The organism is Aneurinibacillus aneurinilyticus ATCC 12856 (assembly GCF_000466385.1).
Taxonomy (GTDB): Bacteria; Bacillota; Bacilli; order Aneurinibacillales; family Aneurinibacillaceae; genus Aneurinibacillus; species Aneurinibacillus aneurinilyticus.
Genome location: NZ_KE952775.1, coordinates 1 through 56,000 on the forward strand (window position 1 = coordinate 1; position 56,000 = coordinate 56,000).

A 56,000-nucleotide genomic window follows, 5' to 3' on the forward strand; every position below is an offset into this window, starting at 1 on the left:
CGGTTCTGCGTGTCCAGAATTCAGTCTACCAACACAATACGGAGGAAATGAGTAATGACGTTACTAAATTTCGACTATAATTTGTTTCAATTCATTAATCATCTTGCTGCGGTTTATCCTTCCTTGAATGCTGTCATGCGCTTCTTTGCCCAGCAAGGCGAATACGTATTTTATGCAGGGATTATTTTTTATTGGTTTACTCGAAAAGAACAAAATCGTTGGATGGTGATTCAATCTTTAACGGCTGCTTGCGTCGCGCTTGGTATTAGTGGATTGCTCGGAGACTTTTTATACCGGGATCGCCCTTTTGTTGCGCACCATGTGATTCAATTAATTCCACATGCTACAAACGCTTCTTTTCCAAGTGATCATGCTACAGGTGCTTTCGTTATTGCTGCCTCGATTTGGTTTTGCCGTAAAAGAGAGGGATGGGCATGGCTGGCGCTAGCGCTTGGCGTCGCTTTTTCACGTGTCTGGGTAGGCGTACATTACCCTGGTGATGTATTGGCAGGTATATTGCTTGGTGTGTTTACAGCAAAGGCTATTCATATATGGCTTCCAAAATGGAGAATGGGCACTCGTTTTTTGCATCAAGGAATGATTTTATACGAAAGACTTGAACAGCGCATTCTTCCTCTACATCGTACCCGGAGCAATCAACAAGCAAGTGTTGCTACGAGGGAAAAACAATGAAGGAATTTGCTGCTGCCTTTTTGCTATCACTCGCAAATCTGGGATATGTAGGTATTATGTTAGGATTAATGGTAGAAGTTATCCCCAGCGAGATTGTACTGGCATATGGGGGATATCTTGTATCACAGGAGAAAATCAGCTTTATGGGAGCCGTTATGGCAGGCATGATTGGCGGTACGCTTGCTCAATGTTTTCTTTACTGGATAGGATGCTATGGAGGGAGGCCATTTCTTAAGACATACGGAAAATACTTATTGATTAGCAAGAGGCATATTGATGTAGCTGAGTCATGGTTTGCAAAATATGGAGCTGGCGTTATTTTTACAGCCCGTTTTATTCCAATTGTGAGGCATGCTATATCCATACCAGCTGGAATTTCAAAAATGGGCTTTAAAAAGTTCATTGTATATACCATGCTGGCTATCCTTCCGTGGTCGATATTTTTCATTTATTTAGGAGATAAATTTGGGGATAATTGGAGAAATATAAGTGAAGCAGCCAGTCCATACGTACAAGCTGTGATTGTTATAGCTGGCATAAGCGCTGCTTTATATTTCTTGGTTATTATGTTCACAAAAGGGAGAAAGCGTGGAAAAATCCAGGAATGAAAAAGAAACGGATGAATCAACCGTGAATGTTAAAGGAATTCAAGAAGCCGCCAATGGGCGGTTTTTTTATAAGATAAGAAAGGGTATTAGCTGCCTTGACAAAAAGATAGATAAAATGTTAAATTGTCTTTAAAAAAACAAACGGATTTTTGATTTGTTTGATATTTAATTTCAGGGATTTAATTTGTGAGAAAAGAGGAAAAAAAGATGGACCGAAAAAAAGAATTAAAGCAGCTATATAAAGAAACAAAAACGCAGGCAGGGGTTTATCAAATTAAAAATAACAAAAACCAGAAGATTTATATAGAAAGCAGCATGAATCTGAAGACAATAAACGGAAAACAGTTCCAATTGAAAATGGGTTCTCATACAAACAAATTGCTGCAAAAGGAATGGAATGAATTTGGAGAAGAAGCTTTTACTTTTGAAGTGTTGGAAACGTTAAAAGTGAAAGAAGACGGATACTTCGATGCAAAATACGAATTGGAAAAGCTTGAAGAAAAATGGCTAAATAAGCTTCAGCCGTTTGGAGAGCATGGATATAATCGAGAAAAATCACGCTAATTCCCATGGACAGTGAAAAGAAAACCCCTTAAAACCAGCGTAAAGTATAGCTGATTTTAAGGGGTTTTTATTGTGATTGCCTTATTGAACTGTATATCCTCCGTTAATGAGAAGGAGTGTGCCAGCACTGAAGGATGCATCCTTGTTTTTTTAACTTCTTTTAGTATACTATCATAGTAGTAACCTTTTGTAAAGGCTGGAAAGGAAGAATTCATATGGATTTTAGAGTATACATCTTGGCGATTACATCTTTTGTTGTTGGTATGGTGGAATTGATTGTTGGAGGAATAATGGATGTTATTTCAAAAGACTTGCAGGTTCCAATAAGCATGACGGGACAGCTGATTACAGTATTTTCAGTTGTTTTTGCCCTGTCTGCACCAATATTATTAGCGGTAACTTCCAAAGTGGAACGGAAAAAGCTATATATACTTACCTTATTTGTTTTCTTTATTGGAAATGTTATCTCATCGGTTAGCCCAAACTATTCAACCCTACTGTTTGCAAGAATTTTATCTGCTGCAAGTTGCTCATTAATAGTAGTGTTGTCTCTAACTATTGCCACAGGCATTGTCAAGGACAATTATAAGGCGCGGGCAATAGGCATGATTTATATGGGAATTAGCGGCTCCTTAGTATTTGGGGTACCGCTCGGAACTATGCTGGGAAATATGTACGGGTGGCGCTCACCATTCATTCTTATCTCAATTCTTACTCTTATTGCGATGCTTATTGCGTACTTTTTTCTGTCTGAAATTCCGCCGAAGCGTACCGTACCTCTACGTCAACAGTTGCTTTCGCTAAAAGGGTCAAAACTTATTAGCGCACAGTTAATCAGCGTCCTCATGTTAACGGGTCATGTTACTTTTTACGCTTATCTAACCCCGTTTTTAAAAACGCAATTAGGTTTAGGGCCTACATGGATTAGCATGGTTTACTTTATTTTCGGTGTTGCTGCCGTTATGGGAGGTGGCCTTGGCGGGTTCGTTTCGGATAAATGGGGGTCCACAAGAAGCATCCTTATTATTACCGCAACATTTTCTGTAGTGATGTTTCTTTTGCCTGTAGTAGCCTTTTCGTTTTATATGTTCCTTGTTGTACTATTTTTTTGGAGTATGCTAAGCTGGACGATAACACCGGCCCAGCAAAATTATCTTATCCAAATCGCTCCTGAATCCGCCGACATACAGCAAAGCTTTAATAACTCCGCCTTGCATTTCGGTATCGCCTTGGGTTCGGCTATCGGGGGAGCTGTGGTCGAAAATTATTCTATCCTGTATAATGCTTGGGTAGGAAGCTTATGCGTACTTTTTGCTTTTTTATGTGCGGTTTTTTCTCTTACAAGACCGATAAAGGCTGGTGCAAAAGGTTCATAAGCCTGATTATTTTGAATGAGGGAAAATAAGCTGCGTGGAGGAGCCATGTTACAAAAATTTGGTTTTTCACAATATGAGAGTAAAGTATATGAAACCCTGCTATCCAGTGACGAGCCGTTAGATGCAACTAGAATTGTAAAGTATTCTGGTGTACCAAAAGCTAAGATATATGAAGTGTTATCAAAATTGATCGATAAAGGCATGCTTTTGAACTCGGTATCAGGGAAGCAAAAAATGTACACTGCATTGCCGTTGTCTCTTGCCATTGAAAAATTGAGCGCAGAATTTCAGGCTGATATTGAGCAGCTAAAAATAAATACAAAGAAGAAAACTTTTACTGATGATCGTGTGTGGAGTGTAAAAGTCGATACGACGATTAAAGCACAGATTAAACAATTGATTCGGGAAGCTGAACAATCTATACGTATTTCTGCATGGAATGACGACTTTATGGAATATGCACCTTTACTAGAAGAGAAAGAAAAGCAAGGAGTCGTTGTAGAAGCGCACGTCGTAGGAGAAATACAGGCAAATATATCAAGCCTGGATTTTTTTATTCCTGCATTGGAGCATAGCGTACTGGAAAGATTCCAGCTACTTGTAGTCGACGAACGGGAAATCGTATTTGTCGGTACAGAAAATGGCTCGTGGCAGGCAATAAAAACGATGTCCAAGCCTTTTATCAAAGTTTTCACCGAATTTTTCTATCACGATATCGCATTAACCAAAATTACAGGGAAGTACCATGATTTATTGATGAAGGATCAGGAAATAAAAGATATTCTTATGCGACTGCGCTATTAATAAAATAAAGGAGATTGTAAAAAATGGATTCTATTCTAGATACAGATATGTCCAGTGTTTCGGACTTCAGGCAGCAGGAACCGGGAAGGCGCGTGCTGGTGATAACTGCAGTCTCGGCTGAGAGAGACGCGGTATTGCGTGGGCTTCGTGGTGCCGAAAATTTTGACGTTGTGGTCGCAGGGGTTGGTCCAATAGCAACTGCAGCCAGTACGGCGAAGGTACTGGCAACCGCCGAGTATAGCCTGGTTGTGAGCGCCGGTATTGGTGGAGGTTTTATTGGACGAGCTGATCTGGGTTCTTTAGTAGTGGCGGATGAAATCGTCGCTGCTGATCTGGGAGCGGAGACTCCAGAAGGGTTCCGTAGCCTGGATGCCCTGGGCTTTGGCTACACGCGTATTCCGGTAGATGCTGGTTTGGTGAGTCAGGTGGCTGAAGCACTGCGTGCTACTGGACTTGTGGTTACTACAGGTCCTGTGCTTACTGTATCGACAGTGACAGGTACATCTGATACCGCTTTGGAATTGGCTGCACGGGTACCAGGGGCGGCCGCCGAAGCAATGGAGGGCTTTGGCGTCGCCACCGCAGCGCATGAGCATGGTGTGCCAATCATGGAAATTCGCTCCATATCGAATCCGGTTGGTCCGCGTGACCGGGCCGCGTGGCGTATCGAAGAGGCGCTAGAGGCACTAGAGGCAGCTAGTTCAGTATTACGGGAGGTATTATGATGAAAATTGCGTTTTCCCCTTGTCCGAATGACACTTTTGTTTTTCATGCCTGGGTACACGGACTGGTACCCGGTGCACCAAAGCTTGATGTTACATATGCAGACATCGATATTACAAATAGTCTGGCGGCTCGTGCAGGCGGACCGGAAGTGCTTAAGATTTCTTATGCTGCACTCCCCTGGGTATTGTCCGAATACGCGCTATTGCCATGCGGAGGAGCACTAGGCAGGGGCTGCGGGCCATTGGTGTTAACGAAAAGTGGTACGATCAATACGAGTGATCCGGCCGCGCTTTCCGGCAAACGGGTAGCGGTGCCTAGTGAACGTTCAACCGCCTACCTGTTATTCCGACTGTGGGCCGCCCAACAAGTTCCGGGCGGTGTAGGTGAGATTATAGTTATGCCGTTCCATGAAATTATGCCAGCAGTACGCGATGGTAAAATCGATGCTGGCTTGGTCATCCACGAAGCGCGCTTTACGTACCCATCATATGGACTAAACCTTTTGACTGACTTAGGCAGCTGGTGGGAGGCGGATACTGGTCTACCGATTCCATTAGGGGCGATCATCGCTCATCGCTCACTCGATTTGGCCGCGATTACAGGCTGGACACGCGCATCCGTCGAATATGCATGGGCACATCCGGAAGCATCGCGGGAGTACGTGCTGTGCCATGCTCAAGAGCTGGCTCCTGAAGTAGCACAGGCACACATCGATCTGTATGTGAACAAGTTCACTGCGAATTTGGGCGACGACGGGTATGCAGCGGTAATAGCCTTGCTTAGCCGGGCTGCAGAAGAAGGGTTAGTGCCGGAGGTAGATCTGGCGGCGTTGCGGTAATACAATTAATGCAGAAGTAATCTGCACTTTAGATGTTTAAAAACCTGCCAAGCTTTTGGCAGGTTTTTCTGTCATGTAGTGAATGTGGACAAGGCTCTTTATTTTTGGACATATAAGACCCGGGAATAAAACCGGATACAATCTCTTTTTTCCGGTTGTTTGCATTTGAGGGACTTGAGCATTCTGTTAACGAGAAAACTTGAATTCGATAGCCGCTCTGCCATAGACAATCCATTCCGTAGCGTACAATTTTGGTACGGGAACCAGCAGTGGGCTACAAGTAACCGTTAAAAGGAATATCATCCAGTATTTCAGCCTTTCCATAAACAATAATTCTCCTTATCATAATGAATGTCTTTATTTTATTTGGAGAGGAGGGTATGCATGATTATTCTTGGTCTTGTTTTATTGCTGGCTTTATTCTTAGCCTTGCGGACCGCGTATCGTAATACATTCGATGTTGCTATACAGAAAGTAGAAGTGGACGTTGACTTTCCTCGTGGTAAAGAGCTAAATATCCTGCATCTTTCCGATATGCACATCGAGAATCTGTCGATTACTCCAGAAAATCTTTATGACAAAATAAAGCATTTGAAAATCGACTTGATTGCTTTAACTGGGGATCAACTGGAGCGTGAAAAAAACATTCAACCGTTTATGAAATATATCGAGGTATTGAAGAAAGTACAGGCTCCTTATGGTATATATGTTGTTTTTGGCAATCATGATTATTTTCTTCGCCAGAGCAGTGTGGAATCTTTTCGTGAAATATTGGAAAGCTATGGCTGTATCGTAATGCAAAATGAGAATAAGACGTTGCATCTTGGTAATGCAGTGCTAAATATTATCGGTATTGACGATTTTAGTACCCGACGTAGTAATCTTGTTCAATCGTACAAAGGAGTAGGCCAGGGGGTTAATCTGGTGCTGACCCATGATCCGAATATAGTGCTTCACATGAAGGGTGCTTCGTTCGATTATTTGCTCTCCGGTCATTTTCACGGTGGACAAATCCATTGGCCAAAGCCGTATCATCTAATGAAAATGGGCAAATTGGCGCGCATGAACATTATTAAGGGGCTTCATTATTATAATGAAAAGCCATTTTATATTAGTGAAGGATTAGGTCAAACCGGAATTAATATGCGTGCTGGATGCCGACCCGAAATTACACTTCATACGTTAAAAGGAAAAGAAAATAAAAGTGTGACATGTGTCAGCTAGAAGCTTCTGAACGATGTAGTCGTTTAGAAGCTTTTTTTTCGATAGTGAGCAATGCTCTTTTCCTGTTCTGTAGGGAAGGTGAATAAAGATGGATAGTACAGAACAACATAACGGAAATCAAAGCTGTCTACAGGAGTGGTAAGAAAACAACTTTCCGCATACTTAATGGGAGTACATAGCTATGTTCTACCATGTACAAGACTAAGGGTGTAGAGAAAGGAGATAGATCGATTGAGCATCGTAATAAGAGCGTGGTCGCTGTTAGATAAGTTTTATTTTTACTGTTCCAGACTGGAATATGTAAATCAGGAAGCGAAAAATATTTTTCGAGTAAAGCTTCTCAAATATCGCGGACAAGAGCTGTTTCTTGCGAACGGTACCTCTATCCGTAAGAATGATACACTGCTCAAAATCCATCTGCATAATTGTATGCTGATTGGAGAAACACTGAATATGAGAAATGATACGAAACGAGCCTTGTATGTGTATAAACGGGTTGAGGAATCAATGCCAGGTCTTGTTAACTTCATCCGTAATCATCCGCGCAAAGATGATATTAAAGGCGTTATCGGAATTACCTTGTTGCATCGGGGTGTCAGCAGGCTTGGATTTGAAGTAAAGGATATAGAGAATTCTTATTATAGACGGGCGAAGCAGTTTTACATGAAGCCTTTATTTCTCCTGTACCATTTAAACAAGCAGCAGCGGAGGAAAAAAGAGCACATGGTACCAAAGTTTCTTGTGATATCGAAAGAACGGTTGTTAGGAAAATATTTGCAGGATGCATAGTTTTTAAGGGATTTTAGGCGGGAAACTTACCCGCTTTTTCTTTTGTTCATTTTCTTTTGTATTTTGTTACATTTTTGCTAAAAAAATTTATTTATAATAAGAATATCTTATATATCAGGGGTAAAAGAGATGAGAGAATACAGTCGTTTTATTTGCACTTTTTGTATTATTATGCTGCTTTCAGGCTGTTCGATTTTCCATGAGGAGCATACAGCGGTACATATTGGTATATTAGCAGCCGGGGATGCACGCCTGGAAAAGGTAGCAGGGATGAAAAAAGGATTGAATGATTTAGGGTTAGACACGCCAAACGTTGTGTTTAGCATATACAATGCGAAAAACGATATAGCCGAGCTGAAGAAGCAGGCGAAATACTTAATCGGGCAAGGGCCTACTATCGTGGTCGGTACAGGAGTAGCCGAAGGGCTTGCCATCGCGGAGGCAATGGGGCCGGAAACCAGACGCCCCGTCGTATTGATTGGCGTCACTTCACCCGGCGTTTCTGACATTCAGTCCGTTTATCAGGCAAAAGATATACCGGTTACCGGAGTAGAGAATGGCTATATTGAATTGACCGCAAAGCGAATGGAGCTCCTTCATTTATTGTTTCCGGATCGAAAACGGTTTGTTGTATTGTATGATCCCGATGTAAAAGCAAGCAAATTAGCACTGGAATGCGTAGAAGCAGCGGCAGCAAAATATAGCTATTCCTTCGAAGCTGTATCCATTGGAAGGGATGCAGATATAAAGCAGTTCTCCCTAAGACATTTTACAGAACAAGAGGCTATTCTTACGCTGCCAAGCCACTATATTGAATCTAAAAATCAGGTAATTCAGCAGATATGTCTTCAAAAACGGGTTCCAATAATGGGCTTGAATGAAACAGAAGTAAAAAAAGGATACACAGCTTCCTACGGTCTTTCATATGAAAGCCAAGGGTATCAAGCATCACGCTTGGTATTGCGAATGTTGCATGAAAAGTCTGGTAAATCTGTTCCGTTTGAGTTACCGGATACAGTAAGTTTAAAAATTAATGTGGCTGCGGCAGAAAAGGCGGGTCTCTCCTTTTCAAAAATCGGACTAAGTTATGGTGAAGATGTTTTTGCCGGGGGTGAGTAAAAATGGAACAGTCACGAATTCCCTGGTTTTACCGTATTAAGGTTCGCGTATTACTCATTAGTATTCTTATATCGGTCGTTCCAGCCCTTATAATCGGCATGTACTTTTTATATTTTGCAAAGCAGGATTTAGAAAAAAGTGTTCAAGCACAAAATGAATCGACAGCTGAACGCTTTGCACAAAAAATGGAATTCTTTCTTTTCCGTACAGAAGAAAGGCTGAAAACGACTCGTTTTTCGCTTTTGTCTGCTCCTGCCTCTGAAGATAAACAGGCTATCCTGTATCGTATGCTCAAAAAAGTTCCGCTTGCTGAGGAAGCGGTCATATTCAATCATGAAGGCAAGGTAGCGTATGGAGCGCACCGCTTTCAAATTATGCAAGAAGATGGGGGAGAAAGCTGGCAGGCAGAAGCGCTACTGCGTGAGCTAAAGCAAAAAAAAGAATATTACGGACCCGTACAATTTCAGCAAAACAATATTCCGTATATGCAAATAGCGGTTCCGGTATTTTCGGAAGATGGCAAAATATTTCGTGGCGGTGTAGGTGTAAAAGTTCGTTTGCAAAGTGTACTGACCTTACTGGAGGAAATGAGCGACAAGAGGGAACAGGCGGTATTTATTTTCGACCCAGAAGGAAATCTTATTGGGCACAGTGACTTTACTGAAGTATTGCAGAGAAAGAAAGTAAATGAAAGCTTTGTTGTCCGTCACTTTATGCAGGTATCCAATCCGAAACTCCTCCCGATCCCCAGTCGATATGTTAGCTATAGTGGTAGGGAGGTTCTCGGAGTATATGCGACCGTTCCCCGAACAGGATGGGGGATCGCTGTAGAGGAACCGGTTGAGAGTGCTTTCGCTCCCGTTCGTACCTTATTTTTTAGGTTGTTAGCATTTTTACTTCTTATTGTACTGGGAGCTTCTATCATAAGTATTTTTCTTGGACTTTCTTTTACCGGCCCGATTGAGTATTTAGAGAAGGTAGCCCGTAGTGTAGGGCGTGGTCGGACCAAAGAACCTATTTTTACAAGAAGAAAGGATGAAATCGGGCATTTAATTACTGTTTTTGGAGAAATGGCAGAACGTTTGGAAAGTCAGGGAAAGAAGCTTCTTCAGGAAAAAGAGAGGCTGGATGCGATTGTGAACAGTATGGGTATCGGACTTGCGCTGATTACCCGCGATTGCCGGATTGCTTGGACGAATCATATCGTAAAAGAGTGGCTTGGAGAGGGGATAACCGACAAAAAAATACTTTGTTATCAAGCGCTAAAAGGGACGCCTGCTATATGCGGACAATGTCCGCTGCAAGGCTCTGAGAACGAAACGCTGTCTGCTGACAGGGTTACCCGCCTTATGTTAACAAACAAAGAACGAATTTTTCGGCATAATGTGTACCAATTAAGGTATGCTGCGGAAGGCGAGCCAGATTACCTGCTTGTCATCGAAGATATTACAGAACAAAGGCGGATGGAAGATATTGCGATGCAAGCGGATAAATTGTCTGCACTTGGCTTAATGGCTTCTGGATTTGCTCATGAAATTAATAATCCGCTGGCCACTATTCAAGTGTACGCAGAGGAATTGGTGGATCAAGTACAGATGAAGCAAGGGAATTGGTTGGGCGCTCAAGAAACAGAACGATATTTGAATATAATTTGCAAACATGTCGGCAGGGCAAAAGAAATTACACAAAAACTGCTGAATTTCTCGCGAAAATCGGAATGGCGGGAAGAGTATATTTATCTTCCGAACATTTGTAAGGAAAGTGTTGCCTTACTGTCCCATGCATTCACTAAAAAACAAGCTGTAGTATCGCTGTCCATAGAACAAGATGTGCCATACATAAAAGGAGATGCCTTGCAGATAACACAAGTATTTGTGAATCTGCTGCAAAACGCGCTTGATGCAATAGATGAACAAGGGACGATCACAGTAAAGATACAGGCAAAGGATGGGTATGTTCAAGTGCATGTTATAGATGACGGAAGCGGAATTTCTCCTGCAAATGCGGGGAAAATATACGATCCCTTTTTCACGACAAAACCAGTTGGCCAGGGAACCGGTCTTGGACTTTCGATTTGCTATGGCATTATTACGAGAATGCGAGGAACCATCACGGTGAAAGGCACAGAGGTTCAAGGAACTACCGCAACGATAGAATTGCCGGCGATTAGGAAGGAGATTCAAGATGAACAAGAAGAACATCAAAGTACTTATCGTGGATGATGAGGAAGACTTATTAGATTTGATGGCGCAGCGTATACGCAGAAAAGGAAATATTGTAGAAGTAGCGACTTCAGCAGAAGAAGCGCTGGCGCTTTTGCATGCTTTTTCTTTTGATGTAGGTATATATGATATAAGATTGCCTGGTATGGACGGGATTGAATTGCTCAGGAAATCCAAAGAAAAACATCCCGGTATGGAAGTAATTATGTTGACCGGACACGGTACGATAGAAACGGCTATCGAATCGATGAAGATAGGAGCGTATGACTATGTAAGTAAACCGTGTGCGTTATCTGAACTGGAAGCAGTGCTGGATAAGGCGTTTGAGAAAAAGCAGTTGAATGAAACGAATCATGGATTAAAGCGTGTGCTGCTTTCCAAAGAGAAGGACTTCTCTATTATTGGCGATAGTCCATGTATGCAACAGCTAAAGGGATTAATTCAAAAGCTGGCAAGCAGTGAAATACCGATTCTAATTGAGGGGGAAAGCGGTACAGGAAAAGAACTGGTTGCACGTGCGCTTCACTTTTGGGGAGACCGAGCGGAACAGCCTTTTATTACAGTAAATTCCGGGGCATTGCCGGAAAGCCTGCTAGAATCGGAGTTATTTGGCCATATTAAAGGAGCATTTACAGGAGCTGTATCCGATAAAAAAGGAATTGTGGAGCTGGCTGATCGAGGAACATTATTTCTCGATGAAATTGGTGAAATGCCGCAGAGCCTACAGGTTAAATTGCTGCGCTTTCTGGAGAGCGAAGAATTTCGCAGAGTAGGTGATTCATCGCTGCGATGGGTAGACGTACGAATTGTTGCAGCGACCAATCGTACGCTAGAAGATGAGGTAGCCTGTGGACGTTTCCGCGAGGATTTATTCTATCGGTTGAATGCCATGCGTATATCCGTCCCCCCCTTAAGGGAGCGGAAGGAAGACATTCCTTTATTGGTACAGCATTTTCTTACACAGGACAGAGGGCATAAGCAGGTAAGTGTAGATGAAAAGGCGTTGCATGCACTTATGCGCTATACATTTCCCGGAAATATAAGAGAGCTTGCCTATATGATAGAAAGGGGAGCAATTTTGGCGAAGGGAGATGTTATCAAGACAGAGGACTTGTTAATTCCTGACATAGATAACGGTAAAGAGAAAGAACATATAGAAGAATGGCTTTCCTTGTCTCAGGTGGAAAGACAGCATATAGGACGGGTAATGGAATTTTGTCATGGCAATAAAACACATGCAGCACGTATTCTTGGTATTAGCGTCCGTAATCTGTATCGAAAATTGGAAGAGTATCACATATAAGCTACGCATTAATATATATGACATCACACCCTTGATATGACATTTTGTCTTGCTACTGTGACAAAATGTCATAGTTATATTGAGCAGAAGGCCTGTTATCTCCCGTGCTTTCTGCTTTTTTCTTTTTGGCATGCATTTTGCTGATTTAAAGAAGTGTGAAGGAAAGAAACTACCGAAATAAGGAGAGTGGAAGCAATGAACAGAGAGAAAAAGAAAAGAAAATATGGAGTATTTCCTATACTGGTAGCCGCTTCTTTAGTATTTGCCGGTTGCAGTACAGCCACAACCAGTCAGAATGAACCAGTCAAAAATGCTCCGGAGCCGGCAGCCCAAAAAGAGATTGCATTCAATCCACCGAAGCTTGAAGATGCACCAAAAGGAGAATTGGGAGAGGCTATCCAGCTTGGATATAAAATGGTAACGGATACGAAGGCAACTGTACCGCAAAATGTAGGTAATAATTTATCTTGTGTTAGCTGTCATGCAGATGGAGGAATGAGCAAAATAGCTTCTCCGTTGGTCGGAGTAACTGCAGTGCATCCACAATACCGTGATCGTGAAGGTAAGGTTATTACAATGGAGGATCGGATCAACGAATGTTTCAAACGAAGCATGAATGGAAAGCCGTTGGAAGCAGGCAGTAAAGAAATGACCGCCATGATTGCATATCTTACGTATATTTCAGAAGGAATTCCAACCGGTGCGGATATACCGTGGCGTGGCAAGAGTAAAATCTCACTTGAAGGCATTACGCCTGATAAAACGAACGGCGAGAAACTTTATAAGCAGTCTTGCCTGGCCTGCCACGGAGCGGATGGTTCCGGAACAGGTCCTACATCAGGTCCAGCTGTCTGGGGTAAGAATTCATTTAATGACGGCGCAGGATTGGCAAGAATTTCACAAATGACAGGGTATATTCAAAGAAATATGCCTAAAGCGGAAATGGGGGGGATAAAGCCTGGAGAATTAAGTAAGCAGCAGGCTGCTGATTTAGCTGCCTACTTGTTGGCACAGGAACGTCCAGAGTTTGCTGGCAAGAAGAATGATTGGCCAAAAGGGAATAAGCCTAAAGATGTTAAATATTAAGTCAAGAGTAAAATGCCGCCTTTATTATGAGGCGGCATTCTTTACCATGTTTTCTCCATAGTACATTTTTGTGGAAGTATACGTGTACATAAGAAGAAATTACATTATGGTAATGATAGTATAGCACACTTTTTGCTTTAGGAAAATATTTTTCCTTAGGTAAAAATTAATTGGCTTTCTGATATCTTTTTTCTACCTCGTTCCAATTTACAACGTTCCACCATGCATTGACGAACTCAGGCCGTCTGTTTTGATATTTCAAATAATAGGCATGTTCCCAAACGTCGATAATCATGAGAGGTATCTTTCCTTCAACAAGTGGAGTATCCTGATTTGCCGTACTGATTACTTCCAGCTTGCCGTTGTGTAAAACAAGCCAACCATATCCGCTGCCAAAACGACTAATAGCGGCTGTAGATAGCATTTCTTTCATCTTTTCAAAGCTTCCAAAACAAGTCTGAATGGCTTCGGCAAGTACACCTGAAGGCTCTCCCCCTCCATTTGGACTCATAACCGCCCAGAAAAGAGAGTGATTGTAATGGCCGCCCCCATTGTTTTGTACTGCGGTACGGATAGAATCGGGAATATCATGCAGGTTGCTTAATAACCATTCAATTGATTTATCGGCCAACGCATCATGCCCTTTAAGAGCCGCATTTAGATTGTTGACGTATGTAGCGTGGTGTTTGCTGTGATGAATTTCCAACGTTCTGGCATCGATATAGGGTTCAAGCTCGTCATATGCGTAGGGTAAGGTTGGTAATGTAAACATTGTAAGGTAAATGCCTCCTTTTATTGCAAAATGTATTTCGACTACTACTATACAATAAAAGTTTCTCTTAGTAAACTTTTTTTACTTAGGTAAAATAATGGTTTTATACAATTGCAACAAATAAAATAAATGTTCTTTTAACGATTGACAAATAATAAGAATGCAATATAATCAATATATGAATAGATGCTCATGTTTTCAATATGGTTATTAAGCAAAGCTTGTACGGCGTATATTCTGTGCAATTGTATACACAGATGAGTGAATAGGGAAAAGAGGGGAATGAGTGATGGCGATAAGGAAAGAGCTATTGTTAGAGGGATTGGATTGTGCAAACTGCGCCAATAAAATACAAGGTAAAGTGCAAGAATTGAACGGTGTTGAAACAGCAAGCGTCAACTTCGTATCAAGGCGGTTGATGATACAAGTAAAGGACGGAACAGACGTGCAGCATGTAGTAAAGCGGGCGAAAGCAACAATACATGAATTAGAACCGCATATACGAGCCATAGAAGAAAATAAGGATTCCCATCACGAACATGCACACGAGCACAATGCACACAATGCGAAAAAAACGTTGATTCGACTCGGGCTTGGTGCAGTTATTGCCCTTGTGGCGGGGCTGGCAAAGCTGCCTCTTCCGCTGGAATTCTTTCTATTTTTGCTTAGTTATGTGATTGTTGGTGGAGATGTAGTGCTCCGTGCGTTCAGGAATATTACGAGGGGGCAAGTGTTTGACGAGAATTTTCTGATGACTGTTGCAACAGTAGGTGCATTTTGCATCAAGCAATTCCCGGAAGCGGTCGGTGTCATGCTCTTCTATCAGGTGGGGGAATACCTGCAAGGGGTTGCAGTAAATCGTTCCCGTAAATCGATTAGTACTCTTATGGATATACGGCCGGATTATGCAAATGTTAAAATCGGAAATGAAATCAAAACCGTTTCCCCGGAAGAAGTGCGAATCGGCGATAGTATACTTGTAAAACCAGGCGAAAAAATCCCATTGGATGGAGAAGTTATTGAAGGAAATTCCATGCTTGATACGTCCGCTTTAACCGGTGAATCTGTGCCAAGGCAAGCAGGACCTGGGAGTGAAGTGCTGAGCGGCTGCATTAATAAAAACAGTGTATTAACGATTAAAGTCACAAAAGAATACGGCGAGTCTACTGTGTCAAAAATTTTGGATCTTGTGCAGAATGCCAGCAGTCGAAAAGCCCCAACAGAAAACTTTATTACAAAATTTGCCCGTTACTATACACCAGTAGTTGTGCTAGGTGCTTTGCTGCTGGCAATTGCGCCTCCCTTGCTGATTTCTGGTGAAACCTTTTCTGATTGGGTATATCGTGCTTTGGTATTCCTTGTTATCTCATGCCCATGTGCTCTTGTCATTTCCATTCCTTTAGGATTTTTTGGGGGAATTGGCGCGGCATCCAAAAAAGGGATTCTGGCAAAAGGGAGCAACTATCTTGAAGCGCTCAATGATGTGAAATACGTAGTTTTTGATAAAACAGGTACAATAACAAAAGGAGTATTTCATGTAACAGATATTCAAACTCGGGGCGAGCGAACAAAAGAAGAACTATTGGAGTATGCTGCTGCTGCGGAATTGTACTCTAACCATCCTATTGCACAATCCATTATGCAAGCGTATGGAAAAGACATACACAAAGATGATGTGGAAGATTACGAGGAGATTTCGGGCCATGGTATTAAAGTGACCATCCACGGTAGATGCGTGCTGGCAGGAAATGCAAAATTAATGGAGAAGTCGAATGTAGAGTTTGTTGTTCCGGATACATTCGGTACGGTGGTGCATATCGCGATAGATGGAGCATATGAAGGATACATTGTCATCTCTGATGAACCGAAAGAAGATGCGAAGCATGCCATCCAGCAATTAAAAAAATTGGGCATCAAAAAGACTGTTATGCTAACGGGTGACACACAAAGTGTAGCGGAAAAAGTCGGAAGGCAATTAGGATTCGACGAGGTGTATGCCGAACTCCTTCCGCAAGATAAGGTCGAGAAGCTGGAGAGACTAGATGCACGAAAAGATGCAAAAGAAAAATTGATATTTGTTGGTGATGGCATTAATGATACACCGGTTCTAGCGAGAGCTGATGTAGGTGTTGCTATGGGTGGAGTAGGCTCTGATGCGGCAATTGAAGCAGCAGACATTGTCATTATGACAGATGAGCCATCCAAGATAGCTACTGCTATTACTATCGCCAAACATACCCGGAAAATCGTCTGGCAGAATATTATTTTTGCATTAGCGGTCAAAGGTTTTTTCCTGCTGCTCGGCGCGCTTGGTATCGCAACGATGTGGGAGGCCGTTTTCTCAGATGTTGGCGTAACTGTATTAGCCGTGCTGAATTCCATGAGGGTGTTAAGGGTGCGCGGTATAGAATAGAAGGAATAAAAACTCGCTTGGCATATGCCTGGCGAGTTTTTATTGTTGGTGCAGCAATAAATTCGAGTCTTAATAAGGCTTCTACTGATTGAAGCTTCGCTTTATTGTTTTTTGGGGGGAAGCTGTTTTAGGCTTTTAAATTCGTATCCTTGTTTACGCGCATCGTCAATCATTTTTCCCATTGCATCGGCATTGTCTTTGGAAACCGAGTGGAGCAGAATAACCGCGCCTGGGTGAAGCTGCTGCATGAAATTATCATATGCGTATTTCCAGCCTCTTTGCGCCTTTGTATCCCAGTCTTTGTAGGCAAGGGACCAGAAGACGCTCGTATATCCAAGCTGTTTGCTTACTGCTAGCGTTCGCTCGCTAAAAATTCCTCTTGGTGGCCGCAGGAAGGGCACTTCCTTTTGTCCAGTAACCTGGGTGATTCCTTCCTTCACTTTTTCGAGTTCTTCTTTAATCTTGTCATTTGAAATTTGACTCATGTCCGGATGGCTCCAGGAATGATTCCCGATTATATGTCCTTCCTTTGTCATTCGCTTTAGTAAATCGGGCTGATCTTTAATGTAGTGCCCGGTGACAAAAAAGGTGGCTGGAACTTTCTTTTCCTTTAGCGTATCAAGAATTTTTACTGTATAGCCATTCTCATAGCCGTTATCAAACGTAAGATACAATTCTTTCTTCGTCGTATCCCCCAGAAAGATAGCTCCATGTTTCTCCACAATGTCCTTGAAGCCTTCTTCATCGATAGAGGGGAGTTGACCATTTTTGCTTTTTTTAAAGCCGAAGTGGTAAGTCGTATCCCGATAGCCCTCCGCTGTGTACAGCGGCAATGAAACAACGAGCAGAACTAGAGAAATAAAAAAGAGTACACGTTTCATTCGCACATTCACTCCCAAATATTTATGTAGCTTTTTTTAAAAACCGTTAGGAATAGGTTTCCAATAAAAACGAGAAGTTATGTGCTTGCTACAAAATGAAGAGCAGACGGTAAAATTTACCGTCTGCATATGTTTGATTTTTATCCTGCCTCAACGAGGGACAAACAGGGCCTTTCGTCTTCCATGCCGAGCATCTGTTCAGGATGGCACTGGATAATCAACATCCTTGACTTATATATTGTTATGCTGTAACTTTTTTACGATAAAGTCAGCCACTTCCTCAGGAGTTTGATTATCGGTGCGAATTTTGAGATGGTGTTTGGAATAAGCGAGTTGTCTTTGTTGGAATAACTCATGGATTTCATCGAGCGTTCGATTGTGCAATACCGGCCGATTATCGACAAGGATATCCATCCGCTCCTTCCAGGAATTCCATGATAAATCAAGCAAAAGCACAAGGGAACTGGTTAAGCATGTTTGTCTGATTTCCGCTTGCTGAAAAGCTCCCCCTCCCAGAGAAACGATTTTATTATGCTGATTTTTGCAAATATCGATAACCGTTTCCTTTTCTATTTGGCGAAAATGCTGTTCACCAAATTCTTTAAACATTTGCGGAATGGGCATATTGTATTTTTCTTCAATATACTGATCAATGTCTATAAAATCTCTGCCGAGCTTGGTAGCGATAAGCTGGCCTACGGTGGTTTTTCCTACTCCCATGAAACCGATTAATACGATATTTTTCTTGTTAACAGGAATGCCTGTTTCCTTGTTCATGTACGTTATACTCCTATTCGTTATTAACTGGTGACCGTTTTATTCTTCGCCTGTTACCCTCTGAAGAATAGCAAGCACTGTCTTCATGTCTTCAATAGGGACCTGTCCGGGAGCCGAACTGTTCTCCCCGACAGCAAAAGTAACCGCAGAACCGAAAATGCCTCCGAACATGCGGGTGAGAGAGCCGTATGCACCCATCGACATTGTTATTACCGGTATTTTCATTTTTTGTTTGGCATCAAGCGTAACATGCAGCAGGGTAAGGACATCCTCCAGATGATTTGGCATCACGGCGATTTTGGCGATATCCGCTTGCATGTGTTCTGCTTCTATGAGTTTTTCGCTTAGTGCATCGACTTCCGGCGTACAATTGAAATTATGGTATGACATAATCATTTTAATGCCGTGTTTCTTTGAAATGTTTCGTAAATGATTGACATCTTCCTTCACATTCATTAATTCATAATCAATAATGTCTACGTTTCCGCTTTCGCAAATAGCTGAATACAGACGTACCACTTGAGACTCTGATAAAGAAATCTGCTCTCCTCCCTCTTTAAAAGAGCGTCGCGTGAAAATAAGCGGCGTATCTTTAGCTATATGCTTGATGCTTTTGGCCAGATCGATAACAGTACATGTGTCAGCAATTCCTTCAAAGAAATCAACGCGCCATTCCAGCAAGTCAGGCTGTTTGGCAAGGATTTTCTCTGTTTCATATAGGATGGCTTCCCGGGTTTTTCCGACTAACGGTGTACATATGAGCGGTCGTTTGCCGTCGCCTAATCGTCTGCCCGTCAGTTCAATCTGTTTTGTCGTTTTGATGATAATCAATCCTCTTTCGTTAATGAAAATAATTGAACTCATTCTACATGTCGTTGTACAAACTTGCAATCCTATTTATAAAAAATATTTCGAAATAAAAATGCCCCGGAGCGGCAGAGCTAGCTGCGCGCTTCCAGGGAATGCATGTAAGTGGAACTTCTTTATTCGGATATCGTATTCTGCTTTTTATCTTTGTATCCTGTATAGAATAGGCGGGATATCGCAATACCGATACCGCCCAGAACAATGAATAGGATGGCCCGGAAGAGAAGGGACACGTTTGGTAAATCAATAAAAATAACCTTCAATAAAGTGACGAAAATCAAAATGACACCAAACAGGCGAGAGCGTGCATCTTTCTTAATCATGCCGTATAGGACGGCAATGACTGCGTATAGCACCCAGACGAACGACACAGCTAAATGCTTCATATCAAACGAAAGATTTTCAGCCAGAGCGTTCGTTTCCCGGGTTAAAAAAAGCAGCATAAGTGCGGTATGCACGGTGTACAACACTGTAAATATATTTGGATTTGATGGGGTTATATGTGCTTGTGCAACTTTTATATTGCTGTAAAACGTAATAACAAGTCCTAGCCATAATGCCGTCTCAGTGGAGATAACCTGTTCGATGGAATAATCGAGTGCCGATAGAGAGCCGAACAAATAAAGAACAACGGCGCTTCCGGTAAGCAGACGAGAATGCAGACGGATACCGGCATAAAAAGCGGCGGTTGCTTCGAGTAGAATTACCAGATGAATAAGCGGCTGATTATCAATCGTATGTGTAAAATAAAATGCCAGTGAGAAGGAAGCAACCGTAAGAAAAGTGCCTGCTGTTTTTGTATTCCGTTTCCAGAAATAAATGGCGAGAAAGCCGTGCAACAGAAAGCCGGACAGCAAGAACCATTGAACGGATGTTGTGTCGTATCCACCATGTATCCAAAGTAACGTTAGTAAGAAGCATGCGAACAGGACGCCTGTTTGCGAATGTGTATACGAGCGGTGAGCAAGAAAGCAGGTTAGCAGAATTGCATACTGCGCAACGGAACCTGCAGCTAATATGTCTATGTCTCCTAGTGTACCGATCGCATAAGCGGCGAAGGCTGCCTGCAACAGAGTGGAGGAGGAGAGGTAAAGCATGATGTATTGCCGATGTAGGGCGAAATACAGAAATCCCCCGTACAGAACTACCTCATAGCCGACAAATAACCAGGCGCTCGGTTCCTGGCTTTCCACAAGAAACGGAACAAGGCACCCTGCAAGCGAAGCGAGAATGGCGAGTGCTTCTGAACGGTAGCGGTAAGCCAGGTACATGCCACCTGCAATCCAGACCACATTGAGCAAGAAAGCGGGCAAAGCCGGGATAAAATCGTATAGTGCATGCATCGCGAATGTTGTTAGCATCGTTAAGCAGACAGCGCCGCCGAGCAGCACCTGACCGAGTGCATGTCGCTGCTGTTTTACTTGTTTGTCTCCTAGCCAGAGAAAGGCACCTGAAGCGAAAAAGCCAAGTAGCACACGAACGGGCTCTGTAATGAGCCCTTTATCAATAGAAACCTTGAATGCCCAAATCACACCCAGCAGAAGCACAACAATGAAGATACGGGGAAGCCAGATGCGACCGATAAGGTGCTCCCAATCTGTTTCTTCAGGTTCAGGTGCAAGACTTTCCCATGAAAGGGATGACTTGTGTTGCGTCTCCCCAGAAGAAGCCGGGGGCGGAGGAGCCATATTTTTTATTGGTTGATGGATCGCTTCTTTCTCATGAAACATTTCTTTTAAACGGGTCACTTCTTGTTCCAGCGAAGCGATCCGCTTTTCAAGTTCAAGAAATTCCTGGTCTTTTTCCAAATAACGTCTCTCCTTTCCTTCTTGTACCAATTATGACACAAAAAAGTGGAAAGAAGTAGTATAGAGGCGATGATGTCATCGGACAGATGAAGAGCCTGGGCAATGAGCACACCGGAAATCGTGGCGGACAGTGCCCCTGCTGTAAGGCCGACAAAAGCAGGAAAGCTATACTTCATAATAAGCCGTCGATTTTTATATAGAGGAACCGCTAACATGAAATAGCTACACAATGAGGGGGAGGTATTTTTGTGCAATTGGCATAATGACAGCACTTCTTATTCCTCTATAGAATAGATGCAAACAGGTTCTCCCTTTTAATGAAAGAAAAGAAGAGAACCGAAAGGGAGGGAGACAGTTGAAAGCACAGTCAACAGCAGAGGCTTATGCCCGGCGCACGATTCCTTATTGGGCCAAAATCGTGGCCCTTTTCTTCGTAAGCTGGTTATTTATTTATGGCAACCGGGCCATTCTCACACCAGTAATCGGAGAGGTAAAAGCTGATTTTGGAATGACCAACGCCCAGATCGGATTGATGAACAGCTTGTTCTTTTTGGCATATACTGTTGTCCAGATTCCATCAGGTATTCTTGGAGACACTTTTTCGAAAAAATGGGTTCTTATCCCGGGTTTTTTCTTGTCAGGTGTCTGTCTTGCTATAACAGGTGCTGCAGAAAGCTTATGGATAGCGATTGGCGCATGGACGCTTTCAGGCATAGGACAGGGAACGTATTATGGGCCACAGTTTGCGTTATCTTCACAGGCTCTCCCGGGAAAATACCGTACGCTTGGCAGCGCAATTATTAATAGTGGCGGTGCGTTCGGTCTTTCGCTAGGGTTTATGGTTTCAAGCTATTTTACACTTTCTCAAGGATACAGCTGGCGAATTTCCTTCTATCTTTTCGCAGCTTTGACCATTATGGTAAGTTTAATTATGTGGGTGATTATAAAAGAAGAACCAAACATGCGCAAGGAAAAAACAAAGAACATCGAAACATCCGATTCATTCGCGGCTACTCCCTCGATGAAGACGCTGTTTACGAACCGCAATCTTCTTGTTAGCTATGCCGTATCGTTTTGTTCTTTGTACGGATTTTCTGTTATGGTGACATGGTTACCGTATTATTTGCAGACAGAACGGGAATTTGACGGCAGTGAAGCCGGTGTGGTCTCTTCTTTGCTTGCCTGGGCTTCATTGCCTGGTGCTCTGGCCTTCAGCTGGCTTTGCGACCGTTTAGGCAAGCGTAAGTTGCTAATGGCGATACTGATTCCGTGTGCGGCGTTGTCTACTTTAATCCTTGCTTATTCCCATAATCCCGTCTGGATTATCATTGCGCTTATTTGCTATGGACTTACAGGAAAATTAGCGCTTGACCCTGTTCTCATCGCATTTGTTGCGGATAATGCACCAAAAGAATTATATGGAACCGCTTTTGGCGTTTATAATTTTGTTGCGATGAGCTCAACAATTTTTGCTCCCTATCTTACGGGGTATTTAGCTGATCGTCTAGGTAGCATGGAAATCGGGTTTTACCTGTCTGCAGGCTTACTTATGATTGGTGTTTTCGCTTTGTTTTTTGCCAGGGAAAAAGGCAGAACGTAGGATGGTGAAATGAATGGATATGGCGGATGTGTTAAGAATTCCGCTTCTTGCAAATGCATCTGTAGTTGCAGGCTGTTCAGGCCTGACGCGTATGGTGGAAAATGTAAATATGATGGATGCACCTGATATTATTGGCTTTTTACGACCGAATACCTTGCTGTTGACGACTGCGTACGCGATGAAAGAGGCACCGCATGAAATCAGTAAACTTGTTACCCGTATGGCCGAAAAGGGATGCGCCGGTCTGGGTATCAAGACAAAACGGTTTCTTGATGAAATTCCGACACTGGCGCTTGAAGCCGGCGAGCGTCTGGGCTTTCCTATTATCGAGATTCCACTCGACGTAGAACTTGGAGATGTATCCGCCCAAATTATTAGCCGTATCCTAAATACCCAGACAGAAGAATTAAGTTATGCGTTAGATATGAATAAACGATTCAGCCGTCTTGTCATGGGTGGACATGGCATTGCTGATGTGACGGCTGCATTGTCTTCTGTTATATGCAAACCGGTACTCCTGTATGATCATCGGGCCCGTCTGCTGGCTGAGGCATATCCGGACGGAAGTCATAGCCGCTTCCTGACAGGTTTTAAGGCACAGCTACAGAGCGTTATGGAGAAGAAAGCGAAACACACAGACTTCCCGGCCTGGTTTTCCCTGTGTGTGGTTCCGGAGAAAACAGGAGAAGAGGTAACCTTATTTTCGTTTGATACGGGGCAGCAGCGTCGTGGGTTTATCGCTGTTCCGGGGGTAATAGGGGAAGACGAGGCGCTTTCCTTACAGGCCATTAAGCAGGCCGCCAACGTATTTGGCTTTGATTTTATGAAGCAGTACGCATTAGAGGAGCATATGCGCCGTGCAAAAAATGAATTTTTAAGCGATGTACTTGACGAGGTAACCCGTTCGGAGGAAGAAATCGCCAGCCGCGGCAAGCGTTATGGGCTGCATAAAAACAGGGCCTATCAATGCATTGTGGCTAAAGTAGATGACAGTTCAAAGCTATACAGCAAAACATTCATCCATAAAGAGGAGCAAATCCGCGGATTTAAAGATCGATTGTATGAAAAGATGGAAGAGGTGCTGGCGCACCGGGAAGAAGACGCTGTTTTGTTTACAAAAAGTGAATACTTTGTCATTTTGGTTCCTCTTGTGGAGAGGAACAAGGAGGATAAGCGGGAACTGATACAGATTTTAACGACTATTCAGGAGGAAGCGGAAAGAAACTTTCAGATCAATCTTTCATTCGGTATCGGCAGCGAAGCGGATCGATTATCAGACATTGCATATAGCTTCCAAAAGGCATTAGAGGCATTGCAAATGGGCTATGCCTCCCGTAAAATCGGCTTTATTGAATCCTATAGGATGAAAGAGTTAGTCGATGTTCTTCGCTTGATTCCTGCTGAGACGTTGGACAATTTCTATCGCGGTACGTTGAAAGAACTGGCAGAACCTGATGAAACGGAGAAGGCAGAGTTGGCCCGTACGCTGGCGGTATATTTGGATAACCATTGCCAGGTTGGTGAGACGGCTAAACAACTTTTTCTACACCGGAATACTGTGGCATACCGTCTGAATAAGTGCGAAGAGATTCTCGGATATAGTGTGAAAAGCCCGAATGATACACTACGACTTCGTGTTGCCTTTCTTATTGGCTCTATGCTACGGCTGAATCAGCAGATAGAAAGTTGACACAAAGCCACTTATCGCGTAAAACAGTATTGTTGGCATACCTTGACAGCTTTTAATTCGAGGAAGCGTGCTGATGTATCAAAGCAGATTTATATATGTCAGAGGTGAAGAGAGTGACGGAAGGGGTTTTTTTGCGAATTGACAAGGGCGAGCCTCATCGAGAAAAAGAACTTGTTCCGCTGCAGGAAGGAGAGTTACTGTTAGGGCGTATCGGCAGAGAGAATGCGCCGGATGTTACGTTCACAAGTCCGTATATTTCCCGAAGACATGCCGCGATTCGCTTTGAGAACGGTCAGTTTACCATTACGGATCTGGCAAGCAAGCATGGGGTACAGGTAAACGGCTATGAAATTGAACAAAATCGGCCGTACATACTGAAAAACAGCGATAAAGTTAATTTAGCTCAGGGTGTCGTGCTCCTCACTTTCGTTAACAATAACGAAATTGAACTGGAGCCAACTCTGGAATTTACAAATCCTTTGTTGAAGATGCAGGCAGAACCGCAAGGGCTGGTCGTTTATCCGGAAAGACGGGAAATCTTGATTGATGGGTGCCCCTTACTTCTATCAGGCAAGCATACGGAACTGCTTATTATGCTGTATCAGAAGCGAAACCAGGCGGTCAGCTATGATGAGATTAAGGTAAAGATATGGCCAGAGAGAATAACGGATGAAAGCCAGAAGGCTCCTGATGTTGGAAGAGATGAGATTAATGCCCTTATTTATCGCTTGCGTAAAAAGCTGGGCAGTTATGGGGAACGCATTGTTACCGTATCCCGTTACGGCTATATGCTGGATTTAGAGTAGGATAACAGGATGCATAATGAAAAGCAAGGAAAAGAACATATGTTCAATGATGACTCCTTGCTTTTTGAATTATTATCAGAATATTCAATCCATTATCATGAAAAAATCATCCCCTCGCCATGTTTTCTTTTACTCTATCGAAGTACACTTGTTATAAGGACATATAAAGCGAGGGATAAGATATGAACTATCATGTTGAAGGGACGTTTTCCTGGGACGCTGACGGTTTTCCTGCGATTCGATTAGAAAACGGGACAATGCCGCTCGCCGATGGAAAAGAAATTAGGGTAAGCAACGGAGAAGATTGGATAAGCGGTATTCATATATACGGTGATCTTCTTCGCGGTGACAGAATAGAAATGCTGCAGCCGGGAGCTAGAATCAGGATTCTCAATAAATGAACCATTACATATATGTGAAAAAATCAGCCACCTCTACAATAGCTATTTAGTTTAGAAGGTGGCTTTTTGCTATATTGTTCCAGCTTACATGTTTTTTTTTGCTCTTACTTATAATAACTTACCATATACTTCATTTACTATCCGGATAGCCTGCTGCTTACGTTTGAAGAATTTTATGGTCGGCTGAAATCCCGGCTTCTTGGTATTTATACGAATTAGAAATTTTGTAACAGAAATTACTCAGTTTAGTATGTGAATTATGTTATAAATATAGATAATGGTCTTATTGATTTGTGATTGCTTGTAAGGGGGTACATGATATGAACGAAGCTAGCACCGTAAAAAAAGTACTTATTGGCACTTTCGTGCTCGCTGACATTGTATTAATTGTCGGTACATTGTATGTGGTTTTGACTAAAGGAATGTTTTGATAAATCGGTTAAAGTCGCCTTTGTTGGCGACTTTTTTCATATATTCACAAGATTATAAGGAGGAAGGCTGAATGCGTATTGGAGTTGTTGCAGATACACACATGCCGTCACGAGCGAAGCAGTTACCCGAAGCACTCATACAAGGTTTACACGGTGTCGAGCTTATTTTGCATGCTGGGGATTTCACATCGCCTGAGGTTATCACACAACTTGAAACGATCGCACCAGTGGAAGGTGTAGCTGGAAATAACGACGGGGAGGAGATCGTTTCCAGGTTTGGACGTAAAAAGGTGCTTGTATATAAAGGATTCCATATTGGCCTAGTGCATGGAGACGGGAAGAGCAAAACAACGGAACGTAGAGCACAAGAGGCATTTGCAGCAGAAGAGGTTGATATTATTATTTTCGGCCATTCTCATACCCCGCTGATGCGGGAAGTTGAAGGCGTGCTGTTATTCAATCCGGGTTCTCCTACGGATAAACGGCGGCAACCTCAATTTTCATATGGGATTCTGGAATTAGGAGCGGAGCTAAGGGCTGAACATTATTTTTATGATTCGAAATCGTAGTATTTAGCACTACATAAAAAATGTCCCGTTCTTTTCTTTAGTAAGCAAAGAATAACTCGCGGGGTGGTTGCCTGTGCAATAATTTGGCTGGTGTCAAGCTTGAATAAAGGTAGCAACACCCGCGAGTTTTTTATTATTGCTGTGTCAAGATGAGCGGGCCGTCTTTTGTAATAGCGATAGTATGTTCATACTGCGCCGACAGGCTCCCATCAAGCGTTCGTGCCGTCCAGCCATCGTCTTCAACATACATTTTATACGTACCGACATTAATCATCGGTTCAATGGTAAAGACCATGCCTTCCTTCAGACGGGCGCCTTTTCCCGGTTTGCCTACGTGCATGAATGTAGGCTCTTCATGCATCGATTGCCCGATGCCGTGTCCGAGCAGGTCGCGTACAACCGAGAAACCTGCTCCTTCTGCATGAGTTTGAATGGCGTGCGTTACATCACCGATCCGGTTTCCTACAAGAGCTTTTTCTATGCCCAAATTCAGACATTCACGAGTCACTGTTAATAGCCGCTGTGCTTCTGCGGAAATCGTACCAACCGGATATGTCCAGGCTGAGTCTGCCAGCCAGCCGTTCAGGTTGACTACCATATCAATGGTGACAATATCGCCGTCTTTGAGCGGTGTTTTGCTTGGAAATCCATGTGCGATGACATCGTTAACGGAGGCGCAGGTAGCAAACGGAAAGCCGCGGTATCCTTTTTGCTCAGGGGTTGCTTTATGCTTTTTCAGAAATTTTTCCGTGAAGTTATCGATTTCCCTTGTTGTAATGCCCGGCTCGATTAAGGAAGCGATTTTTTTGTGGCAAGCTGCGAGAATTTCTCCCGCTTCCTTCATTAGTGAGATTTCTCTTGCAGTTTTCAAAATAATCATATGCATGGCTCCTCTATCTCTGTGTTTATATTATTTATCATATCTTTCTTGAGCCTTGTTTGCCATTAAACTTCCTCTTTTTTTGTTTAATCGGAAAATGGGGTTGGTATTATGTAGTAACAAAAATATTAATGTAGACCGAAATAAAAGTGAGGGGCCGGGCGTGTTTTATTGCCTGGCCCCCGTTATATTATTTGCATCATAAATTGCACTTTATATCCGATTCTCTTATCGACAGTGATAGAAAGAAATTCCGCAGATGTATCATACTCAATATCTGCTTCCTATTCATACGTGTGTTCCTTTCCTATGCTTAAAAATCGAAATTATCCGGATCAGGACCGATGCGTTTGTTCTCGTTAAGTGCATCGATTCGCTTCATATCTTCCGTCGATAATGTGAAGTTGAATACATCTGCATTCTGAATAATTCGTTCTTCATGCACAGATTTTGGAATTGTAACGACTTCATGCTGCAGATCCCAGCGCAAAATAACCTGAGCCGCCGTTTTTCCGTATTTGTCTCCGATTTCGGTCAGTATCGGATGCTTCAGCAGATCGCCACCTTGTCCCAATGGGCTCCATGCTTCCATTTGAATTCCATGTTTTTTGCAGAAAGTGCGCAGTTCTTCCTGGTTGAGGAGAGGATGAAACTCCACCTGATTAACCATAGGCGTAATCTCGCTGTCTGCCATCAAATCTTCAAGATGGTGCGGCTGGAAGTTGCTGACGCCGATGGCACGCACCCGTTCTTCTGTATACAATTTCTCGAGGGCACGCCATGTATCTTTATATTTTCCTTTAACAGGCCAGTGAATGAGATACAGGTCAAGATATTCGAGGCCCAGCTTGTTCAGGCTTGTCTCGAATGCTTGTAGCGTAGAATCGTAACCCTGGTCTGCATTCCACACTTTCGTGGTGATAAATAGTTCTTCACGTGACACGCCGCATTCCTGAATAGCCTTGCCGACCCCTGTTTCATTGCCGTAGACTGCCGCAGTATCTATGCTGCGATATCCTGCTTTTATAGCCGACTTGACTGCGTTTTCTACTTCGCTGCCTTCCTTCGATTTCCATACTCCAAGGCCGAGCCAGGGCATTTTGACACCGTTGCTGAGTGTTGTATCTTCTGCGAGATGATTTGCCATGTTCTCTCCTCCTTTATGTAGTTCAATTCTTATCCTACCATATTTTTAACGATTTCATAAAAAGCTAATCCGTTGTATATCCGTAATAGCTTTTTTTATTTTTTCCGGCTTTGTAAAAGATGAAAAGGCGATGTGTAGCACACGCTTTTTTTCACCTGCTGCATACATTGTGGTAAACAAGTTTTGCAGCGCAGACAGAGGAGAGGATTGATGTGCCTAAAACGCTTATTTTGAGTAAGCCTGTCATTGCCATTACCGGTAGCGCCGGAAAAACAACGACAAAAGAAATGATTGCCTCTATTTTAAGAACAAGATGGCGTATTTTTGCCTCATACCGCAGCTTCAACCAGCATACGTGCTCTGCGCACAATGCGAAGCGGATTCGCCCGTTTCACCGTGCTGCAGTACTTGAATTCGGCATGGGTGCACGTGGACAAATCCGAAAGCATTGTCAGTTCATCCAGCCCAATATGAGTGTTGTTACGAATGTCGGCACAGCGCACATCGGAAATGTAGGGGGAAGTGTACATGGCATCGCCCAGGCAAAATCGGAATTGATAAAGTATATGAAGCAAACGGGCTATTTGGTGACAAATGCGGACGATTTGAATTCTGAACTGCTAGAAACAAAAGCATTTCAGGGGACGATTGTTACCGTTGGAATTCACAAGAAAGCGGATTTCCAAGCGGTCAATATTCATTATAAGAAGGGCGGAATGGGGTTCGATGTACAGCTTGACAAGAAACTGCAATCGTTTTATATTCCGATTTACGGGGAACACAATGTGTATAATGCATTGAATGCCATTGCCATCGCCCACGCACTTGGATTTACATCGAAAGAAATACGCTCCGGGCTTGCTTCGTACAAGCGGACGCCCCACCGTCTGAATGTCTTCCGTTATGGAAGGGGGCTTACATTGATTGACGATTCATGCAGCGCTAATCCTAACGCTGTACGGGCTGCGCTTGACGTATTGAGCAAAATGGACGGGGAAACGAAGATCGCTGTGTTGGGTACGATGCTTGCGATGGGCAAATATTCGTCCAAAGCCCATGAAGAAGTTGGGAAATATGTAGCAGATGCCGACATTGATTATTTATATACGTATGGTAAAAAGGCGAGGCTTATTGCATCAGGTGCTATACGTTCCGGTTTTCCGGCTAATAGAATTAGGATGTTCGAGACGGAAGCTACGCTACGCCGTTCAATTCTTGCCTGTTTGAAACCGAACACGGTCATCCTGCTCAAAGCCTCTCACAAAATCGGGTTAGAGAAAACGGTACAGTATGTAAAGAAACGGGCAAAAAGCAAAGGGTGGAAGCAGTTGACATGAGTCGGAAGGAAGCTAGTATGTCTTTGCCGCTTACTGCCAGGGCAGCTTGTCTTATGGATACGGGGAATGGACAGATATTGTGGGAGAAGAATGCCCACAATCCATTGCCTCCCGCTAGCATGACCAAAATGATGACTGCACTGCTTGTAATCGAACGAGCAGTTGACATAAAATCTTCACTTAGGGAACAAGTTCGGGTGAGCCGTCGGGCCGCCGCTGTTCGCGGGTCTAGTATGAAACTCCGTGCTGGGGAACGGATTACCGTCCATGCTCTTTTGACAGGACTTCTAATCGCGTCTGGAAATGACGCCGCCGTCGCGTTGGCTGAACATGTGGCCGGAAGCGTTCCATCATTCGTAAAACGAATGAATGAAAGAGCCGTACGTCTTGGGCTTATGAATACGCAATTTCGCAATCCGCACGGCTTATCTGTTCAGGATCATTATTCTACCGCTTCTGATATGTGTGCCATCGCACGTGAGCTTATTCGGCATAAAGAAGTATTACGCATCACTTCGCGTAAACGCATGATCGTACGACGAAACGGACGCACAAATCATTTGCTTCGCAATACAAATACGCTGCTCGGGACGTATCCCGGTGTCGATGGATTAAAGACCGGGTATACGCCCCGTGCGAAATATTGCCTGTGTGTTACCGCCCCACATCCGAAGCTGGGGCGATTGATCGCTGTCGTGATGGGAACGCCGACCAAAAAAAAGCGGAACGAAGAAGCGGCAGCCTTGCTTGCCTTTGCAGATACGTTCACATAGAACCAATTAGCTATCAAGCGTAAAGCCCATCCCGTATTTGCGCATACGATACTGCAGGCTTTGTCGGCTAATGCCGAGTTCACGGGCCGCCCGTGATACATTGTTGTTGTTCTTCTCGATGACCTGGCGGATGTATTTTTTTTCGAATGCCGCCATGCGGCTTTTCAGGTCATGTGGGACATGATCGAAGCTTGTGTCCGTCTCTTTCGCTTTTGCTTCAACAGGCAACGGACTTACGTCGCATACCGGAATATCTTCGGCTTCGACTTTTGATAGGTGCAATAGCTTTCGCCGGATATGATGAGGTAAATGCTGCATGCCGATTTCCGTCTCATCGGCAATGAAGTTCATTGTTCCTTCGATTGCATGTTCAAGTTCCCGTACGTTGCCTGGCCAACCGTATTCACGAAAGGAATCCAGTACGTCCGGGTCGATGCTCTCTACATTCATATCGAATAATCGATTGTATTTCTGGATAAAGTGAAAGGCCAATCGTTCAATATCAGGTTTGCGTTCCCGAAGGGGTGGAATGAACAGGGTGACTACGCCAAGCCGATAATACAAGTCTTTACGCAGGCGATCACCGGCGATTGCGTCGATCGGATCTTCATTCATTGTCGCAATGATACGTACATCAATCTCCATATCTTTTGTATCGCCGATGCGGCGAATCTTCTTCTCCTGTAGGGCACGCAGCAGTTTGGCCTGCAGGGGAGGACTCATCGAATTAATCTCATCAAGCAGGAGCGTGCCGCCACGCGCTTGTTCGAATAAGCCTGGCCGTTCAATCGCCCCTGTAAATGCGCCGCGTTTTGTGCCGAACAGAAGCCCTTCAATAAGGTGTTCCGGCAATGCCGCACAGTTCTGGGAGATGAATGGGCCAGATGAACGAGAGCTGTCATTGTGGATGCTCTGGGCGAACAATTCTTTACCTGTTCCGGTTTCCCCGACGATGAGTACGGAGGAGGAAGTACGGGCGGCGCGGCGTCCCATTTCGATGACTTCACGAATGGCAGCGCTTTCTCCGATAATGCTCTCAAATACATAGCGCGTGTCCTTATCCTTTAGAAAGTTTTCGCGGAGCATATGCTCCATGCGTGTAATGTCGTTGGCGAGTTCGAGCGCAGCGATTGCCTGTCCTTGCTCCTGAATAGGGAATGTATTGTTAATCGTTGTTATTTGCTTGCCTTTTGCGTTGAAGTACGTTTGCTTGACGTTTTTTGTCATTTCTCCCTGGTGGAGTGCACGCAGCAGGGTACTTTCTTGCTCTTCAGTAAACGTAAATACATCAAGCAAGTTTTTTCCAAGCACTGTTTCTTTTTTCATTGCTTCGATTTCAGACATTTTTTCATTGTATATAATCGATACGCCATTTTCATCGATAACATGAATGCCCTCGTTAATCTGGTCAAGAATATATTCATAAATTTGCAGCTTGCGTTCCATTTTCTCTTTTTCTACTAAGTTCATTTTTTGCACCTCGTTCCATTGCTGGTTTTGTACCTGCAATAAAATTAATCATGGATATGCAAAAAAATCAAGCACATAAATAAAAACGGGGCAGAACCACCCCGTTTTTCCATTATTTCGCTTCCATTTGCCGTACGAATTCGCGCATTAATTCCGGAAGATTGTTCCAGGCGTGACCGGAGATGAGATTTCGATCGACATGGAACTGTTCATTTATATAGATAGCTCCGCATGCCTCGACTTCTGGCTTGCATGCAATGTATGCGGTAAGCTCGCGATTTTTTAATACGTCACGAAGTACGGTAAGCGATACGCTAGCGTGACAAAGAATCATAATTGGTTTATCCGCTTCAAAGAAGTGGCGTACGATGCGTGAGAAATCTTCGTGCATGCGGATATGCTCCGGTGCTCGTCCACCTGGAATAATCAATCCGTCATAGTCTTCTGGACGAATTTCGGCAAAAGCCTTGGTTGCTTCTAGCTGATAGCCCCGTTTCTCAGTAAATGTCTCCCAATCTTCAAAGTCATGCACAACAGTATGCAGGGTTTTCTTGTTTGGAGCGGCAATATCAGCCTCATAACCTTGCTCAAGTGCGCGATAATAAGGATAATAGGCTTCTAGGGCTTCAACGGCATCGCCGGTAACAATCAATACTTTTTTTGTCATAAATGAAACACCTCTCTAGTTAGAATGCTTTATGCATAGTTGATTGTACCTGTATTGGCGATGAAACGTGAAGAACGCACTTTTTTGTGCGTAGGTATCATAAAAGATACTATAGAAGAAGGATGCGGATAGGAGAGTTGCAAAATGGCAGGCGATTTACGTAAAGATATTAAGAAACGGATTGCGGAGAAAGACTTTAACTGTGAGAAAGAATTAACGTTGTCCATTATAAGCGGAAAGTGGAAGATCGTAATTTTATATCACTTGGGTGTGGACGGTGCGTTGCGTTTCAGCGAGATTCAGCGTCTATTTCCTAAAATTACGCATAAAATGCTAACAAATCAGCTGCGTGAGCTTGAAGAGGATGAGGTAGTGCAGCGCCATGTATACCCGGAAGTTCCACCGCGTGTAGAATATTCACTAACTGAGCTAGGTCAGAGCCTGATGCCAATTATCCAGATGATGTATGAATGGGGCAAGGCAAGAATGAGAGAATTGAAGAACGCAGAAGAGGAAAAGAGACATATTTAGGCATGTCTCTTTTATTTATGCTTTTTTTTCTCGGGGACAGGATCTATGCCGCCTGGGTGGAATGGATGACACTTCAGCAAGCGCTTAACGGTTAACCATCCTCCTTTAAGCGCACCGAAGCGTTGAATCGCCTCCAACCCGTAATGTGAGCAGCTTGGATAGAAGCGGCAGGACGGAGGGAGGAGAGGCGAGATAAACCGTTGGTAGAAACGAATGATGAAAATAAGTACTGACTTCATGGTGAAACTCCTTTGCTTACTGCTGTGTTGCCGTCTCCCGGAACAGCTCATGCCATTTTTCGTGGATTTCTTCTACTGGCAAATCGATGCCGATAAGCACTAGATAACAATCCGTGATGTCTTCGATTTTCTCCCATTCTGTTCGCTTGGCAGCGTATTGCATGAGATACATGCCGTCTTTTCCTGTAATAGGGAGATAGCCTTTGGCACGCAATAAGTACGGATGATATGCCTTTAGCAGTTTTTCCAGTTTTTTTGCCTGTATGGCTCCATGTACAGGTAAGGTAGATGTCTGTACCCTGGAATATGATCCTTCGGCTGTTTCCGTATGGGCAGGGTGCTGATCATGTTTGTGCGGCTGTGCCGGGGAAACGATATTGAATAGTGGCTTTTTATATTTTCCGGCTTTCGGAAGCTGCGTTATGGCTTCAAATACAGAACTTAGGTCAACCTCACTATAGGTTGTAAATATAATCGGTGAGCGTTCGTTCTGTTTGTGCAACGCTTTCAGTAATTTTGATTTGTGAGTTTCCTTCATATCCTCCGTTTTGTTGACAATAATAATATCTGCAACTTCTACCTGGCGCTTGACCGTACGTACCAGGTGCCTGTCTATCTCGAAGATGCTCGTATATTCGAGGTAATAATAGGAGTCCAGTGTAGTCAGGATCGTATGGAAGCGAACTTTTTCCTTTAATTGGGGTTCCGTCAGCATATCGATTACTTCTTCAGGATTCGCCACTCCAGTTAGTTCTATGAAAATAACATCCGGTTGCTGGGCCAGAAGTTTTTCCATGCTGCCGATAACCTCGCTTTTTTTGCTGCAGCAGATGCAGCCATCGAGCAATTTTTCCATGATTTGTCTTTCTTGCATGGTCGCATTAACCAGGCGCCCGTCTACGTCAATTGTACCAAGTTCATTCATTAGAACGGCAGATTGCAGATTGTGTCGGGTCGCTTCTTGTAATAGACGAAGCAGCAGTGTTGTTTTGCCACTGCCCAGAAAGCCGCTTACTATGACAACAGGAATTGGTGGCATACGTTTCCTCCTCATACCCAAGCAATATATGCATTGTAAAGATTTGTTTATACAAGATTATACCGTACCCTTGTCTTTAAGCACAAAGAAATGTGAAAAATCGGTCGCTATTCAAAAAGAAAAAGAGTGCCGTTAGATAAACAGCACTCTTTTTATGTGTACATATTAGCCGATGACGGCGTAGCCTATATAAAATACGGCGACTATATCGATAAAGAATAAAATCCAGAGCAAGGGAATATGCATTCCTTTTTTTCCCCTGACTAAAATGGATTCCATTAAAGCAATGAGTATAAGTGCAAGGGAGCCTTTTACGAGCGTAATCGGCATTGCGTTTAATTGTATTATGAGTCTGATGCCTGTATAAAGTACGAATAGATAGATCAGACGCAGTATCATGTGTGTAATTAGTTGACCGCGCACCTTTTGCCGACGCAGTAGAATGTAGCTAATAAAGAAAAGAGTGAGGGCAATCATCCAGAAACTTGAGTGTAAGTCAACCGACGACATCGAACATGTGTCTCTCCTCGCTATTATGTAATTGGCTATTGCTGCATTTTTCATATTGTCCGCACAATAGACCCTTTTAACTATATCATAGGATGCGACTCTTTTGTTCGTTGTATCGTACCATATCGTGCGAAAGCACGGAATGATATGTTTTTTCCATTGGAAAAAGGGGGAAAGTATAGTTAGGAAGTAACTGAAACGGCAACGTAAAATAATCAAAGGAGGAAACATGCAGGCAATACGACTTGTAAATACAACCGATCTTGCGCACGATGAGTGGCTGGCCTGGCGCAGAAAGGGAATCAGTGGAAGCGATGTAGGGGCCATCTGTGGCGTGGATAAGCATAAATCGGCGATTGCTGTCTATCTGGAGAAAGTAGGACAGACAGTGGAGAAGGAAAATACGGAGGCGATGCACTTCGGGCATGTGCTTGAAGAAGTTATTGCAGACGAATTCTCCCGCAGGACCGGGTATAAATTACAGCGCCGGAATGCGATTCTGCAACATCCCGATACAGAATGGGCCATCGGCAATATTGACCGACTCATTCTCGATGCTGAACGCGGCAACGGCGTGCTTGAGATTAAAACCGCCTCTGAATATATGCGCAAGGAATGGGAGGAGGAAGGAATTCCAGAGGTCTACCAGCTGCAGCTCCAATGGTATTTGTATGTGACAGGTCTGAGATGGGGAGCGTTTGCCGTGCTTATCGGCGGCAATACATTTCATTACCATATTATAGAACGGGATGAGGAGCTGATTGAGCTTAGTGTACAAATCTGCGGGCATTTCTGGAATAGCCATGTCCTCGCTCGTATTCCTCCATTGCCGGATGGGAGCGAAGCAGCAACAGAATTGCTTGGACAAATGTATCCTGAAGGGGAAACGGACAGCGTTATGGTGCTGCCGGATGAAGCCGAAGAGTTGATTGGTCAATGGGAACAGGCGGAACAAGATATACAAGAAGCCGAAACGCGCAAAAGGGAAGCCGAGAATCGGCTTAAAGCATTAATTGGCCGATACGAGACCGGTATTACGAATGAACATCGTATTAGCTGGAAGAATATCTCCCGCAGGACTGTAGATGTGAAGGCACTTAAGGAAAAGCGGCCAGATATTTATGAGCAGTTCGTCCGTCCGACGATGTCACGTCGTTTCTTAATTACGTAAACGTAACAGGAGGCAATACAATGGCAGACGATTTGAAGAGTAAATTGCAGGCAAAAGCACAAGAAACACACAGCAGCCCACCAACACCGGCACAGACCATCGGCGCTTATCTAAAAAAGATGGAACCTGAAATCGCCCGTGTGATGCCAAAACATATGGATGTGGATCGGTTGTTACGCATCGCATTGACGACCATTCGCACCAATCCCCAGCTATTAGAGTGTACCATTCCTTCCCTTCTGGGCGCTGTCATGCAGGCGGCACAGCTTGGTCTTGAACCGGGGCTTCTTGGACAATGCTATATCATTCCATACGGACGGGAAGCAACATTTATTATCGGCTATAAAGGCATGATTGATCTGGCGCGCCGTTCCGGGAACATCAAGAGTATATATGCACATGAAGTATACACTAATGATGAATTCGAATACGAATACGGCTTACACCCGTCACTTACGCATCGTCCAGCGATGAATGAGCGGGGTGAGCTTATCGGCGTCTATGCGGTCGCACACTTTATGGACGGCGGTTACCAGTTTGAATTTATGTCTAAAGAAGAAATCGACAGACGCCGTATGCGTTCCCGTTCATATAACAGCGGTCCTTGGGTAACCGATTATGAAGAAATGGCCAAGAAAACAGTCATCCGTCACATGTTTAAATATCTGCCGCTCAGCGTAGAAATTATGCGCAGCGCAGCGCAGGATGAAACAGTACGCCCGGATGTAACTGAAGATGCGATCAGCGTGTATAACCGACCATTGGAAGCACAAGTCATTTCTATGGAAGGTGAGCAAGCAGATGAACAAAATGGGAGCCGACAAAATAAAGGAAGAAAAAACGAAACAGACACCTAATTTTCATATACAATAAAAGAAAACGTCTATCAACCTAGGGTTCTCATTCCTTGCCGATGGCTAGTTTTACTTATCGGGGTCTTGGGGGCAGTTATACCCCATGGAGTGCACTTGAAGTGGGGGTTTTACTGCCCGTTGGACCGGGATAGAATAGAAGGAACGGAAAGGAGAAGATAGTATGAAATGGATTTGGCATTGGATTTTATCTGCCGTCTCGCTTTTGATTGTAGCCTGGCTATTTGATGCCATCTGGTTCGATAGTGTAGCAGCTGCCTTCATTGCTGCGCTTGTACTTGGATTAATTAATGCGATTTTGCGCCCGATCCTGCAGTTTTTAGCTCTGCCAGTCACAATTCTGACGTTAGGTATATTCGCACTTATCATTAATGCGCTTCTGCTATTGCTAACCGGTAAGCTTGTGCCAGGATTTCATGTGGACAGCTTTTTTGCCGCATTTTTTGGTTCCATTGTGCTTTCGATTGTTAGCAGTATCCTATCGGCAGTTTTTGAAGATTGAGAATAAAAGACAAGACAAAAGAGCCCCTGCCTGAACCGGCAGGGGCTTTCGCGTATATTAAGCGGCGAAGATTCTGAGTGCCTTGATAATCTCCAGACTTTCTTCCCGGGTTAATTTCACACCGTTATATTTTACGTGTCCGTTGTTCAGCAACTCCGTCAGATCGAATGAAGCATCGCACTGAAAACGATCGTTAAATAAGTCAGTTAATTCGATTGTTTCACCTGCGGATAACGCTTCTTGAATGTTTTTCACTGTATTCACTTCCTGTTTTTCATTTTCTCCACTAGTTATATTTATCTACACACACGATTTATATAATATGCGAACCAAGAAACGGTGTCCAGTCTATTTTATGTGCGATTTTGCGAACGTTTGGTTATGTAGGGGAAAGCCGGATATATCCGGCTTTCTGTATAGGCAAAACCGCTATTCATACCGGTTTTGCTGAGCCTGTGCCTCGTCTTTGATTTCACTACGCATGGAATCGATACTTGCTCTACGGCGCTCGTTTTTTTCACGGATCTGTTGACGTTGCGTATCGCTAAGATGCGTATTGCTCATCGTTTCTTCTGCTGCTTCAATATTACCGATGGTATTCTGCACCATTTCCTTCAGCTTTTGCGCATTGTCTTTACGATTATCCGGTTTCGGCTTTGCCATACGAGGATTCCTCCTTGCGTAAATTGATGAATGCAAATGCATTACGAAACGTATTGTGTGACAAAAAACGTCGGGCTATTCCAGAAAAGCCAAGCAAGGAATCGTGAAAATTTTGCATGAAAAATAAGTTCCGGACCGTATGGCTATATTTATATAATCAAGGAAAAACGTGTTAAATAAAACATTAGAATTACACGGACTGAGGAGCGAGATACACGTACGTGCCGGAATTGCTGGTAGATTTGTGAGAATACGGAGCAAGGACCTTTGATAGAAATTTCGCAAAGTTCATGATAGAATAAACATGTTGCCAATATATGTATCATGGAAAAATGAAGTGCACTGCGCACAGCTGGAGTGTTTGCGAATGGAGGACAAGAATAAGATAAGCCTGCTAAAAAAATGGCGAAAGCAGAGGCAAGGTCCTGCTTGGCTTCGTGCCATTCAGGTAATCGGAGTTGCTGCGACGCTTGTGCTTATTTATAGTGGAGCGACCGGCCTAATTCGGCTTAATTCTTCCTACATAGAGAATACCTTCATTCCTTCACAGAAAATTCACGCTGCGGCAACCCCTGAGGCCAAGGCATTTGCTGTAATGTTCAGCAGGGAATGGCTTGTCGCTGATGGCATGCAATCACGAATGCACGAACAGCTAACATCCGATATCGCAACAGAAAAACTAACATGGCCCCGTGTAGAACGAGTGGAGCAGGTCTGGGTAAGGAAAACGACAGCGCAAAGCCAGTATACGGGCGATATAGAGTTGGAAGCATCAGTGGTGGTTAACGGTGCAATGAAGCGCTATGTTATTCATCTTCCGATTCGATATACTCCCGAGCATAAATTATATCAGGTATCCGGTTATCCCGAATATAAAGAATAAAGGCATTATGAAACAGGGCCTTGTCCAAAAGACGAGGCCCTGCTTTTATTGGTTTGTATTAATTTGTATTTGTAAGTTAGTGGTTTTTTCAAGCACTTTTTTTGCCTGATTATCAAGCAATGTCATTTGTTTTTCTACTTCTTTAAGTGCGGTAGCATTTCGATCTTGAAGCCCTTTGGCGGCTTTTTTCATAACCGGTATGTAGGCTTCCATTGCCTGATACATTTCTTTATGGAACTGCTGTATTTCCTCATATGGTGGAACCTTGAGCCCGGTCAGGTTGCTTAGCTCCTTTTCATAGCTGGTGACAGCGAAAGAGACGTGGGCCTGTGCCTCCTTTTCCGTTAGCTTTTTCTCGCTTAATCCAGAAAAAGCTGCAAAAAACGCCTCTCTTCTATTGCCGAGAGCTTTGACCTCAGCAGCAAGAGAGTTGAAATAGCTGTCCAGTTCTTTTTTTGTATCTGCCATTTGTTTTTCCCGCTTTTGTTCCTGTTTCGCAGCAATTTTCGCCGACAGTTCCTGTTCGGTAGGCAGACTTTCTTTGCTTGTACAGCCTGCGAGCGCAAATGCAGTACAAAGACTGAGGATACATAGACTAATGGGTATCCTTCGTCGATATTTTTTTGCTTGCTTCATGCCATTCCCCCTTATTTTACTGGCTGGAGAAACGAGACGATTTCTTGCGTTTGCGTAGGGTGAAGAGTAGATAAATCATCGTGCCGACAATTGCAATCCAAATAATCGGCTGAATGAAGGGTCTTGCGAACTCGTCGATTTGCTCCCAACGCGCGCCTAGCTGCATTCCCAAATAAACAAATAGAATGGACCAGGGAATGATCGCCAGAGTGGTATAGATAGTAAATTTAACGGCAGACATACGGGCGATTCCCGCCGGAATGGAAATCGCATGTCGAACAACCGGGATAAAGCGGGCAGTAAAAATTACGCCGATCCCGTATCGGTTGAACCACTCTTCCGCTTTATCAATTTCTTTTTTGCGAATCAATAAGTATTTGCCATATTTCTCAAGAAACGGACGCCCTCCATAATAGCCCATCCAGTATAGGAATAGCTGGGCAAGTGTGCCGCCGATAACGCCAGCGATAACTGCGCCCACAAACTCGATTTCCCCTTGCGCTACAAGATAACCACCATAAGACAGTACAATCTCGCTTGGGATCACTTCGATCATCAGCCCGATAGCAATCCCGAAGTAACCTAAGTCACTGAGAAAGGTTAACGCTGAACGAATAAACTCTGCCATATGTCCTCCCGTCTTTTTCTAAGCTTTTCGCTTTTCTTCATCTTATCCATTTTACAGGCAAGAACACTTTTTTCACAAGGAAAAGCTGGACGAGGACATAAAGACTACAAAAAGAACTAGGCATTTTCCGTTTTATAGGAATATAACCCTTGTCCACATGGAGGATGAAAACAATAACCACATCTATCTCTCTATTTTATGCAAAAAAATTAAGAATTATAATAGAATTAACAAATTGTAGAAAAAGTGAGGGATATTTATGGAACGAAAAGGATATCAAACGGAGGGACGGACCCTCACAATGCCTGTTCCGTTCGGCATGGAATCAGAAGAGGAAGCGGATGCATATCTCAAAGTACGAGAGTATTTGCGCAGCAATCCTTATTCTAATGCAATGCAGGTTGCCAATGCGACCCAGGTGTCAATCCATAAAATAACAAGGTACGTTCGACAAGGGTTGCTTCATAACCAGAGATGAATGAATCAATGTATGTAGAAAATCCAGGGTTCCCCTGGATTTTTCTTATGCTACAGGATGCATGCTTTTTCCTTGTGCAATTCATACTATGGGTACATAGGAAAGAGGAGGGAAAGAATGTGCGAGAGCAAATGAACGATTTCGATCCGCAGACAGAACCGATGAAGCCAAAAGAGGCTCCACCTGACCCGCAAGCACCTTCACTGCCCAACGAGCCGCGTAAAGCGGTGACGGAAATGATCCAGCAATTCGGTCAGACAAATATCCCGTCTTCTGGTGAGAGCAACATTTACTGCCTTTCGATTATTGGACAAATCGAGGGACATATCCAATTACCGCCGCAAAATAAAACAACGAAGTATGAACATCTGATTCCGCAGTTGGTTGCGGCGGAGCAGAACCCGAACATTGAAGGCGTACTTGTCATTTTAAATACAGTGGGCGGTGATGTGGAAGCAGGTCTTGCAATCGCAGAAATGATTGCTTCTATGTCGAAGCCAACCGTCTCGCTTGTACTCGGTGGCGGACATAGTATTGGTGTTCCGATTGCGGTAGCGACTGATTATTCATTTATTGCCGAGACAGCTACTATGACCATTCATCCGGTACGCTTGACCGGACTTGTTATCGGGGTCGCAGAAAGCTTTGAATATCTTGAAAAAATGCAGGATCGGGTAGTTAACTTCGTTGTGAGGCATTCTAAAATTGAAGAAGTGAAATTTCGCGAGCTGATGTTAAAGGTCGGCGAATTGAGCCGGGATGTTGGTACGAATGTAGTGGGTACGAAAGCGATGGAATACGGTCTTATTGATGAGGTGGGCGGATTGGGAGCTGCGATGCGGGAGTTGCAGAAACGGATTGAAGCAAATCGTCCACAAGTAAAGCCGATGGAGCAGGTTGTGCAATGATTATTTATTCAACCTTGCCAATGGAAATCATCTTTCAGAATGAAAATGCTGCTGCGTATGACAATATGGAGATCAAAATAGATGGGATGACGATGCTTGTTCAGCCATGCGGAAATAATGAGGCCCGCATCGTGCGCCTGATTAGTCCTAATCCGTATGATTATATGAATCCGGCCTATGCGCCGGGGCAGAGAATCCATTTTCGTCCTGAAACCGTTCAATAGTCTGCATGGAATATGAAAAGCCAGCTGCTTTTTGGGAGCTGGTTTTTTCATATGAATGATTGGTGTAATCCTCAGCATTTACGACAAACCAGGGGGTTATACCCGGACAGAAGTGCTCGTAAAATTTTTTGAATTATGGTAATTTGATAATAAACAGTGTAAATATTGATGAAATGGTGTAAAACAAAGTAAGAGCGGTTCGCAAAAAATAGAGAATGGAGGGGATGGACGATGGCTAAAGCGCATATAAAAGTGTTTGGAATTAAACTTGCTCGTTTTTCAGCCAATATTTTCTTGTTCCTAGGGTTGGTATTCAATGTGCCCTTCAGTTACATATTGGCCGCTATCATTATCTTGTCTGTTGTTTCTTATGTAATTGGCGACCTAGTGATTTTGCGCTTTGCTGGAAATGGGATTGCTACTGCACTGGATGTTGTGTTATTCGTTGCAGGGATTTGGGCAGTTGCCCATTTTATCGGTTTTAACTACGACATGAGCCACATGTTCGCTTTGCTTGTTGTTATCGGCTATCTTGTGTTTGAGGAATCTGTGTATCATGTGTATGTTGAGAAAGAGATTCTTGGTACCCGCAAAGAAAGCCTTTTGGCCGCAATCGATAAGTATTGATCCCGTAAGTGAAAACCCCGCCGAAGCTCTGGCGGGGCTTTCTTCTTTATTCTTCAATTATCGACAGAATACACTCCATGACCGCCTATTTGTTCTTGTGCTATAATAGCCATACGAACGCATGTGCAGGAAAAAAAGGCAACCGCAGCCAATGTTTGGTTCGGCTGCCTTTTTCCCCGTAACGTTATACATATATGTTGAGGTGATGGAACCAGTGGCCAAAAAAAAGGGAGGCCAGAGGGGAACGGGCGCGAAGAAAAACGATGTCCGTGCATTTCTTCGGTATGAATTATACGGCCTCGTAGTCATTGCGCTGTCGCTTCTGGCGCTTATGACATTCTCGAATACAAGCTGGTTTGGTCGCTATTTTGCCTGGATGTTTCGAATAGTGGCCGGTTCCTGGGATTTTCTTCTTCCACTTGCCGGTATTGGTATCGGCATCTATGTTATGGTCAAGCGGAAATGGCCATATGTAGTATCACAGCGTTGGATGGGCATTTTTCTTTTGTTTTTCTCCCTGCTCGTATGGAATCATATGCTATTGTTCGAGCAACTAACCGCAGGCGGCAAGTTTGCTGACCAATCGGTCCTTTCCGTTACATGGGAACAACTGCTTCAGGAGAAAAAGCAGGTAGAGGCAGGTAAACCGTCTACTACTGATGTAGGGGGAGGGGTGTTCGGTGCGCTCGGCTACGCTTTTTTCTCGGCAGCAGCTGGCGCTGCGGGTACTGCGCTTATCGTGGTGTTTATGGTGCTCATCGGTCTTATGTTGACTTTTCAAATCTCGTATGTGCGCATCTTCGCTGCTTTACGTCGCCTGTTTGCGGCAGGGGGTTCCAGAGTAAAAGCGGCAGGAGAAGATGCATTAACGCTGCTGAGTGAACGGCGTGAACAGCGTCAGCGCGAGCGTGAGGAACAGGAAGCGTATGAAGCCAGCCTTGAAGAAGAGGAAGAGAAAGAACCGCCCGCTGAACGGAAGCCAAGCTTTGTAGCACGCCTATTTGGTAATCGCGCTCCGGCAGACGAGATACAGGTGCCGAAAAGACAATCGGTACGCAAGAAAAAGGACGCCATATCGGCAGAAGAGCAAGACGCCTTCTTGCCAGCGGAGGCCGATTTATCAGATGAAGGAATACCTAAAAATGAATTTATTGTGCATGATTTTTCGGCAAAAGTGTACCCGCCGGAAGAGGCTGTTGTTGAACCTGTCTTAGAACCGGAAGTGAAGATGGAGGGTGCGCAGATTAAAGTAAAGCTACAGGAGCGCAAAAAGCCGGAAGTCAAAGAGCCGCCGGAATCGATTCCTGATTTGCCTCTTGCCTTTGATGAGGCACCTGATCACCCATCATATAAGCTTCCGACTGCAGAATTAATGGATCGTCCGAAAGCAGGGAAGGCAGGTGGTTCAACGAAAAATGTGCATAGCAATGCGCATAAGCTTGTCGCTACGCTCGAAAGTTTCGGCGTGCAGGCTAGCGTGCTGGAGGTGCAGTGCGGACCTACGGTTACACGTTATGAGATTCAGCCGGCTATCGGAGTTAAAGTGAGCAAAATTGTAGGTCTGACAGACGATATTGCATTGGCGCTGGCTGCGCGCGGTATTCGCATGGAAGCTCCGATCCCGGGAAAATCGGCCATTGGAATTGAAGTGCCTAATGACGAAGTCGCATTGGTCACATTACGCGAAGTACTGGAAAGCCGTGAATACGTGAGCGCGTCCGATAAGCTCAGCATTGCCCTTGGACGCGATATTTCGGGGCAACCGATTATCGCAAACTTGGTGCGGATGCCCCACCTGTTAGTAGCCGGTGCAACAGGCAGCGGAAAATCAGTCTGCATAAACGGAATTATTATGAGTATTTTATGCAAAGCAAAACCGAGTGAAGTAAAGCTAATGATGATCGATCCGAAGATGGTAGAATTGAATGTGTACAACGGTATTCCTCATCTGCTGTCACCGGTCGTTACCGATCCGCGCCGCGCATCGATGGCGCTGAAGAAAGTTGTACAGGAGATGGAACGGCGGTATGAGCTGTTCGCTAAATCCGGTACACGCGATCTTGAACGTTATAATCAGATGGCTCGTCAGGAAGGTGTCGCTCCGCTACCTCTTATCGTTGTTATCGTAGATGAGCTGGCTGATTTAATGATGGTAGCACCAGGAGATGTAGAAGATGCGATTTGCCGTCTGGCTCAGATGGCCCGGGCGGCGGGAATTCACTTAATTATTGCTACACAGCGGCCGTCTGTGGATGTTATTACAGGTGTAATTAAGGCGAATATTCCATCTCGTATTGCTTTCGGTGTATCATCCATGGCGGACTCCCGTACAATCCTCGATATGGGAGGGGCCGAGAAGCTGCTGGGGCGCGGCGACATGCTGTATTTACCAATGGGGGCATCGAAGCCAGTGCGTATCCAGGGAGCGTTCATCAGCGATCACGAAGTAGAAAAGGTTGTAACTTTTGTGAAAAACCAGCAGGAAGCGCGTTACCACCCGGAGATGATGCCGGGAGAAGAAGAAGAGACAGCCGTAGTGGACGAGCCGGAAGATGATTTGTACGAGCAAGCGGTCGAGCTTGTACGTGAAGCCCAGACAGCTTCCGTGTCGCTTTTGCAGCGTCGGCTTCGCGTTGGCTATACACGTGCAGCCCGTCTTGTCGATATGATGGAGGCCAGAGGCATCGTCGGGCCATATGAGGGAAGTAAGCCTCGTGAAGTGCTTATTCCACCGGGTGATTCACAAATTTCTTAAGAAATAAATAGTTAAAGAAGCTGAGGAAAGGAGCAGACAGCGTTTGAAGTTTGTAGCAGAATTTAAAAAATTTATCAGCAGGGGAAACATTATTGATCTTGCCGTTGGGGTGGCACTTGGGACCGCCTTCAATAAAATTGTAACATCGCTTGTAGAAGATGTGTTGATGCCGCCTATCGGAATGGCACTGAATGGCGTTAACTTTTCCAATCTGTATATCAATCTTTCGTCTGGTACGTACGCTTCACTGGCTGAAGCAAAAGGAGCAGGTGCGGCGACAATTAATTATGGGATTTTCTTAAATAATGTGCTTCACTTTCTCATTGTCGCGTTTTCTTTGTTCGTCGTAGTAAAAGTGTATACCCGATTGAGTGAACTGCGACATCAAGAGGAGGAAGTGGAGAAAAAAGCGGAAACAAAAGAATGTCCATACTGTCTCTCAGACATTCCGCTCCAGGCGACTCGCTGCCCGGCCTGCACCTCGCAATTAGAAAGGGCAGAACAATCCTAAGGAAACCATATACGCAGAAAACGTTTTCATGATACAATGAAGAAGACAGTGACTTTCGATAAAGGAAAGCGGTGGATGTATGGGGAAAACGATGAAGCATGTATCCCTGGAAAATGGGATTGAAAAACTGATGATTCCTGGCAGTAAAGTGGCGATTGTTCAAGAGGGCAATTCGCTGGAGCATGCCTTGCTTGTTCTGACAAAATCGGGATATTCGGCCATTCCAGTATTGGACCGCGATTATAAATTAAAAGGATTAATCAGCATGCCGCTCATTCTCGATAAGGTTCTTGGCATTGAGGGAATTGAGTACGAGAAGCTAAGCGAGATGAAAGTCGAAGACGTGATGAACAAAAAGATAGGGTGGATGAGGGAGGATGGCGGCTTTTTCAGGGGGCTTGAGCTTTCCATTAACCATCCGTTTTTATGTATTGTGGATAAAGATGGTGTATTTGTCGGGATTCTTACGCGGAAATCGATTCTGGCGCAGGTGCATAATTACTTGAAATTTAATAATACATAAAGGAGCGGAGCATGTTTTCCGTTCCTTATGTATCCAAACCATAAAAAAGACAGGCGTATACGTAAGCACGCCTGTCTTTTTTTAATTTAAAGTATAAGAAAGCTTAATGGAGAGCTGCCCATTTTCGATACCGACGTATTCCAGCCCCTCGAAAGTTGCATTCGGATAACTGCTCTGAAGTGTTTGCATGGTCTCATACATTTCATCAGCAGAATTAATTAAGATTTCCATACGGTTCATTTGTACGCCACCTCGCTCAATGTTCTTTGCTACATACATTCGTACAAATCGTCATTTTTGAGGGGGGACACAAAAAAAATTTTTAAAAATAAAAAACTTCCGCTATTTAACGGAAGTTTATATGCATAAATGTATTCGCAAGGTTGTAAAGCGTGCGTTTTCGCCTATGCTACTTACTTTGAATCACAGGACGCAAACGGTTATAAATCGGATACGTAATAATTGCTTCAGCTAGTCCTTTAATTAAGTTGAATGGAAGGATGGCGTAAAGAATGAGTGCCCATAGGCTAGTAATGCTGCTGTTCGCCTCCTGTGACCATCCGACGATATCATGAACGGACATGCCCATTACGTATGCGAATGCTGGCATGAAAAAGTAGTAGTTAGCTACTGACATTATCGCTGCCATGGCAGTTGTTCCGGCCGTCATACCAAGCCAGAAATTAATCTTACTTTGTTTCAGCTTCTGCATAAAGAAGACCGAAACGACAACGAATGTACTGCCTGCCACAAAATTGGACAGCTCACCTACACCCATGCCGCCTTGATTAGACAGCAGAAAATGCAAAACATTCTTAATTAGTTCTACCGCAACTCCAGCTAGCGGTCCGAACAGAATGGCGCCAATAAGCGCCGGAATTTCGCTTACGCCGATTTTCAGGAATGCCGGAAACATCGGCAATGGAATTTCTACAAACATCAGTAGAAATCCGATGGTAGACAGCAGCGATAACATCGCTGTTCTGCGTACCTTTCCTCTCATATGAAGTTCTCCCTTCTCCCATCCAGACTATACTGTCGGTCCCGGAGTTACACCGGGTCAGCCAGACGTGTAATTGCTTTTTTACGTCCGGGTCGCGGACTGAGAAGCGAGTGCACGCTTCATCACCGCCGGTCGGGAATTTCACCCTGCCCTGAAGGTTGGTATGGTGTGAAAAGTACCACAACCTATATAGAAATATGCCATGAAAATACGTATTCGTCAATACAAAAGTAATGCAATGTAGAAAAAGTAAGTCAGAGAGTTGCAGAAAGAAACCTCCTTTATTCTCCTTTCAGTTATTATATAATGATTAAAATAAGGAATTGCTTACGCTTAATGGAAGCAATACGGAATAAAGGGGAGGAAAAACATGGTATTCGGAATCTCGTATGCAGAATGGATTGGCTATATTGTTGTTGTTGTGCTCGTTTTTGCCTTCGGTTTGCCGAATGGCTGGCTAAAGCGGCTTGAGAAGTACTATTCCAGTGACCATCTGCACCAGCCCGTAGCGCCGGAAGACGTAAGCGATATTATTCTACAAACAGGCAGTGGTGAAGAAAAGGCATTAAACGGGGAGGAAGGACGTGAGGTGGTCGCTCTGTTCAACGGTGCAAAGCTCGTAGAGAAAACGAGGGTGGCCAATGAAACGGATGGAGCCAGATTGCGCATCGTATGCAAGGATGGACGTACAATTGAAATTGCTCCATATCGCCACGACGTTATTGTTCATCTATCCAGTGGCAAAAAAAACCACAGTCCCATTGAATACTGGGCCAAACAGGATACGCTGTCAGAATGGCTGCGTCGGAGTGGAGGAGAACTGAATTAATGCAAAACATTATGAGCGAGCACACTTTTGAGCTGGGAGAAGCTTATCTGGCAGAAGCTGATCCGGTGATGGCACACCTTATCGAAATTTATGGTCCGTATCGGCAAACGCCTCGTAGCGATTATTTTGCGGTCCTGTGCGAGTCAATTGTCTCCCAGCAATTGTCGGTTAAAGCGGCAGCTTCGATTACGAGCCGTGTACTCCTTCATTTCGGAGGGAAATGGGAGCCGCAAGCCATTTTGAAAGCTGAAGAGGAAGATATGCGGGCATTAGGACTTTCACGATCGAAAGTTGTTTATATGAAGGATCTAGCCTCATTTTGTGCGACTGGACGGCTTGCGCTGGATTCGTTTGCCGATGCGTCCAATGAAGAGATTGTTCGACGCCTCATTGAAGTCAAAGGTATCGGTAAGTGGACAGCTGAGATGTTTCTATTGTTTGGAATGGGGCGGTTGAACGTATATCCGATAGACGATCTGGGGATTAAGAAAGCGATACAGGCAAATTACAACCTTGACGAGCTGCCTGATAAAAAGAAAATGCTTGAAATTGGCGCCAAGTGGGCTCCTTATGAAACAATTGCCAGCTTGTATTTATGGCGGAGTTTGAATAATAAGCCCGCTGTATAATAGTGAAACGGGACGGGAGAAACTTCCGTCCCGCCATCTAATTCAGGCGGATATATCGCTGCTCTTTTTTAATAAAAGCGCGGTATGTTCCGTAAGCTAAAATGATAAACCCGACTGCTGTAAGTATTTTTTTCATAATACACCTCCATATCCTGCTTTTCCACATTTATATGACAAGCAATCCGGCATTTCACAAAACCCACACAATTATTCCGTATAATAAGAGTAGATAATCTACGTAAGGAGTTTGCAAAATGGGAAAGAAACGCCCGGTGATTATTTTGATTTTGGCGTTTATCTGGTTGTTTATGACCGGATGCCAGCCCATTACGTTCGCGAAAATTCCTGATGGGGCTTCCATACTGGCAGTGCTGAATGCCCGCGAACAAACAGTTTCCTTCTTGAATGCGGAAAATGGCAAAAGCATAGCGACCTGGAAGCCGGATTTTATGTTTTCACGCATGTTGCTGATGAATTCGCATACTGTGTTGCTGTATGGGAAGAACGCTGAAGATGTACATATGCTGGATATGCGCACAGGCAAACAAACAGGTGTATGGAAGACAGGGAAAGGCATTGTCAATGCGACGTTGTCGATTAGCAGTGATAAAATATATTTTGCGGACAAGCTACGTGGTACCGTGCGAATTTATACGACAGCTGGACAGCAAAGGGACGAGATTAAAGTCGGACCCTCCCCATTCACAATGCTGGAAGATAAAACGCATGATACGTTGTATGTAATGGATTTACAGGATGCACGTATGAGGGAAGTCGATTTGGCAACCAGCCGGGTGGTGCGTACGTTTCGCCTGAATGAATCGCCAATGGGCGGATTGCTTGCAGCCGATCGGGGTGAGCTATGGATTGGCGGCCATGGCCGCGGCGATTTTCCGGAAGAGGAAGTGTCTGTATTCTCAAGCAAAACCGGACAAAAGTTGCGTAACGTTCATGCACCTTTTATGCCGGTTGAATTCGTCCGCTACAATAAGGATACTCTATTTGTGCTCAGTCACGGATCAAATACACTCCGGCGAATTGCGATGGACACGGGCCAAAGTACTGGAGAGCTTGCATTAGGTGCGAATCCTTTTGGAATGGTAAGCAACGGTCGGCTTCTGTATATTACGAGTTATGAAAGCAACCAGATTTATATGGTAGACCCGGAAACGATGCGTACGCTAAAGACACTGCGCGCCGGGGACGGGCCGATTCAAATGTTTGTGCGGGAAGGTGACGGACAGTGAAGGGACATTCCCTGTTAATCGTGGACGATGAAGCGCAAATGCGCGAATTAATTTCCATGTATGCAGAGCGCGAGGGCTATCGTTGCACGGAGGCGGAGGACGGAAAACAGGCGCTTGAACTGCTTGCAAAGCAGACGTTTGATGTAATCATACTGGATGTAATGATGCCAAAGCTGGATGGCTTGTCATTCTGCAAAAAAGTAAGAGAAACATCGGACATCCCTATTATTTTCGTGACGGCGCGTGGAGGTGAAGTGGACAGGGTGACAGGGCTGAAAATCGGCGCTGATGATTATCTGGTGAAACCGTTTAGTCCAAGAGAATTGCTTGCCCGCATCGAAGCATTGCTCAGGCGGGTGCGGCCATCCGCGGTCATCTCTGAGGATTGTGAGCGGTATGGAGCGCTTGAAATCGATACGAAAGGCCATGAGGCGAGAATCAATGGTACAGAGCTTTCCTTAACGCTTAAAGAGTTTGATTTATTGACCTGCCTAGCACGTCATCCAGGCCAAGTATTGGACAGGGAACGGCTGTTGGAGATGGTATGGGGATATGATTATTATGGTAATGCCCGAACGGTGGATACGCACGTAAAGACGCTTAGAATGAAGCTTGGCGAACATGCCGGGCTCATTCAAACTGTGTGGGGCATCGGATATAAGTTTGAGGTGCCCGCTTGAAGCGTATCTCTTTAAAGCTGAATCAAAAATTATGGCTGCTGGTCAGCTCCGGCGTAATTTTTACTGTGCTTGTAACGTACGCTCTCACTCAATATTTGTATGAAAAATTATACGTGCAGAACATTGAAGCATCGCTTACCTATCAAGGTGAGCATATTGCAAAGATGTATGAGAATGAAGGATTTACTCCTGCATTCCGTGCTGCTGTGGATCGGATTAACAAGGCGTCCGAGGCGGAGATTTTCGTAACTGAAAACCCTCGTCAGCTAGGAGCTTGCTTGCCGTTTGAAGTCGAATATGACGCTTTAATTACGGAAGAAGAGCGCAGTCTTCTGGTGGCTGGGCGCACGGTAAGCAAAATTGGATATGAAGGAAGGTTTGGACGCCAAATTATGGCGGTCATCGTGCCGTTGTTGAACGGCAAACGACTCGAGGGCATTGTGTATCTGTATTTGCCGCTTGCAAGTATTACTGAAGCGGTTAGCGAGGTACGTGATGTGATCCTAATCAGTTCGTTTATTTTTGTCCTGTTCTCCTTATATATCGTAAGGCATCTCGTTAATCGAATGACCAGGCCTTTGCGACAAATGGAACATGCGGCTGCTCATATGGCGCTTGGCAATTTTAAGGAGAAATTCGCTGTTACGTCAGAGGATGAGGTAGGCAACCTGGGCCTGGCGCTTAATCATATGGCATCCGCCTTAGAACAGGTGGATGCGCAGCGGAGAGAGTTTCTTGCTAACATTTCTCATGAATTACGCACGCCGCTTAGCTATATTAGAGGGTATAGTGAGGCAATGATCGAAGGGGTGGCGGACACTCCCGAACAGCGGGAACGATATCTCCACTTGATTCACCGCGAAGCAGGGCGCATGGAACGGCTTGTGCATGATTTGCTTGATTTGGCGCAATTGGAAGGCTCTTCGTATCCGTTACGCACTACGCTGCTGCCGCTTGGCCAGCTGGTGGAGGATACACTGGAGAAGTTCAAGCCATTTATAGCGGAAAAAGGAGCTGTACTTACAGTAGATATAAACCCGGATGCGATTATCTGGGGTGATGAAGACCGATTGGAGCAGGTTGTTCACAATTTATGTGATAATGCGTTACGCCATTTGCCTGAAAAGGAAGGAGTTCTTCATGTATGCTTGCATATAGATCAGTCCGCCGATCAGTGTGTGCTGGCTGTAACCGACAATGGTTGCGGAATTCCGCCTGAGGAGGTCTCACGTTTGGGAGAGAGATTTTACAGGGTAGACAAGGCGCGGACACGCAAGCATGGAGGCAGCGGACTTGGGCTTTCTATCGTTAAACAAATCGTGCACCTGCATAAAGGAACATTCACCATTGAAAGCAAAGAAAATGAAGGAACAACAGCAATTGTTCGATTGCCGCTATATGAGGATGAATGAAGGGGAGAAAAAGATGAAACGTTATCGAAATATATGTATCGGCTGGATAATGCCCATTCTATTGCTTATTCTTGCCGGGTGTGGGGGAGAAAAGCAACCTGAAGAAAGAAAAGTTCCTGAAAAGCTGCAGGCGCAGTATACGGCCTCCTCTGCCTCCCCACAGGTGGGACAAGAGGTTACGTTCTCCGTATCAATAACACAGGGCGAAGAAAAAGTGAATGATGCAGAAGCCGTGAAATTCGAAATTTGGCGTGAGGGACAAAAAGAAAAACATGCGATGGTACCTGCCAAAAAGACCGGGGACGGCGTCTACTCTATTGCCCAATCATTTAAGGAGCCCGGAACCTACTATGTGATGTATCATATTGATGCACGCGGTTTGCATAGCATGGCAAAACATAAAATCAGCGTGGAGTAAAAACAAAGGGCAGGCGGGTAACGCTTGCCCTTCCTGCGTTTGGCTCGCCCGTATAAAGGGGAAACACGCACCCTCTTTTCTACATCCTCATATTTTATAGGGGAAGGCAGACAAGGAGGCGTGTGATGAAGGTTTCGTATGTAGGCATCTTACTTAACCGATCTATGTACCGGGGCATTCCGACCGGTCGAACACAAACCGAGGTATTGGCTTTTTATGAGGAAGGAGCCCGGCTATATGGGTTAAAGCCCTGTTACATTCGCCTGGATGACCTGCATGCTCATCAGGTAACCGTGCCGGCTTTCATTAAGAAAGGAAATGTATACCGTCGTGTACACATTCCTGTTCCTCGTATTATTCATAACCGTGCGCTATTTTTTTCTACGCAGGAAAAAGAAAAATTAAATCGGATAGCAGAAACACGCTCTATCGTATTCAATCGCTGGAACCGCTACAGTAAATTATACATTCATTCCTTATTGTGGGCCGATTCCGAAATTCGTCCGCATCTTGCCTATACAGTAAGCGGCACAGCAGAAAATGTTCGTCTAATGATGAAATCATATCATACATTGTTTATTAAACCGAACAGCGGAAGTATCGGAGCTGGAATTATGCGGATAACGCGTGTGGGTAATCGATGGAGGTTTTCCTACGCTGTCCGGGAAAAGGGGCGCAAACGCTGGAAGAACACGTTGTTTACAGGCGCGCTGCCAGAACATCTGCTTAAAAAATTGTCTGCACGCAGATTTCATATCCAAGAGGCATTGCCGCTGGCGACGTATCGCGGCAATCCTTTTGATCTACGCGTCTCTGTACAGAAGGATGCCTCTGGAGATTGGCAGGTCACAGGGATGGTAGGTAAGGTGGCTCCAGCAGGAAGATTTCTAAGCAATGTAGGGCAAGGAGGTAAAGTCTACAAACTGGCCCACCTGCTTAGTGAGTATCCTTACTTGGAGGAGAAAATCGTAGAGCAGGACATTAGAGAATTTGCGTTGCGTGTTGTACGACGACTCGAAGAGTCGATCCCAGGGCTAGCGGATGTAGGGTTGGACATTGGATTGACGACAGAAGGCCTGCCGTTGTTTATCGAATGCAATGGCCGCGATCAACGTTATGCATTTCGCAATGTGCATATGCTGAAAGAATGGAAAGCAACGTATGCTAATCCGATGGGCTATGCCCGGTATTTGCTCGATAAATTGAAAACGAATGAATAAAAAGGCAGCACCTATTGGCGCTGCCTTTTTGTGTAGGGATATAAGGATTTCAGCATTACTTCATTTCTTTTAATTGAGCAAATTTCAGCGGTTCAATTGGCTCGGTTGTATCCATGTGTCCGAGGATGGTTTCCACTTCTTTGCCATCGATGAGCACTTTCATATTTTTGTATCCGAACTGGCTCAGGATTGTCGCCATTTCTTCCAGTAGGAATTGTTCGCCCGACGAGCCAAGGTTTGCCTGTTTAATTTCCGGAGATAAGCTGATAATGGCCGTGTCGCCTTCTTTTTTCAGCCATTGAACTTCCGCATTTTTCGGCATGAGGGTTGTCAATTCCTTATTTTTTGGCCCATTCTTCCACGCCATCAGCGCAATGGTCGGCAGATTCTCTTCTTTTTTATATTTGATGGTGCGCGGCTCTTTGTATTGTTCCATCAGATTAGAATCGCTGAACACCAGCATCACTTCTTTTTCCTTAACTTTCTCTCCATCTGCATTATTGGAAGACGGCTGCTCATTTTTTGAAGGCTGCTCTGCAGACGGCTGATTTCCGTTGCTCGGCTGTTCTCCATCTACAGGAGGAGTTGGTGTTGATGTTGTTTCACTATTGTTATTAGCAGCAGGCTGCTGACTATTGCTTGGAACATCCGAGGTGCACCCTGTGATAGCCAGCATAGCCATAAGTGCGATAAGTAAAAGTGCGCGAGGTAGTCGCATATGTATCCTTCCCTTCTGACTGAAATAAACCTACTTTCTATTCTTACATAATAAGTTACCAGAAAACACCTGCTGAAGTCCTAATCTCCCACTGTAGTTAGACGTTTGGAAATGAAAAATGGTGCACCTATTTGTGAATTTTTTGTGCTACAATGTAAATCTAATGAGAGAGTGGGAGATGACATAATGGAAAACTCATCTATACTTTCAATTATGAAAGCGATTAGCGATGTGTTTCCGCAAGAGACTTCTATTGCCATTGCGGACAAGTCGAAATTTATTTATTATCAGCCCAGTCGGGCCATTGATTTGAAAATTAAACCCGGTGATGACATTCGTGAAGGAACGCTAACACGCAAGGCGCTTTCTCGGAAGCAGAAAATCGAACAACTGCTGGATCATAGTGTGTTTGGTGTACCGTATTACGCCATGAGCACGCCGATTTTAAGCCAGGGAGATGCAGAGGGATGCATTACAGCTATCTTCCCGCCGACGGCGACTCCGGGCTTGCCCAAGCTTCCCCGCCATCATTTTCTGATTGGCAAGGGTGAAGATCGCTGGGTTCCGATTCCCTTGTCTGAGATTCATTTTATCGAATCGGATAAAGGGAAGACACATTTGTATACAGAACGTGGTGTGTATGTGAATAAGTATAGCCTAATCGAGCTAGAAAATATGCTTCCATCAGATTTATTTATTCGCTGCCACCGTGCCTATATGGTCAATGTGCACTCTATTGATGAGATTCATCCTGATTTCCATTCTACATTTATGTTAATCATGAATGATTCGGCCCGTACACGTGTGCCGGTCAGCCAGAAGTACGCCAGTTCATTTCGGCGGCTGATGGGATTCTAAGGAAGGGGGCCCCCTTCCTTATTTTAATGGATAAAAAGGCGAATGTCATTGTAAAGCGCTTTCAATTTTATGGGAAAATAAAAAGGATTCATCCGGTTTTTTTCTGCTTCATTCCGTTAAATTCTGCTTTATCCCCTTTTTGAGGCAGAAGCATATACGACGTGCTATTGTTTATATTACAAATTGTTAAAATAATAACGGTTTCATAAAGGGGCGTATTCGAATGTTCACGAAACGGTTACGAAATAAAATCATACAAGAACGTCTGGTCACCGCACAGGAGGCGGCCAGTTGGATACAGGATGGAATGACGCTCGGATTGAGCGGATTTACCCAGGCCGGAGATGCTAAGGCCGTTCCGCGTGCGTTGGTGGAGCGGGTTAAGGAAACAGGAGAAAAATTAAAAGTTAATGTTTATACCGGTGCATCTCTCGGTTCCGAAGTGGATGGTATTATGGCTGAAGCGGGCATTATCAACCGCCGTCTCCCATTCCAGGCGGAAAAGCGGATGCGCGGCAAAATTAACAATGCCGAGATTACGTATGTTGATCAGCATCTTTCCCATACAGCGGAGATGGTGCGGGCAGGGACAATTGGTGCTATTGATGTGGCAATTGTGGAAGCGGTTGCGATTATGGAGGACGG

General features: G+C 44.2%; 62 protein-coding genes, 1 pseudogene and 1 riboswitch (1 of these 64 running past the window's edge). Of the genes and pseudogenes, 42 read left to right on the forward strand and 21 right to left on the reverse strand.

What is annotated here, in order from left to right; translation table 11 throughout:
* Positions 1–54 precede the first annotated feature (54 nt).
* The 7 genes from HMPREF0083_RS10515 to HMPREF0083_RS10545 all read left to right on the forward strand — a co-directional run bounded on the left by HMPREF0083_RS10515 (position 55) and on the right by HMPREF0083_RS10545 (position 5,609).
* The gene (locus HMPREF0083_RS10515; protein ID WP_021621307.1) at positions 55–693 is read left to right on the forward strand and encodes an undecaprenyl-diphosphatase; all 639 of its coding nucleotides are present in this window, start codon (positions 55–57) and stop codon (positions 691–693) included.
* The gene (gene uptA, locus HMPREF0083_RS10520) at positions 690–1,301 is read left to right on the forward strand and encodes an undecaprenyl phosphate transporter UptA (RefSeq protein ID WP_021621308.1); all 612 of its coding nucleotides are present in this window, start codon (positions 690–692) and stop codon (positions 1,299–1,301) included. The genes HMPREF0083_RS10515 and uptA (HMPREF0083_RS10520) overlap by 4 nt, the downstream gene beginning before the upstream one ends.
* Before the next feature lie 207 nt (positions 1,302–1,508).
* Positions 1,509–1,865 (forward strand): GIY-YIG nuclease family protein, encoded by a 357-nt coding sequence (locus HMPREF0083_RS10525; protein ID WP_040302342.1) that lies wholly within the window; start codon positions 1,509–1,511, stop codon positions 1,863–1,865.
* 215 nt (positions 1,866–2,080) lie between these two features.
* Complete coding sequence (locus tag HMPREF0083_RS10530; RefSeq protein ID WP_021621312.1) at positions 2,081–3,241, forward strand: MFS transporter; 1,161 nt, start codon at positions 2,081–2,083, stop codon at positions 3,239–3,241.
* A 45-nt stretch (positions 3,242–3,286) separates the two neighbouring features.
* Entirely contained in the window at positions 3,287–4,045 is a 759-nt protein-coding gene (locus tag HMPREF0083_RS10535) for a TrmB family transcriptional regulator (protein ID WP_040302343.1), read from the forward strand.
* A gap of 23 nt (positions 4,046–4,068) precedes the next feature.
* Entirely contained in the window at positions 4,069–4,770 is a 702-nt protein-coding gene (locus tag HMPREF0083_RS10540; RefSeq protein ID WP_021621314.1) for a futalosine hydrolase, read from the forward strand.
* Positions 4,770–5,609: a 1,4-dihydroxy-6-naphtoate synthase gene (locus HMPREF0083_RS10545; RefSeq protein WP_040302344.1), complete on the forward strand. Its 840-nt coding sequence runs from the start codon at positions 4,770–4,772 to the stop codon at positions 5,607–5,609. Before HMPREF0083_RS10540 ends, HMPREF0083_RS10545 begins: the two co-directional genes overlap by 1 nt.
* Before the next feature lie 186 nt (positions 5,610–5,795).
* Here the strand turns inward: HMPREF0083_RS10545 and HMPREF0083_RS27995 are convergent, their stop codons facing one another.
* Entirely contained in the window at positions 5,796–5,933 is a 138-nt protein-coding gene (locus tag HMPREF0083_RS27995) for a hypothetical protein (protein WP_155847231.1), read from the reverse strand.
* Positions 5,934–5,993: 60 nt separating this feature from the next.
* Between HMPREF0083_RS27995 and HMPREF0083_RS10550 the strand changes: the two genes are divergently transcribed.
* The 6 genes from HMPREF0083_RS10550 to HMPREF0083_RS10575 all read left to right on the forward strand — a co-directional run bounded on the left by HMPREF0083_RS10550 (position 5,994) and on the right by HMPREF0083_RS10575 (position 13,352).
* Positions 5,994–6,833: a metallophosphoesterase gene (locus HMPREF0083_RS10550; protein WP_021621317.1), complete on the forward strand. Its 840-nt coding sequence runs from the start codon at positions 5,994–5,996 to the stop codon at positions 6,831–6,833.
* Positions 6,834–7,064: 231 nt separating this feature from the next.
* Entirely contained in the window at positions 7,065–7,622 is a 558-nt protein-coding gene (locus HMPREF0083_RS10555) for a YkoP family protein (protein ID WP_021621318.1), read from the forward strand.
* A 129-nt stretch (positions 7,623–7,751) separates the two neighbouring features.
* Positions 7,752–8,741, forward strand: coding sequence for an ABC transporter substrate-binding protein (locus tag HMPREF0083_RS10560; protein ID WP_040302345.1), 990 nt, complete (start codon positions 7,752–7,754; stop codon positions 8,739–8,741).
* Positions 8,742–8,743: 2 nt separating this feature from the next.
* Positions 8,744–10,963 (forward strand): ATP-binding protein, encoded by a 2,220-nt coding sequence (locus HMPREF0083_RS26350; RefSeq protein ID WP_021621320.1) that lies wholly within the window; start codon positions 8,744–8,746, stop codon positions 10,961–10,963.
* Complete coding sequence (locus HMPREF0083_RS10570) at positions 10,926–12,266, forward strand: sigma-54-dependent transcriptional regulator (RefSeq protein ID WP_021621321.1); 1,341 nt, start codon at positions 10,926–10,928, stop codon at positions 12,264–12,266. Before HMPREF0083_RS26350 ends, HMPREF0083_RS10570 begins: the two co-directional genes overlap by 38 nt.
* A gap of 195 nt (positions 12,267–12,461) precedes the next feature.
* Positions 12,462–13,352 carry a c-type cytochrome gene (locus HMPREF0083_RS10575; protein WP_021621322.1) on the forward strand — a complete coding sequence of 297 codons (891 nt, stop codon included), beginning with the start codon at positions 12,462–12,464 and terminating at the stop codon, positions 13,350–13,352.
* A gap of 166 nt (positions 13,353–13,518) precedes the next feature.
* Here the strand turns inward: HMPREF0083_RS10575 and HMPREF0083_RS10580 are convergent, their stop codons facing one another.
* Positions 13,519–14,124 carry a superoxide dismutase gene (locus HMPREF0083_RS10580; RefSeq protein ID WP_021621323.1) on the reverse strand — a complete coding sequence of 202 codons (606 nt, stop codon included), beginning with the start codon at positions 14,122–14,124 and terminating at the stop codon, positions 13,519–13,521.
* 295 nt (positions 14,125–14,419) lie between these two features.
* On the opposite strand from HMPREF0083_RS10580, the pseudogene HMPREF0083_RS10585 reads away from it, so the two are divergent.
* Positions 14,420–16,537, forward strand: a pseudogene (locus HMPREF0083_RS10585) (heavy metal translocating P-type ATPase); the annotation flags it as partial.
* A gap of 101 nt (positions 16,538–16,638) precedes the next feature.
* Here HMPREF0083_RS10585 and pdaA read toward each other — a convergent pair.
* The 5 genes from pdaA to HMPREF0083_RS30130 form a co-directional block, all read right to left on the reverse strand.
* Positions 16,639–17,418, reverse strand: coding sequence for a delta-lactam-biosynthetic de-N-acetylase (pdaA, locus tag HMPREF0083_RS10590; protein ID WP_021621325.1), 780 nt, complete (start codon positions 17,416–17,418; stop codon positions 16,639–16,641).
* A 231-nt stretch (positions 17,419–17,649) separates the two neighbouring features.
* Entirely contained in the window at positions 17,650–18,195 is a 546-nt protein-coding gene (locus HMPREF0083_RS10595) for a shikimate kinase (RefSeq protein ID WP_021621327.1), read from the reverse strand.
* Positions 18,196–18,234: 39 nt separating this feature from the next.
* Positions 18,235–19,059: a type I 3-dehydroquinate dehydratase gene (gene aroD / locus HMPREF0083_RS10600; RefSeq protein WP_021621328.1), complete on the reverse strand. Its 825-nt coding sequence runs from the start codon at positions 19,057–19,059 to the stop codon at positions 18,235–18,237.
* A gap of 119 nt (positions 19,060–19,178) precedes the next feature.
* A complete protein-coding gene (locus tag HMPREF0083_RS10605; RefSeq protein WP_040302346.1) occupies positions 19,179–20,870 on the reverse strand; it encodes a DUF2339 domain-containing protein in 1,692 nt (563 codons plus the stop codon).
* Entirely contained in the window at positions 20,807–21,085 is a 279-nt protein-coding gene (locus tag HMPREF0083_RS30130) for an LrgB family protein (RefSeq protein WP_148315951.1), read from the reverse strand. Before HMPREF0083_RS30130 ends, HMPREF0083_RS10605 begins: the two co-directional genes overlap by 64 nt.
* A 140-nt stretch (positions 21,086–21,225) precedes the next feature.
* Between HMPREF0083_RS30130 and HMPREF0083_RS10610 the strand changes: the two genes are divergently transcribed.
* The 5 genes from HMPREF0083_RS10610 to HMPREF0083_RS10630 all read left to right on the forward strand — a co-directional run bounded on the left by HMPREF0083_RS10610 (position 21,226) and on the right by HMPREF0083_RS10630 (position 26,367).
* Complete coding sequence (locus HMPREF0083_RS10610) at positions 21,226–22,470, forward strand: MFS transporter (protein ID WP_021621330.1); 1,245 nt, start codon at positions 21,226–21,228, stop codon at positions 22,468–22,470.
* Between the two features lie 13 nt (positions 22,471–22,483).
* Positions 22,484–24,160 (forward strand): PucR family transcriptional regulator, encoded by a 1,677-nt coding sequence (locus tag HMPREF0083_RS10615; protein ID WP_021621331.1) that lies wholly within the window; start codon positions 22,484–22,486, stop codon positions 24,158–24,160.
* Between the two features lie 95 nt (positions 24,161–24,255).
* On the forward strand, positions 24,256–24,966 hold the full coding sequence (locus HMPREF0083_RS10620; RefSeq protein WP_021621332.1) for an FHA domain-containing protein: 711 nt from the start codon (positions 24,256–24,258) through the stop codon (positions 24,964–24,966).
* Between the two features lie 182 nt (positions 24,967–25,148).
* Positions 25,149–25,367: a hypothetical protein gene (locus HMPREF0083_RS10625; protein WP_021621334.1), complete on the forward strand. Its 219-nt coding sequence runs from the start codon at positions 25,149–25,151 to the stop codon at positions 25,365–25,367.
* A 502-nt stretch (positions 25,368–25,869) separates the two neighbouring features.
* The gene (locus tag HMPREF0083_RS10630; RefSeq protein WP_021621336.1) at positions 25,870–26,367 is read left to right on the forward strand and encodes a metallophosphoesterase family protein; all 498 of its coding nucleotides are present in this window, start codon (positions 25,870–25,872) and stop codon (positions 26,365–26,367) included.
* A gap of 133 nt (positions 26,368–26,500) precedes the next feature.
* Here the strand turns inward: HMPREF0083_RS10630 and map are convergent, their stop codons facing one another.
* Positions 26,501–27,247 carry a type I methionyl aminopeptidase gene (map, locus tag HMPREF0083_RS10635; protein WP_040302347.1) on the reverse strand — a complete coding sequence of 249 codons (747 nt, stop codon included), beginning with the start codon at positions 27,245–27,247 and terminating at the stop codon, positions 26,501–26,503.
* A gap of 313 nt (positions 27,248–27,560) precedes the next feature.
* Complete coding sequence (locus HMPREF0083_RS10640; RefSeq protein WP_021621339.1) at positions 27,561–28,394, reverse strand: aldo/keto reductase; 834 nt, start codon at positions 28,392–28,394, stop codon at positions 27,561–27,563.
* A 212-nt stretch (positions 28,395–28,606) separates the two neighbouring features.
* Between HMPREF0083_RS10640 and HMPREF0083_RS10645 the strand changes: the two genes are divergently transcribed.
* The gene (locus HMPREF0083_RS10645; protein WP_021621340.1) at positions 28,607–29,731 is read left to right on the forward strand and encodes a UDP-N-acetylmuramoyl-tripeptide--D-alanyl-D-alanine ligase; all 1,125 of its coding nucleotides are present in this window, start codon (positions 28,607–28,609) and stop codon (positions 29,729–29,731) included.
* Positions 29,728–30,504, forward strand: a complete 777-nt coding sequence (locus HMPREF0083_RS10650) for a D-alanyl-D-alanine carboxypeptidase family protein (protein ID WP_021621341.1) — start codon at positions 29,728–29,730, stop codon at positions 30,502–30,504. The genes HMPREF0083_RS10645 and HMPREF0083_RS10650 overlap by 4 nt, the downstream gene beginning before the upstream one ends.
* Before the next feature lie 6 nt (positions 30,505–30,510).
* On the opposite strand, the gene HMPREF0083_RS10655 is transcribed toward HMPREF0083_RS10650, so the two are convergent.
* Positions 30,511–31,974: a sigma-54 interaction domain-containing protein gene (locus tag HMPREF0083_RS10655; protein ID WP_040302349.1), complete on the reverse strand. Its 1,464-nt coding sequence runs from the start codon at positions 31,972–31,974 to the stop codon at positions 30,511–30,513.
* Positions 31,975–32,086: 112 nt separating this feature from the next.
* Positions 32,087–32,641: a DJ-1/PfpI family protein gene (locus tag HMPREF0083_RS10660; RefSeq protein ID WP_021621343.1), complete on the reverse strand. Its 555-nt coding sequence runs from the start codon at positions 32,639–32,641 to the stop codon at positions 32,087–32,089.
* A 144-nt stretch (positions 32,642–32,785) separates the two neighbouring features.
* Here HMPREF0083_RS10660 and HMPREF0083_RS10665 point away from each other — a divergent pair, with 144 nt between their 5' ends.
* A complete protein-coding gene (locus HMPREF0083_RS10665; RefSeq protein ID WP_021621344.1) occupies positions 32,786–33,172 on the forward strand; it encodes a winged helix-turn-helix transcriptional regulator in 387 nt (128 codons plus the stop codon).
* Between the two features lie 11 nt (positions 33,173–33,183).
* Here the strand turns inward: HMPREF0083_RS10665 and yidD are convergent, their stop codons facing one another.
* From yidD to HMPREF0083_RS28725, 3 genes are all read right to left on the reverse strand, one after another.
* Positions 33,184–33,411, reverse strand: coding sequence for a membrane protein insertion efficiency factor YidD (gene yidD / locus HMPREF0083_RS27180; RefSeq protein WP_021621345.1), 228 nt, complete (start codon positions 33,409–33,411; stop codon positions 33,184–33,186).
* A 16-nt stretch (positions 33,412–33,427) separates the two neighbouring features.
* A complete protein-coding gene (locus tag HMPREF0083_RS10670; protein WP_040302350.1) occupies positions 33,428–34,450 on the reverse strand; it encodes a CobW family GTP-binding protein in 1,023 nt (340 codons plus the stop codon).
* A 165-nt stretch (positions 34,451–34,615) separates the two neighbouring features.
* Positions 34,616–34,960, reverse strand: coding sequence for a DUF1516 family protein (locus HMPREF0083_RS28725; protein ID WP_040302351.1), 345 nt, complete (start codon positions 34,958–34,960; stop codon positions 34,616–34,618).
* A 229-nt stretch (positions 34,961–35,189) separates the two neighbouring features.
* On the opposite strand from HMPREF0083_RS28725, the gene HMPREF0083_RS10680 reads away from it, so the two are divergent.
* The 3 genes from HMPREF0083_RS10680 (at position 35,190) to HMPREF0083_RS10690 (ending at position 37,505) form a co-directional block, all read left to right on the forward strand.
* Complete coding sequence (locus tag HMPREF0083_RS10680) at positions 35,190–36,131, forward strand: YqaJ viral recombinase family nuclease (RefSeq protein WP_021621348.1); 942 nt, start codon at positions 35,190–35,192, stop codon at positions 36,129–36,131.
* Between the two features lie 20 nt (positions 36,132–36,151).
* Positions 36,152–36,988, forward strand: coding sequence for a recombination protein RecT (gene recT / locus HMPREF0083_RS10685; RefSeq protein ID WP_021621349.1), 837 nt, complete (start codon positions 36,152–36,154; stop codon positions 36,986–36,988).
* Positions 36,989–37,166: 178 nt separating this feature from the next.
* Positions 37,167–37,505: a phage holin family protein gene (locus tag HMPREF0083_RS10690; RefSeq protein WP_021621350.1), complete on the forward strand. Its 339-nt coding sequence runs from the start codon at positions 37,167–37,169 to the stop codon at positions 37,503–37,505.
* Positions 37,506–37,562: 57 nt separating this feature from the next.
* Here HMPREF0083_RS10690 and HMPREF0083_RS10695 read toward each other — a convergent pair whose 3' ends face one another.
* Both HMPREF0083_RS10695 and tlp read right to left on the reverse strand, forming a co-directional pair.
* Positions 37,563–37,760, reverse strand: a complete 198-nt coding sequence (locus HMPREF0083_RS10695) for a hypothetical protein (protein ID WP_040302352.1) — start codon at positions 37,758–37,760, stop codon at positions 37,563–37,565.
* 174 nt (positions 37,761–37,934) lie between these two features.
* Positions 37,935–38,168 (reverse strand): small acid-soluble spore protein Tlp, encoded by a 234-nt coding sequence (gene tlp / locus HMPREF0083_RS10700; RefSeq protein WP_021621352.1) that lies wholly within the window; start codon positions 38,166–38,168, stop codon positions 37,935–37,937.
* Positions 38,169–38,535: 367 nt separating this feature from the next.
* Between tlp and HMPREF0083_RS10705 the strand changes: the two genes are divergently transcribed.
* The gene (locus tag HMPREF0083_RS10705; protein WP_040302353.1) at positions 38,536–39,051 is read left to right on the forward strand and encodes a hypothetical protein; all 516 of its coding nucleotides are present in this window, start codon (positions 38,536–38,538) and stop codon (positions 39,049–39,051) included.
* Positions 39,052–39,096: 45 nt separating this feature from the next.
* On the opposite strand, the gene HMPREF0083_RS10710 is transcribed toward HMPREF0083_RS10705, so the two are convergent.
* Together HMPREF0083_RS10710 and uptA (HMPREF0083_RS10715) are read right to left on the reverse strand one after the other, a co-directional pair.
* Positions 39,097–39,687 carry a hypothetical protein gene (locus HMPREF0083_RS10710; RefSeq protein ID WP_021621355.1) on the reverse strand — a complete coding sequence of 197 codons (591 nt, stop codon included), beginning with the start codon at positions 39,685–39,687 and terminating at the stop codon, positions 39,097–39,099.
* A gap of 16 nt (positions 39,688–39,703) precedes the next feature.
* Positions 39,704–40,315 carry an undecaprenyl phosphate transporter UptA gene (uptA, locus tag HMPREF0083_RS10715; RefSeq protein ID WP_021621356.1) on the reverse strand — a complete coding sequence of 204 codons (612 nt, stop codon included), beginning with the start codon at positions 40,313–40,315 and terminating at the stop codon, positions 39,704–39,706.
* Positions 40,316–40,574: 259 nt separating this feature from the next.
* Between uptA (HMPREF0083_RS10715) and HMPREF0083_RS10720 the strand changes: the two genes are divergently transcribed.
* The 7 genes from HMPREF0083_RS10720 (at position 40,575) to cbpB (ending at position 46,341) form a co-directional block, all read left to right on the forward strand.
* Positions 40,575–40,793, forward strand: coding sequence for a hypothetical protein (locus tag HMPREF0083_RS10720; RefSeq protein ID WP_021621358.1), 219 nt, complete (start codon positions 40,575–40,577; stop codon positions 40,791–40,793).
* Positions 40,794–40,924: 131 nt separating this feature from the next.
* Positions 40,925–41,701: a ClpP family protease gene (locus HMPREF0083_RS10725; RefSeq protein ID WP_040302372.1), complete on the forward strand. Its 777-nt coding sequence runs from the start codon at positions 40,925–40,927 to the stop codon at positions 41,699–41,701.
* Positions 41,698–41,925 (forward strand): YlzJ-like family protein, encoded by a 228-nt coding sequence (locus tag HMPREF0083_RS10730; RefSeq protein ID WP_021621360.1) that lies wholly within the window; start codon positions 41,698–41,700, stop codon positions 41,923–41,925. The genes HMPREF0083_RS10725 and HMPREF0083_RS10730 overlap by 4 nt, the downstream gene beginning before the upstream one ends.
* Positions 41,926–42,156: 231 nt before the next feature.
* Positions 42,157–42,552, forward strand: a complete 396-nt coding sequence (locus tag HMPREF0083_RS26355) for a DUF2512 family protein (RefSeq protein ID WP_021621361.1) — start codon at positions 42,157–42,159, stop codon at positions 42,550–42,552.
* Positions 42,553–42,766: 214 nt separating this feature from the next.
* The gene (locus tag HMPREF0083_RS10740) at positions 42,767–45,307 is read left to right on the forward strand and encodes an FtsK/SpoIIIE family DNA translocase (RefSeq protein ID WP_040302354.1); all 2,541 of its coding nucleotides are present in this window, start codon (positions 42,767–42,769) and stop codon (positions 45,305–45,307) included.
* Between the two features lie 43 nt (positions 45,308–45,350).
* The gene (gene mscL, locus HMPREF0083_RS10745; RefSeq protein WP_021621363.1) at positions 45,351–45,818 is read left to right on the forward strand and encodes a large conductance mechanosensitive channel protein MscL; all 468 of its coding nucleotides are present in this window, start codon (positions 45,351–45,353) and stop codon (positions 45,816–45,818) included.
* A gap of 91 nt (positions 45,819–45,909) precedes the next feature.
* The gene (gene cbpB, locus HMPREF0083_RS10750; protein WP_081696056.1) at positions 45,910–46,341 is read left to right on the forward strand and encodes a cyclic-di-AMP-binding protein CbpB; all 432 of its coding nucleotides are present in this window, start codon (positions 45,910–45,912) and stop codon (positions 46,339–46,341) included.
* 81 nt (positions 46,342–46,422) lie between these two features.
* Here cbpB and HMPREF0083_RS28000 read toward each other — a convergent pair whose 3' ends face one another.
* Positions 46,423–46,581 carry a hypothetical protein gene (locus tag HMPREF0083_RS28000; protein ID WP_155847232.1) on the reverse strand — a complete coding sequence of 53 codons (159 nt, stop codon included), beginning with the start codon at positions 46,579–46,581 and terminating at the stop codon, positions 46,423–46,425.
* 169 nt (positions 46,582–46,750) lie between these two features.
* A complete protein-coding gene (locus HMPREF0083_RS10755) occupies positions 46,751–47,344 on the reverse strand; it encodes an ECF transporter S component (RefSeq protein WP_021621366.1) in 594 nt (197 codons plus the stop codon).
* 6 nt (positions 47,345–47,350) lie between these two features.
* A riboswitch (FMN riboswitch) is annotated at positions 47,351–47,507 on the reverse strand.
* 207 nt (positions 47,508–47,714) lie between these two features.
* On the opposite strand from HMPREF0083_RS10755, the gene HMPREF0083_RS28005 reads away from it, so the two are divergent.
* From HMPREF0083_RS28005 to HMPREF0083_RS10790, 7 genes are all read left to right on the forward strand, one after another.
* On the forward strand, positions 47,715–48,173 hold the full coding sequence (locus tag HMPREF0083_RS28005; protein WP_021621367.1) for a hypothetical protein: 459 nt from the start codon (positions 47,715–47,717) through the stop codon (positions 48,171–48,173).
* On the forward strand, positions 48,173–48,802 hold the full coding sequence (locus tag HMPREF0083_RS10765) for a DNA-3-methyladenine glycosylase family protein (RefSeq protein WP_021621368.1): 630 nt from the start codon (positions 48,173–48,175) through the stop codon (positions 48,800–48,802). Before HMPREF0083_RS28005 ends, HMPREF0083_RS10765 begins: the two co-directional genes overlap by 1 nt.
* A 254-nt stretch (positions 48,803–49,056) precedes the next feature.
* Positions 49,057–50,049 (forward strand): YncE family protein, encoded by a 993-nt coding sequence (locus HMPREF0083_RS10770; protein WP_021621370.1) that lies wholly within the window; start codon positions 49,057–49,059, stop codon positions 50,047–50,049.
* Positions 50,046–50,729, forward strand: coding sequence for a response regulator transcription factor (locus HMPREF0083_RS10775; protein WP_021621371.1), 684 nt, complete (start codon positions 50,046–50,048; stop codon positions 50,727–50,729). Before HMPREF0083_RS10770 ends, HMPREF0083_RS10775 begins: the two co-directional genes overlap by 4 nt.
* Complete coding sequence (locus tag HMPREF0083_RS10780) at positions 50,726–52,141, forward strand: sensor histidine kinase (RefSeq protein ID WP_021621372.1); 1,416 nt, start codon at positions 50,726–50,728, stop codon at positions 52,139–52,141. The genes HMPREF0083_RS10775 and HMPREF0083_RS10780 overlap by 4 nt, the downstream gene beginning before the upstream one ends.
* Positions 52,142–52,154: 13 nt before the next feature.
* Positions 52,155–52,559 carry a FixH family protein gene (locus HMPREF0083_RS10785; RefSeq protein WP_040302376.1) on the forward strand — a complete coding sequence of 135 codons (405 nt, stop codon included), beginning with the start codon at positions 52,155–52,157 and terminating at the stop codon, positions 52,557–52,559.
* Between the two features lie 125 nt (positions 52,560–52,684).
* Positions 52,685–53,779: a YheC/YheD family endospore coat-associated protein gene (locus HMPREF0083_RS10790; protein WP_040302355.1), complete on the forward strand. Its 1,095-nt coding sequence runs from the start codon at positions 52,685–52,687 to the stop codon at positions 53,777–53,779.
* 55 nt (positions 53,780–53,834) lie between these two features.
* Here the strand turns inward: HMPREF0083_RS10790 and HMPREF0083_RS26360 are convergent, their stop codons facing one another.
* Positions 53,835–54,497, reverse strand: a complete 663-nt coding sequence (locus tag HMPREF0083_RS26360) for a GerMN domain-containing protein (protein ID WP_021621375.1) — start codon at positions 54,495–54,497, stop codon at positions 53,835–53,837.
* Between the two features lie 186 nt (positions 54,498–54,683).
* On the opposite strand from HMPREF0083_RS26360, the gene HMPREF0083_RS10800 reads away from it, so the two are divergent.
* Complete coding sequence (locus HMPREF0083_RS10800) at positions 54,684–55,355, forward strand: LytTR family DNA-binding domain-containing protein (RefSeq protein WP_040302356.1); 672 nt, start codon at positions 54,684–54,686, stop codon at positions 55,353–55,355.
* Between the two features lie 223 nt (positions 55,356–55,578).
* Positions 55,579–56,000, forward strand: partial view of an acetyl-CoA hydrolase/transferase family protein gene (locus HMPREF0083_RS10805; protein WP_021621377.1) — the 5' portion only. It continues 1,135 nt past the right edge of the window; the window shows 422 of its 1,557 coding nt (coding positions 1–422); it begins with the start codon at positions 55,579–55,581; its stop codon lies beyond the right edge, outside the window.

Coding starts and splice junctions, on each gene's coding strand:
- HMPREF0083_RS26360 (WP_021621375.1), bottom strand. CDS start 54,497: ATGCGACTACCTCGCGCACTTTTACTTATCGCACTTATGGCTATGCTG.
- HMPREF0083_RS10515 (WP_021621307.1), top strand. CDS start 55: ATGACGTTACTAAATTTCGACTATAATTTGTTTCAATTCATTAATCAT.
- HMPREF0083_RS10595 (WP_021621327.1), bottom strand. CDS start 18,195: ATGAACAAGGAAACAGGCATTCCTGTTAACAAGAAAAATATCGTATTA.
- aroD (WP_021621328.1), bottom strand. CDS start 19,059: ATGAGTTCAATTATTTTCATTAACGAAAGAGGATTGATTATCATCAAA.
- HMPREF0083_RS10680 (WP_021621348.1), top strand. CDS start 35,190: ATGCAGGCAATACGACTTGTAAATACAACCGATCTTGCGCACGATGAG.
- HMPREF0083_RS10755 (WP_021621366.1), bottom strand. CDS start 47,344: ATGAGAGGAAAGGTACGCAGAACAGCGATGTTATCGCTGCTGTCTACC.
- HMPREF0083_RS26350 (WP_021621320.1), top strand. CDS start 8,744: ATGGAACAGTCACGAATTCCCTGGTTTTACCGTATTAAGGTTCGCGTA.
- HMPREF0083_RS10800 (WP_040302356.1), top strand. CDS start 54,684: ATGGAAAACTCATCTATACTTTCAATTATGAAAGCGATTAGCGATGTG.
- HMPREF0083_RS28005 (WP_021621367.1), top strand. CDS start 47,715: ATGGTATTCGGAATCTCGTATGCAGAATGGATTGGCTATATTGTTGTT.
- HMPREF0083_RS10545 (WP_040302344.1), top strand. CDS start 4,770: ATGAAAATTGCGTTTTCCCCTTGTCCGAATGACACTTTTGTTTTTCAT.
- HMPREF0083_RS10670 (WP_040302350.1), bottom strand. CDS start 34,450: ATGCCACCAATTCCTGTTGTCATAGTAAGCGGCTTTCTGGGCAGTGGC.
- HMPREF0083_RS10550 (WP_021621317.1), top strand. CDS start 5,994: ATGATTATTCTTGGTCTTGTTTTATTGCTGGCTTTATTCTTAGCCTTG.
- HMPREF0083_RS27995 (WP_155847231.1), bottom strand. CDS start 5,933: ATGGAAAGGCTGAAATACTGGATGATATTCCTTTTAACGGTTACTTGT.
- HMPREF0083_RS10770 (WP_021621370.1), top strand. CDS start 49,057: ATGGGAAAGAAACGCCCGGTGATTATTTTGATTTTGGCGTTTATCTGG.
- HMPREF0083_RS26355 (WP_021621361.1), top strand. CDS start 42,157: ATGGCTAAAGCGCATATAAAAGTGTTTGGAATTAAACTTGCTCGTTTT.
- HMPREF0083_RS10625 (WP_021621334.1), top strand. CDS start 25,149: ATGAACTATCATGTTGAAGGGACGTTTTCCTGGGACGCTGACGGTTTT.
- cbpB (WP_081696056.1), top strand. CDS start 45,910: ATGAAGCATGTATCCCTGGAAAATGGGATTGAAAAACTGATGATTCCT.
- HMPREF0083_RS10640 (WP_021621339.1), bottom strand. CDS start 28,394: ATGGCAAATCATCTCGCAGAAGATACAACACTCAGCAACGGTGTCAAA.
- HMPREF0083_RS10720 (WP_021621358.1), top strand. CDS start 40,575: ATGGAACGAAAAGGATATCAAACGGAGGGACGGACCCTCACAATGCCT.
- HMPREF0083_RS10530 (WP_021621312.1), top strand. CDS start 2,081: ATGGATTTTAGAGTATACATCTTGGCGATTACATCTTTTGTTGTTGGT.
- HMPREF0083_RS10560 (WP_040302345.1), top strand. CDS start 7,752: ATGAGAGAATACAGTCGTTTTATTTGCACTTTTTGTATTATTATGCTG.
- HMPREF0083_RS10620 (WP_021621332.1), top strand. CDS start 24,256: ATGTCAGAGGTGAAGAGAGTGACGGAAGGGGTTTTTTTGCGAATTGAC.
- map (WP_040302347.1), bottom strand. CDS start 27,247: ATGATTATTTTGAAAACTGCAAGAGAAATCTCACTAATGAAGGAAGCG.
- recT (WP_021621349.1), top strand. CDS start 36,152: ATGGCAGACGATTTGAAGAGTAAATTGCAGGCAAAAGCACAAGAAACA.
- HMPREF0083_RS10535 (WP_040302343.1), top strand. CDS start 3,287: ATGTTACAAAAATTTGGTTTTTCACAATATGAGAGTAAAGTATATGAA.
- HMPREF0083_RS10730 (WP_021621360.1), top strand. CDS start 41,698: ATGATTATTTATTCAACCTTGCCAATGGAAATCATCTTTCAGAATGAA.
- uptA (WP_021621308.1), top strand. CDS start 690: ATGAAGGAATTTGCTGCTGCCTTTTTGCTATCACTCGCAAATCTGGGA.
- HMPREF0083_RS10540 (WP_021621314.1), top strand. CDS start 4,069: ATGGATTCTATTCTAGATACAGATATGTCCAGTGTTTCGGACTTCAGG.
- HMPREF0083_RS10570 (WP_021621321.1), top strand. CDS start 10,926: ATGAACAAGAAGAACATCAAAGTACTTATCGTGGATGATGAGGAAGAC.
- HMPREF0083_RS10665 (WP_021621344.1), top strand. CDS start 32,786: ATGGCAGGCGATTTACGTAAAGATATTAAGAAACGGATTGCGGAGAAA.
- HMPREF0083_RS10630 (WP_021621336.1), top strand. CDS start 25,870: ATGCGTATTGGAGTTGTTGCAGATACACACATGCCGTCACGAGCGAAG.
- HMPREF0083_RS30130 (WP_148315951.1), bottom strand. CDS start 21,085: ATGTTAGCGGTTCCTCTATATAAAAATCGACGGCTTATTATGAAGTAT.
- HMPREF0083_RS10615 (WP_021621331.1), top strand. CDS start 22,484: ATGGATATGGCGGATGTGTTAAGAATTCCGCTTCTTGCAAATGCATCT.
- HMPREF0083_RS10790 (WP_040302355.1), top strand. CDS start 52,685: ATGAAGGTTTCGTATGTAGGCATCTTACTTAACCGATCTATGTACCGG.
- HMPREF0083_RS10655 (WP_040302349.1), bottom strand. CDS start 31,974: ATGAACTTAGTAGAAAAAGAGAAAATGGAACGCAAGCTGCAAATTTAT.
- pdaA (WP_021621325.1), bottom strand. CDS start 17,418: ATGAAACGTGTACTCTTTTTTATTTCTCTAGTTCTGCTCGTTGTTTCA.
- HMPREF0083_RS10785 (WP_040302376.1), top strand. CDS start 52,155: ATGAAACGTTATCGAAATATATGTATCGGCTGGATAATGCCCATTCTA.
- yidD (WP_021621345.1), bottom strand. CDS start 33,411: ATGAAGTCAGTACTTATTTTCATCATTCGTTTCTACCAACGGTTTATC.
- HMPREF0083_RS10580 (WP_021621323.1), bottom strand. CDS start 14,124: ATGTTTACATTACCAACCTTACCCTACGCATATGACGAGCTTGAACCC.
- HMPREF0083_RS10765 (WP_021621368.1), top strand. CDS start 48,173: ATGCAAAACATTATGAGCGAGCACACTTTTGAGCTGGGAGAAGCTTAT.
- HMPREF0083_RS10660 (WP_021621343.1), bottom strand. CDS start 32,641: ATGACAAAAAAAGTATTGATTGTTACCGGCGATGCCGTTGAAGCCCTA.
- HMPREF0083_RS10525 (WP_040302342.1), top strand. CDS start 1,509: ATGGACCGAAAAAAAGAATTAAAGCAGCTATATAAAGAAACAAAAACG.
- tlp (WP_021621352.1), bottom strand. CDS start 38,168: ATGGCAAAGCCGAAACCGGATAATCGTAAAGACAATGCGCAAAAGCTG.
- uptA (WP_021621356.1), bottom strand. CDS start 40,315: ATGGCAGAGTTTATTCGTTCAGCGTTAACCTTTCTCAGTGACTTAGGT.
- HMPREF0083_RS10710 (WP_021621355.1), bottom strand. CDS start 39,687: ATGAAGCAAGCAAAAAAATATCGACGAAGGATACCCATTAGTCTATGT.
- HMPREF0083_RS10725 (WP_040302372.1), top strand. CDS start 40,925: ATGAACGATTTCGATCCGCAGACAGAACCGATGAAGCCAAAAGAGGCT.
- HMPREF0083_RS10690 (WP_021621350.1), top strand. CDS start 37,167: ATGAAATGGATTTGGCATTGGATTTTATCTGCCGTCTCGCTTTTGATT.
- HMPREF0083_RS10650 (WP_021621341.1), top strand. CDS start 29,728: ATGAGTCGGAAGGAAGCTAGTATGTCTTTGCCGCTTACTGCCAGGGCA.
- HMPREF0083_RS28000 (WP_155847232.1), bottom strand. CDS start 46,581: ATGAACCGTATGGAAATCTTAATTAATTCTGCTGATGAAATGTATGAG.
- HMPREF0083_RS28725 (WP_040302351.1), bottom strand. CDS start 34,960: ATGTCGTCGGTTGACTTACACTCAAGTTTCTGGATGATTGCCCTCACT.
- HMPREF0083_RS10705 (WP_040302353.1), top strand. CDS start 38,536: ATGGAGGACAAGAATAAGATAAGCCTGCTAAAAAAATGGCGAAAGCAG.
- HMPREF0083_RS10575 (WP_021621322.1), top strand. CDS start 12,462: ATGAACAGAGAGAAAAAGAAAAGAAAATATGGAGTATTTCCTATACTG.